Here is a 50,036-nt window from a genome sequence, read left to right on the forward strand (position 1 = left end):
CGATGACCGACTTCAGGGCGGTGTAGGCGATCCAGGTCGTCTGTACGCCCGTGTCGTCCGGATCGACGCGGTTGTCGCCGAAGGCGTGCTTGCCGATCACGTCCCGCATGAGATCCCAGCGCGCGTCGCCGGGGGCGGGCGGGGACGGCGGCTGTGTGACGGCCGTGCTCGGCGACCGTACGGAGACCTTCTTCGACTCCTTCAGACGACTGGAGCCGGCCGGCGGATCGGTGCGGATCTCCTCGGTCCTCGGCAGCATCGGACAGCCGCTCATCGACCGCACCGGCGGTCGCGACAGCCCGTTCGAGGGCGCGTACGTCACCGGGTGGTACCCCGCCCCCGGCGACGCGCGCTGGGATCTCATGCGGGACGTGATCGGCAAGCACGCCTTCGGCGACAACCGCGTCGATCCGGACGACACGGGCGTACAGACGACCTGGATCGCCTACACCGCCCTGAAGTCGGTCATCGAGTCGCTGAACGAGGCGGACATCACGTCCCGGACGGTCACCAAAGCCCTCAACGACGGCACCCGGGTGGACACGGGCGGCCTCACCCCCGCCCTGCGCTGGCGTTACGAGGACATGATCGGCTCGTCCTCGTATCCGCGCATCGTGAACAGCAAGGTGACGTTCCAGGTCGTGCGCGACGGCCGGCTGGTCGCCGACAGCAAGGGCTTCGTGGACGTGACGAAGACGCTGTCGGACGCCAGCGCGACCGGCTGAGGGCTGTCCGGCGCACCGCGCTCAGAGCGCGGTGGACGCCCGCTTCGTCAGGCCGTACTTCGTCGCGATGGCGTTCCACAGCTTGGATGCCTGCTTCTTGGCCGCGGTCGCCTCGCCGCTCTGCACATTGGCCTGCTGGTAGTGCGTGGTGAACCGGGCCTTGCCCTTCTTGCACACCTTCTTGCTCTTGGCCTGCGCGGCCCAGGCCGCGTAGTGGTCGTCCGCCGAGGCGGACGCCTGCCAGGCCTTGGTGAGCGAGGCGGACAGCTGCGCGTTGTCGGGCAGCTTGTCGACCGACAGGCCCTTGAGCCGGGTCACCAGATCGCGGCGCTGCTGGGCGGCGCCCTTGAGATCGGCCACGGCCTTGTCCAGGTCGGTGCAGTTCTTGGCCTTCTCCACCGCACCGATCACCGCGGACCGGCTGTTGTTGCTGTCCGCGAGCAGCTTGTCGAGCGCCTCGGCCTGCGGCTTCGCCGGGTCCGGAGCAGGCTGCGCCGCGGGCTGGGAGGCGGGTGAACTCGCCGCCGCCACCGGCTGCTTGGCCTCGTCGCCCTTCTCGTCGCCACCGCTCATCAGCGCGCCGGCCCCGAGCCCGATCACGGCGCAGCCGACGACGACCGCGGCGATCAGCGGGACGTGCGCGGACTTCTTCCGCCGCCCGTCCTGCCCGCTCTGCGGCAGCCCGTCCTCGGGCCCCGTGTACGGGGGCGCCTGCTGGTACGCCTGCGGGGGCGGCCCTGCCTGGTACTGCGGCTGCCCGCCCTGGTACTGCTGCCGGTGCTGCTGCGCGGGGTCGAACCGGGGCATCTGCTGGGTGGCGCCCGCGGGTTCGTCGCTGCGGAAGAGGTTGTCGAACTCCGCGGGCGGCTGCCGCTCACCGGGCGCTCCGGGCCGGATGCCGTACGGGGCGCCGCCGGGCACGGGCGGCATCTCGCCACCGGGGACGGGCGGTATGTACTGGGTCGCGTCGGCGTCCTGGCCGCCCTGCGGGGGTGGCGGCGCGGCGTGGCCGCCGGGCTGCTGGTACGCCTGCTGCGGGTCACGGCCGAGGAACTGCGTGGACTCCGCGGGAGCCTCCGGCGGCAGGCCGCCCGGCCCGTGACCGGCCGGAACCGCCGCGATGTACTGCGTGGCGTCCACGTCGCCGCTCCCGCCGGGCACCGCCTCGGGCGGCAGCGGCTGGGCGTACGGCGACGGCTGGTGCGGGGGCTGCTGGGGCCTGCCGTACCCGGAGTCCTGCTGTCCCTGGCCGTACGCACCGTGCTGCGGCTGCGGCGCCTGCTGCCCGTACTGCCCCTGCTGCTGCCCGTACGCGCCGCCCTGCTGGTCCTGCCCGTACCCGCCCTGGGCCTGGTTCCCCGTCTGCGGGGCGGGGTCCTGGTGGGACGCCTGCGGTCCCCAGGGCTGCCCCCACGGCTGACCGCCGGCCGGGGCCGCCTGGTCCGCGGGTCCCCCCGGCGTCCAGGGCTCTCCGCCGCCCGCGGGCAGCACGACGCCCTCGTGCGCGGGTCGTACAGCAGGGAGCTGCTGCTCGTCACCCTGTCCGCTCTGTGTCACCGGGACTCCTACGTGTGAACCTATGGAATCGTCGGCTCACGCTATCGGGTGGTCCCTGCCGTTCGCCAAGCGCGTGTTGTCACTCACCACCCCTTCACACGGGCTGTAACACTCAGCTGCCTCACGACGCAGTTAAGGGGGCGATCGCGCACAGCGGGTCCGGACACGCTCCCCCGTCAGGCCGCCTGAAGCTCCAGACGGGCGCCGAACTCCCGTACCGCCGGCTCGTCCCCGTACGGCACCAGGCGCTGTTGCAGGTCGTCCAGATACTCCGCGCCCCGGCTGGAGCGCACCGTGCCCAGCAGCTCCATCGCCCGCGTCCCGGTGTGGCAGGCCTGCTCCACCTCGCGCAGCTGCACCTGCGCCGCGGCCAGCAGGGCCAGACCGATGCCGCGGCGGCGTGCGCGGGACTCCGGAAGGCCGCCCAGGGCCTCCTTCGCCCGGCGCGCGGCCGCTTCCGCCTGCCCGAGGTCACGGTGGCAGTGCGCCAGCTCGTCGGCCAGATACGCGTGGTCGAAGTGCGTGATCCAGTCGGGATCGTCGCCGCTGTCCGGATCGGCCTGCTCCAGCGCCGTCAGCGCCCGGCCCGCCACCGCCTGGCTGGTGCGGGCATCCCCGAGCAGCGCGTGGCCGCGCGCCTCCGCCGCGTAGAACATCGCCTCCGCCCGCGGCGTCACCCTGCCGCGCGCCCCTTCCTGCGCCGCCCTGGCCAGTTGGGCGATCTCCCGCGGATTGCCGAGCTGGGCCGCGAGATGGCTCATCGAGGCGGCCAGCACATAACCCCCGTAGGCACGGTCGCCCGCCGCCTGGGCCAGGCGCAGCGCCTGGATGTAGTAGCGCTGGGCGAGCCCCGGCTGGCCCGTGTCGATCGCCATGTACCCGGCGAGCTCGGTGAGCCGCGCGACCGCGGCGAACAACTGCCGCCCGGTCGACTCGCGGTACGCCCCCGAGAGCAGCCCGGAGACCACGCTGTTCAGGTAGTGCACCAGGACCGGCCGCACATGGCCGCTGCCGAAGCGGTGGTCCAGGTCGACCAGTGCCGCCGTCGTCGCCCGCACCGCCTCGACGTCCGACATCCCGACCCTGGCCCCGGCCACCCGCGCCACCTGCGGGTCCGCGCCGGTGATCAGCCAGTCCCGGCTGGGCTCGACCAGCGCCGAGGACGCGACCGCGGAACCGGACAGGAAGTCGCGGCGGCCGACGTCGCTGCGCCACAGCTCGCAGACCTGCTCGATCGCCCCGACCACCGTCGGGGCGAACTGCAGACCGACGCCGGAGGCCAGGTTCTTGCCGTTGGCCATGCCGATCTCGTCGATCGTGACCGTACGGCCGAGCTTGCGGCCGAGCGCCTCGGCGATGATGCCCGGCGCCCTGCCGCGTGGTTGCTGTCCGCGCAGCCAGCGGGCCACGGAGGTCTTGTCGTAACGGAGGTCGAGCCCGCGTTCGGCTCCGACCATGTTGACGCGGCGGCTGAGGCCCGCGTTGGAGCATCCGGCTTCCTGAATGAGCGCCTGGAGCCGTTCGTTCGGCTGGCGTGCGACGAGAGGCCTGGCTGCCATGTGTGTCCCCCTGAGGCCGCAGTGATCGGTGAAGGATCACTGCCCGACATATGCCTGAGAAATTCGCCGATTCATCGTGTTGGTCACTTTTAAGACGTCTCTGACCTTTTCTCCCGGCACGCACCCTAGGATGCTGAACGAACTGTGCCGGATCTCCGGTAGGTGGCTACCCGTCCACCGCCCATGTCCCTCCCGCGCGCCCCCGCCCGTGCACCAGTGCGCCCCGCATGCGGAGGCGTTGGGCCGTAACCGCGCCCGCCACGCCCGTAACCCCAGGTGGCGGCGGGAGTTGTGCTGTGCGTGGAAGAGCCCATCGGAGTCATGGAAGCCGCACAGATCCCCCAACAGCGAGCCGAGCAGCTGCTCGACGCCGCGGTGCGGTACGCGGAGGAGCGGCACTGGGACGTGTGCCCGGGCACCTGGCTGGAGCCGGCCGGCGGCACGGAAAGGTGCTCGTGCGGCGAGGCCGGCTGCGCGGCACCCGGCGCCCATCCGACCAGGGCCGACTGGGCGGGCCGGGCCACCGGCAGCGGTGCGGCGGCCCGCCGGATGTGGTCCCAGCACCCCCGGTCCTCGATCCTGCTGCCGACCGGTCGGTCCTTCGACGCGATCGACGTACCGGAGTCGGCGGGCTTCCTGGCGCTGGCCCGGATGGAGCGGATGAGCCTGCCGCTCGGCCCGGTCAGCCGCACCCCCGACCGCCGGATGCAGTTCTTCGTCCTGCCGGGCGCCGCCGCCAAGGCCGACGGCCTCGTCCGGCGGCTCGGCTGGGACGCCACGGCCATCGGCCTGCGCGGAATCGGCGAGGGCCACTACCTCGCCGCCCCGCCGACCCGGGTCGGCGGCACCGGGGTGGTGCAGTGGGCCCGCAGCCCCTCCACCGCCAACCGCTGGCTGCCCGAGGTGGACGAGCTGATCAGCCCGCTCGCGTACGCCTGCGGGCGCGAGGCCGCCGACGCACGGGGCCGCCGTTCCTGAGTCGCCTTTCGTAGGGTGTCCCCAAGTACGGGGACTTCGAAGGGCGTGCAGCATGCCGGACCGGACAGACAGCGACGGCGCCGACCGGGCCGTCGAGCCCGACGTACCGCGGGCGCGGACGCCCGCGGTACGGGTGGAAGGGCTCTGGAAACGTTTTGGCGAACACACGGCGGTCGCCGGGATCGATCTGGTGCTGCCCGCGGGCAAGTTCATCGGCCTGGTGGGTCCCAACGGCGCCGGCAAGACCACCACCCTGTCCATGGTCACCGGTCTGCTCCGCCCGGACCTGGGCCGGATCGAGATCGGCGGCCGCGACGTGTGGCGCGACCCGGTCGAGGTGAAGTCCCGCATCGGCGTCCTGCCCGAGGGCCTGCGGCTCTTCGAACGCCTCTCGGGACGTGAACTCCTCGCGTACACCGGCCGGTTGCGCGGGCTGCCCGGCGCCGAGGTGGACAGCAGGGCCACCCAGCTGCTGGACGTCCTGGACCTGGCGGGCGCCCAGCACAAACTGGTCATCGACTACTCGACGGGCATGCGCAAGAAGATCGGGCTCGCCGCCGCGCTGCTGCACAACCCCGAAGTGCTGTTCCTGGACGAGCCGTTCGAGGGCGTCGACCCGGTGTCGGCGCAGACCATCCGCGGGGTGCTGGAGCGCTACACCGGCTCGGGGGCCACCGTCGTCTTCTCCAGCCATGTGATGGAGCTCGTCGAGTCGCTATGCGACTGGGTGGCCGTCATGGCGGCGGGCACCATCCGCGCCCAGGGCACCCTGGCCGAGGTCCGCGGCGACGCGTCCTCGTTGCAGAACGCCTTCCTGGAACTCGTCGGCGCGGGCGACCGCGACGACGGCGCCGCCCTGGACTGGCTCGGCGGTGCCCGATGAGCGTGCTCGACGCCCCGACCGCCTCCGGCCCCCGCACGAGCAGCCCGGCCGGCGGCACGGAGCTGGTCCCCGTCCTCGTACGCCTCAAGCTCGCCCTGCTCCGCAACGGGCTGCGGCAGTCGGCCGGCCGCCGGGCCGTCTACATCGCCTCCGTCGTCGCGACCCTGCTGATCGCCCTGGGCCAGCTGATCGGGCTGATCGCGCTGCGCGGCAACGCCCACGCGGGCTCCCTCGTCGTGCTGCTGGCCGGGGTGCTGGCGGTCGGCTGGGCCGTGATGCCCCTCTTCTTCGCCGCCGGTGACGAAACCCTCGACCCGAGCCGCCTCGTGATGCTTCCGCTGCGGCCCCGCCCCCTGATCACCGCGCTCCTGGTGTCGTCGCTGGTCGGCATCGGTCCGCTGTTCACGCTCTGCCTGGCGGCCGGGTCGGTGACCGCGCTGGCGCACGGGGCGGGCGCGGTGGTCTTCGCCGTCCTCGCGGCCCCGCTGACCCTGCTGGTCTGCGTCGCGCTGGCCCGGGCGGTCGCCACGGCCAACACCCGGCTGCTGACCTCGCGCAAGGGCCGCGATCTCGCGGTGCTCAGCGGGCTCGTGATCGCCGTCGGAATCCAGGGCGTCAACTTCGGCGTCCAGCGGCTGAGCCGGGCCGGCGGGCTCTCCGCGCTCGACCCGGCGGCGGACGTGGTGCGCTGGCTGCCGCCCGCCTCGGCGATCGGCTCGGTGGACTCCGCATCCCAGGGGGCGTACGGGCGGGCCGCCGTGCAGCTGCTCCTCTCCGTGGCCGCACTCGTCGTGCTGCTGGTCCTGTGGCGGCGCAGCCTGGAGAAGCTGATGACGGAGCCGGACGGCTCGACGCTCTCCGCCGCCGAACCGGCCCGTACGAAGTCCGGCACGGACGGATCCGGTTTCTGGGCGCTGTTCCCCGAGGGACGCACCGGCACGGTGATGCGGCGCAGCCTGCGGTACGTCGCCCGGGACCCGAAGACCAAGGCCGCCTGGGTGACGGCGCTGGCGATCGGGCTGATCGTGCCGCTGTTCAACGCCCTCCAGGGCACGGGGTCGTTGTACTTCGCGTGCTTCGGCGCCGGGATGCTCGGCATCCAGATGTACAACCAGTTCGGGCAGGACACCTCGGCGTTCTGGATGGTGGCGCTGACGATCTCCTCGACCCGTGACGCGTATCTCGAACTGCGGGCCCGCGCCCTGGCCCTGCTGCTGATCACGCTCCCGTACACGGTCCTGGTGACGGTCCTGACGGCGGCGGTGCTCGGGGACTGGGCGGCGCTGCCGGGCGTCATGGGGCTGTCGTTCGCGCTGCTGGGCGCGATGCTGGCGACGGGTGCGGTGGCCTCGGCGAGCTTCCCGTACTCGATCCCGCAGGACGGGGCGTTCAAGAACGTGGCGCCCGGACAGGCCGGGCTGGCCTGGATCTCGATCTTCGGCGGCATGGTCTCGGCGGCGCTGCTGTGCTCCCCCGTGATCGGACTGACGGTCTGGCTGCATCTGGCCGACGCGACCACATGGTGATCGAGGGACCAGAAGGGGGTGCCAGAACAGATGGTGCGGCGCATCGATGTGACCGGAACCGACGGCGTACGCCTCGCGGCCTGGGAGTTCGCAGATCCGCCCAAGGGGCGCGGGGAAGCGGAGCGCCCCGGAGGTGTCTTACTGCTCCACGGGCTGATGGGCGGGCGGGCTCCGCCCTCGGGCCCTGCGGCTCCGCGCGGGCCCGGAGCCGGCCGCTACGGGGCCACCGGTTCCCGGTCGTCCCGGGTGTCCTCGGCGAGCTGCTCCAGGAAGGGTTCGACCGCGGCGCGCCAGCCCTCGGGCCGGTCGTAGTGGACGAGGTGTCCGGCGTCGGCCACCTCGGCGTACTGCCCGCGGGGCAGCACCCGGACCATCTCCTGGGCCTCCGCCCTCCCCAGCTCGCCGTCCAGGCCGCGCAGGACCAGGGTCGGGCAGCGGACCTGGGCGAGCTCCTCCCAGTGCGCGTCGTGGACCCAGGTGGCGCGGGAGCGGAGCATCTGCCTGCGGGAGAAGACGGGCCGCCATCCGTCGGCCCGCTCGGCCATCACCTCGGCGAAGAACTCACCGCGGGCCGGATTGGGCCGTTCCACCCAGGGGTCGTCCTCGCCGAACCACTTCCGTACGTCGGACAGGGTGGCGAACGGAAGCGGCCAGGACGTGAACCAGTCCTCCCACTCCCGCTGGGAGGCCGCACCCAGCGCGGAGGCCCGCATATCGCAGATGACCAGGCCCCGGACGAGGTCGGGGCGCTTGGCGGCGAGCTGCCAGGCGGTGAGCGCTCCCATGGAATGCCCGATGAGGGTGACGGGGGCGAGGCCGAGCTGTTCGATCGCGGCTTCCGCGTCGGCCACGTACGCCTCGCGGGTGTACGGGCCCTCGGCCGGCTTCTCGCTGCGGCCGTGTCCGCGCTGGTCCAGGCCGACCGCCCGGTGGCGCTCGGCGAGCCAGCGGGTGGTGGAGGCCCAGTGCGAGGCACGGCCCATCAGCCCGTGGAGCAGTAAGACACCTCCGGGGCGCTCCGCTTCCCCGCGCCCCTTGGGCGGATCTGCGAACTCCCAGGCCGCGAGGCGTACGCCGTCGGTTCCGGTCACATCGATGCGCCGCACCATCTGTTCTGGCACCCCCTTCTGGTCCCTCGATCACCATGTGGTCGCGTCGGCCAGACTATCGAACCTTTATTCGAAAACCGGGTTCCGGCACACAACACCGCTCGTTCGAGTGACCGCCTCCCAGGATTGACGTCGGCCACGGAGGGGAGATCTTCTCCGGGAGGCGGGCCACTCGGGGATGAGGGCTCGCGGGAACCGACCTCGAGCGCTCGGGGCTCCAGGTCGGGACAGGGGAGGACAGGCCCCGGCGCCTTGCGGCGCCGGGGCCATCCGCTGTTTCAGGACCGCTTGTCACGGCCGCGGACTGGTCCCGCGGGACCGCGAGAGGCCGCTCCCGGGGCGTGGACCGGGTCTGCGGAACTGCGAGAGTCCTCCCCCGGTGCGCAGGCCGGACATGCCAGTACGACGGGCACATTCCCTGCTCCCCTCCCCGACCGCGCGGCCAGACGGCCGACACTCTCAGGTATCCCTCAGCCACAGACTGGCACGCGATCCGTCCGGGCGCTGCAATTCCGGACGGAAAAACGGAAAACGGACGTCAGCAACCGCTGATCGTCCGCCACCCGCACTTCGGCGCCTGCTCATCTTCCGAGCATCGCCACGTTCGACACCGCACCGGATGCGGCGCCGCACGTCCCTTTCAGAACCGCGCCTCGTTCAACACCGCACCACGGTCAACACCGCGCCTCGTTCAACACCGCACCACGGTCAACACCGCGCCACGTTCAGCGCTTCGCCACGAACACGTGCGACGCGACCTCCGCGTCCAGCTCCGCCGCCTCGCCGCTGCTGCCGACCAGCACTCCGCCGGGCGACTGCGTCACGCTGACCACCGAACCGGGCTGCACGCCCGCCCGCCGCAGCGTGTACATCAGCTGGGCATCCGTCTGGATCGGCTCACCGATCCGGCGGACCACCACCGTCTTTCCGTCGGCGCCCGGGTCGAGCTCCGCCAGGCTGACCATGCTCGCGTCGAGGAACGGGTCGGCCTCTGCCTTCTCGCCCAGCTCCTCCAGGCCCGGGATGGGATTCCCGTACGGGGACTCGGTCGGGTGGCGCAGCAGCTCCAGCACCCGCCGCTCCACGGCCTCGCTCATCACGTGCTCCCACCGGCATGCCTCGGCGTGGACCTGCTCCCACTCCAGGCCGATCACGTCGACGAGCAGACACTCGGCGAGCCGGTGCTTGCGCATCACGCGGGTCGCCAGCCGGCGCCCTTCCTCCGTCAGCTCCAGGTGCCGGTCCCCCGCGACCTGCACCAGGCCGTCGCGCTCCATCCGCGCCACCGTCTGGCTGACGGTGGGACCGCTCTGGTCCAGCCGTTCAGCGATCCGGGCGCGCATGGGGACCACGCCTTCCTCTTCGAGTTCGAGGATGGTGCGGAGATACATCTCCGTTGTGTCGATCAATCCGGACATTCGTGCCCCTCGATGCAGTCGTGCGCTGGCCCTCGTCCAATTCTGACGCATAGCGCCGACAACCGTGCCTCACCGTCCGAAGGAGCTGTCCCCGCGGGGCCCGGAACGGCCTGTGCGGTATTGACATGTCACTGGTCCAGACCGCAACGTGATCGGCGGCAAGGACGTCCCGCGATCACCCCACTCCGCCGGAAAGGCCCTCCTCGATGAGCGAAAGCAAGCTGGCCGGTCAGTTCTTCGACGCGGCGATCGGCCTTCTCGAGCGGGTCCGCGACGAGGAGTCCGGCTCCATCGCGGCGGCCGGTGCCGCGATCGCCGACACCGTCGTGGCCGGCGGCAGGCTCTTCGCCTTCGGCGCCGGGCACTCCTCGCTGGCCGCCCAGGACGTCGTCTACCGTGCGGGCGGCCTCGCCCTCATGAACGTGCTGGCCGTCCCCGGCACCCTCGGCGTCGACGTCATGCCGGCGACCCTCGGCTCCGCCCTGGAGCGCGTCGACGGCCTCGCGGGCGCGGTCCTCGACTCCAGCCCGGCGAAGGCGGGCGACGTCCTCGTGATCATCTCGCTCTCCGGCCGCAACGCCCTGCCGGTCGAGATGGCGCTGAACGCACGGGCACTGGGCCTGAAGGTCATCGGTGTCACCTCGGTCGCGTACGCGGAAGGCACCCGGTCCCGGCACGGCTCGGGCGGGTTCCTCCGGGACCACTGCGACATCGTCCTCGACAGCAAGATCTCCATCGGCGACGCCGAACTGGACGTCGACGGCATCGAGGCCCCGTTCGCCCCCGCGTCGACGGTCGTCACCAGCGCGATCATGCAGTCGATGATGGCCGCCGCGGCGGAGAGCCTGCTGGAGCGGGGCGTCGAGCCGCCACTGCTGCGGTCGGGCAACGTCGACGGGGGCCACGAGTGGAACGGGCGCGTGATGACGGAGTACGCGGACCGGATCTTCTACCGCCACTGAATCTTCCACCGCCCCTGACGGCCCGCCCGGCCGGGTGGCCCGACGGGCCACCGTGCGAGCATGCCGCCATGACATCCGGCCGGATCATCTTCCTCAACGGGACGTCCAGTTCGGGGAAGTCCAGCATCGCCCGTGAGCTGCTGGACATCCTCGACGACGGCGTCTTCTTCCACCTGGCGGTCGACAGCTTCAACGCGATGCGCACCAAGCGGGCGCTCGGGGAGCGGGAGCTCGACGACGCGCTGCGGCGGACCAGGAGGGGCTTCCACCGCTCGATCGCGGCCATGGCCGAGGTGGGCAACGACATCGTGGTCGACCATGTGCTGAGCGAGCCGTGGCGGCTGCTCGACTGCCTGACGGTGCTGCCGCCCGAGAACGTCCTCTTCGTCGGCGTCCGCTGCCCGCTGGACGAGCTGGCCCGCCGCGAGCAGGCCCGGGGTGACCGCCCGCCGGGGCTCGCGGCCCTCCAGTACGACGCGGTCCACGCCCACGGCGACTACGACCTGGAGTGCGACACAAGTACGGCGAGCCCGCGCGCCTGCGCCCAGCACATCCGCGACTTCCTCCCGCACCGCCCGCGCCCGACCGCCTTCACCCGCCTCCGCCGGCAGCTCCTGCCGGCCGGCGTCTGAGGGCGCCCGGCCCAAACCTCAGACCCCCGACGGCCCGCCCCCCACCACCTGCCCCAGGTCCACCGACGCCGCCACCCGGTCCGCCACGCTCTCCGCGTACACCGCGTCCGGGCGCTCGAACGCGGCGCGGTGGGAGGAGCGCAGGAACGTCACCACGCCCAGGGTCCGGCCCCGGCTCCGCAGCACCACGCACAGCGCGTGCACCGCGTCCGCCGGCCAGCGGCGCTCCGCCGCCCACTCCCCGGCCGCCTGCACCGACCCGGCACCCGCCGACGCCCGCACCGAGCCCGTACGGTCCACCGCCTGGAGGGCCGGGTGGCCCGGGGCGTACCGGAGCGGGATGCCGCCGTCCGCCACCGGCAGGCACGGGCCCGGGGCGTCGGACGGGGTTCCGGCGGCACGGACGAGGCGGTCGCCCGCCACCAGGTCGATCAGCGCATGGTCGGCGAAGCCCGCGAGGGCGTAGTCCAGCGAGGAGGTGGCCGCCTCCATCGGGTCCTCACACTCGGCGGCCGAGCGGGAGGCCCGGTGCAGCTGGCTGGAGCGGAACCGGGCCCGGTCCGCCTCCTGGGCCGCCAGCTTCGCCGCCGTCACGTCCTGGAACAGCCAGCCGACGCCCAGCGGCACCGGCTCCTCCGCGAGCGGCGAGGCCAGCCGCAGGAAGCCGCTGCGCCAGCAGCGGCGCCGGTCGCCGTCGCCCGTCCGCAGCGTCACCCACAGCTCGGCGGGGGCGGGCGGCGCGCCCTCGGCCAGTACGTGCTGGAGGGCGCCCTCCAGATCCTCGACGCCCTGCACGATCAGCTCGCCGAGCGGCCGGCCCAGCAGCGTCGTCCGGCCACCGCCCAGGGCGCGGGCCGCGTGTGTGTTGACGACGGTCGGCCGCAGGTCGACGTCCACGAGGACGACACCCCACGACGCGTCCTCGAACAGGGCCTCGCTCAGCGCGATCGACCGCTCCAGGTCGATCTGCGCATGGACCTCGCTGAACGCGCAGTACACCCCGGCGGGCTTCCCGTCCGCGCTCCGCACCCCGGCCGACTGGGTCCGCACGAGCACCCGACCGCCGTCCTTGCGCAGCAGCGCGAACTCGTGGACCTGCCGACCGGGCCCGTCCATGACGGCCATCAGCCGTCCCTGCACCTCGCCCGCGTCCGCCCGCCGCACGGCCCAGCCGGCGAACCCGGGCCGCCCGACGGCTTCCTCGGCGGACCAGCCGAGGATGCGCTCGGCCTCACGGTTCCAGTGGGTGACCGTCCCGTCCGCGTCGAAGGCGCAGAGGGCCGCGTCCATCCCGTCGAGGAGAGCCGCCAGCAGCTCCGCCCCGGGAGCCGGATCGGGACCCTCGGGGCCGTCGGGGCCGTCCGGACCGAGGGCGTCGGTCGTTCCGCTCGTCGTGGAAGCGCTCATCCCGGACCCCCGACAGGTCGTGTCCGCCATTGCCGCACGTCAGACCATTGAACTCGAACGTGACCCAGCACACAGCGACTTCCCCGAAATCAATCGCTTCGATAATTCGGTTGTGCGGGCCCGGGGGACGTTCCTAAGGTGGTCTTACACGTCGAAAGGAGGTGATCCGAAAAGTGCAGTCTTATCGGATTCGTGAGGTGGCTGCGGGCTGACAGCCCGTCGTCGCACACCGTGCACCTCGGCAGGCTCGTCTGCCGAAACCCAAGCAGTCACCGACCCGCAGGCTCGCCGGTAAGTCCGGCCGGCTCCTCCGCAAGGAGGGACCAGAGCCTGCGGGTTTCTGCGTTTCCGCACGCCGGGGGCAGCGTCCCGCGGCCTACGGGCAGAGCCGCTCCACGCGCCACGCATCGCCTTCCCGCACGTACCGCAGCCGGTCGTGGAGCCGGTTCTCGTGGCCCTGCCAGAACTCGATCGTGTCGGGGACGACGCGGAAGCCGCCCCAGTGCGGCGGCGCGGGGACCTTCTCGCCTTCCGGGTAGCGGGTCTCCAGGTCCTCGTAGCGGCTGATCAGCTCCTCCCGGGAGCCGATCACCGTCGACTGCTCGCTCGCCCACGCGCCGAGCTGGGAGCCGTGGGGGCGGGTACGGAAGTAGGCGACCGTCTCCTCGCGCGGGACGCGGTCGGCGGTGCCGGTGACGATGACCTGGCGGGCCAGGGGGTGCCAGGGGAAGAGCAGCGACACGTGAGGGTTGGCGGCCAGCTCCCGGCCCTTGCGGGAGTCGTAGTTGGTGAAGAACACGAAGCCGCGCGCGTCGTACATCTTCAGCAGGACCGTGCGGGAGGACGGGCGGCCGTCGGGGGTCGCCGTGGACACCACCATGGCGTTCGGTTCGTGGAGCATGCCGCCGGCGGCGACCTGCCGGAACCAGTGGGCGAACTGCCGCATCGGATCATCGGCGAGTTCGTCCTCGGTGAAGGCCTCGGACCGGTACTGCTCGCGCATCGCGGCCGGATCAGTGGTGGAATCGAAGGAGGAGTCTGCGGTGGGCACGGTGTCATCCTGCCGCAGCGGCCGGACAGGGGTCGTAAGGAGGTCCGCCCGCCGCCGTTACGCGGTGGAACGGAAAGCGGAACGGGAAGCTGTGCCGGATGTCACGCTTCCCGGTCACGTCGGAACCCGCCAGTATCTTGGGTGGGCCCTGGGGCCCGCCCGCAGCCGCCGATCCGAGGGAGCCGCCTGATGTCCGACTTCGTACCCGGACTCGAAGGAGTCGTCGCGTTCGAAACGGAGATCGCCGAACCCGACAAGGAAGGCGGTTCGCTGCGCTACCGAGGCGTCGACATCGAGGATCTCGTCGGCCAGGTGTCGTTCGGCAACGTGTGGGGACTGCTGGTCGACGGAGCGTTCGCTCCCGGCCTGCCGCCCGCCGAGCCCTTCCCCATCCCGGTCCACTCCGGTGACATCCGGGTCGACGTCCAGTCCGCCCTGGCGATGCTCGCGCCCGTGTGGGGCCTGAAGCCGCTGCTGGACATCGACGAGGAGACCGCGCGCAACGATCTGGCGCGCGCCGCCGTCATGGCCCTGTCGTACGTCGCGCAGTCCGCGCGCGGACAGGGGCGGCCGATGGTCCCGCAGAGCGAGATCGACAAGGCGGGGTCCGTCGTGGAGCGGTTCATGATCCGCTGGCGCGGCGAGCCGGATCCGCGGCATGTGAAGGCCGTCGACGCGTACTGGACCTCGGCCGCCGAGCACGGCATGAACGCCTCGACGTTCACCGCCCGTGTCATCGCCTCCACCGGCGCCGACGTGGCCGCCGCGCTGTCCGGCGCGGTGGGCGCCATGTCGGGCCCGCTGCACGGGGGCGCGCCGTCCCGGGTCCTCGGCATGATCGAGGAGATCGAGCGGACCGGCGACGCCACCGCGTACGTGAAGCAGGCCCTGGACCGGGGCGAGCGCCTGATGGGCTTCGGCCACCGCGTCTACCGGGCCGAGGATCCCCGCGCACGCGTCCTGCGGCGCACGGCCGAGGAGCTGGGCGCGCCGAGGTTCGAGGTGGCGCAGGCACTGGAGAAGGCCGCGCTGGAGGAGCTGCACGCGCGGCGCCCGGACCGGGTGCTGGCGACGAACGTGGAGTTCTGGGCGGCGATCATGCTGGACTTCGCGGAGGTCCCGGCGCACATGTTCACGTCGATGTTTACGTGCGCGCGTACGGCGGGCTGGTCGGCGCACATCCTGGAGCAGAAGCGGACGGGGCGCCTGGTGCGCCCGTCGGCGAAGTACGTCGGCCCGTCGACGCGCAGTCCGCGGGAGATCGACGGATACGAGCAGCTGGCGGACCTCGGGAACTGAGGCCCGGAGCAGGCTCTGACGGGCGGAGGGTTCCGTGGCGCCCCCGCGCCCCGTCCGTCAGATCTTGCCGTGCACGTGGGCCGTGCGGTGCTTGTCCAGGCGGAGGCCGAACTCGGCGAGGAAGCGGGGCGTGAGCTCGGGCCAGCCCCAGAAGGTGAAGCCGAGGCTGCCGTACGCGAAGGCGCTGTCCATGCCGGTCCAGTCGGTGAGCGGGGACTCGGCGCGGCAGTGCGCGCAGCGGACCGGCGCGTCGGTACCGGCGAGCCAGGCCTGCTCGGCGACGGCGAACGGGTCCCAGGCGCCGGGGATGTCGTCCCACGTCTCCTCGTCGCGGAACTCGGTGGTCTTCCCGCAACGCGGGCAGTCGGCGCCCGAGGGTTCCGCGTACTGCCCGGCGTCGAAGACCGTGCGGGTGGTCACGACCTCCAGGCCGCCCGCCTGCCACGGTTCGCTCCAGCCGCCGCTGTCGACGACGGCGCGGTGACGGGGCCCCGGCGGGTACCCCGGTCCGCCGCCGAGGACGGGCTCGGTGCGGTCCGGGCCGACGACCCCTTCGGCGACGAGCCATTCGACCACGCGCGCGGCCATCGGCACGGCGTCCGCCTCGGAGATCTCCGTGTCGACGATCGTCTGGAAGTAGTCGCCCATCAGTGCCCCCGTGGCTCGGTACGGTCCAGCTGGACCGTACCGCGGCGGGATGGGCGGCGTCCTCCACGGCGGTGAACGCAAGCGTTGCCGGCGGGTCCGGAGAGGGGCGGGCGCGGACGGGTGGAGCCCGCCGCCCGGCACGCGCAGGGCCGGCGCGGAGGCCCGGTCGCACCCGTCGCGCACCTGTGCCGTGCCTGTGGCGAGTCTGTGTCATTCCCACCCCAGTCTGGGATGGGCGTCGCGGCGCGCCTCGTTGACACACCGCTGTCTGCGTGGCGCTCCGACGCCTCCGGCCTCACGGCCGGGGGCGTCGTCCAGTTGTTGAACGTTCCGGCTGTCGTCCACGGCAGCCCTCACTGCCAGTTAGGCCAAAATGACACACAAGGGACGCATCGTCTTCGCAGCCGCCCTCACCGCCACCCTGGGCCTCGGACTCACGGCCTGCAACGACGGCGAGGACTCGGCATCGACCCAGGAATCGCCTTCGGCCTCCGCCCCGGCATCGTCCGACCCGGGCAGCGAGAGCCCGTCCGCCGATACCGGCGACGACGCCGCCGCCCCGGCCGACGGTGACGTCGCCGCACCGGGCACGAAGCTCAAGATCGGCGACCGGGCCATCCTGCCGTTCAAGTACGGGACCGAGAAGAAGGGCACGATCGCCGTGACGGTCACGGCGATCGAGAAGGGCGCCGAGGCCGACATGGCCGCGTTCGGCGAGAAGGCGAAGGGCATGACGCCCTACTACATCCGCATGAAGGTGGAGAACGTCGGCGGCACCGACCTGTCGTACTCGTCGCTGAAGCTGCGCGGCAAGCTCGCGGGTGGCGGCCCCACGGGCGTCATTCTGATCGGCGACCTCCCGGGCAAGTGCGACAGCGAGTCGGCGCCCCGCGAATTCGCCGCCAAGGGCGCCTCGTTCGAGACCTGTTCGCTCAGCGCCACGAAGACCGATCCCATCGCGGCCGCCTCGTTCGAGGAGGGTGACGCGTACAGCGACAGCCCGGTCCTCTGGACCAGCTGACCACCCGTTCCCGAGTCCGCCGGCCGGGCATCCCGTCCCTGACGGATGCCCGGCCGGCGGCCCGCCCGCGCTCTACAGCTTTCCGGCGAGGAGCACGGCGCGGTGGCCGCCCGGCCGGTGGCCGACCTCGCGCTGTCGCCGAGTCCTGACGCGGGCGGGCGCGCGCGCTGCCGGGTGTCAGGGCAACGGGCGCGTCAGCCAGACCACTTCGCCCTTGTCCTCCACGGTGACGCGGTCCCGCGCGAACCCGAGCTTCTCCAGGACGCGGAACGACGCGGTGTTCGCCGCGTCGACGGTCGCCCCGATCCGCTGCCGCCCGGTCGCCGCGGCGGCGTCGAGCACGGCGCGGGCGGCTTCGGTGGCGTAGCCGTGGCCGTGCACGCGCCGGAACAGCTCGTAGGCGATCTCGGGCTCCTCCAGGGTGGAGCGGCCGATGATGAGTCCGCAGTACCCGATGAAGTCGCCTTCGTCGCGGCGCTGGATGGGCAGCAGGGCGATCCCGGTCGTCCCGGTCGCGGTGATCAGTTGCGCGATGAGGTTCCGGGTGTACGCGAGCGTGTCCGTTCCCTCGCCGCGTTCGGCGCGCAGGGCGCGGAGTTCGGCGGCGTCCGCGTCGGACCACGGGCGCAGGATCAGCCGCTCGGTCTCCAGGTGGAACGACATCGTCTCGTACGCGGTCATGCCCAAGCCCTCCAAGGGAACCTCACGGACCGTGCGGGTCAGGGCCGGTCCAGGCCCCACGTCTGGAGGACGAACGGCCGGCCCTTCTCCTCGCCCTTGATCAGCGGCACGTCGAGCAGGCGGAAGCCCGTCTTCCTCGCCACGGCGACGCTGGGCGCGTTCTCGGCCTCCACCTCCAGGATCAGCTGGTCCACGCCCAGTTCCCCGAAGGCGTACGCGGCCATCACCCGCACCGCCCGCGCCGCCAGGCCCTGGCCGCGGTGGGCGGGGCCGACCGCGTAGCCGATCTCGTTGCCCTCGGGGGCGCGCCGCAGCATGACCTCGCCGAGTGCGGCGCCGCCGTCGGTGGTGATGGCGAGCAGGATCGTCGTGCCCTCCCGCCGCAGCTGCCGGGCCCGGTCCAGCCGCGTCCGGGCGGCCTTCTCGTCGAAGGGCGAGACGATCGGGGTCCAGTGCGCGACGTCGGGGTGGTCGAAGAGGTCCGGCATCGCGGCCAGGTCCGCCTCCGTCCAGTCGCGCAGGACGAGACCTTCGCCCGTGAGTTCGACGTGGTCGGGGAAGGGGGGTGGGGTGCTGCCGCTCATGGTGCGGACCATATACGGGCAACTCGCTGACACCAAGGCGTTTCCTGCGCCACACTCTGGCTCCGGACCATGACAGAACGGTCCTGACCAGTGAAAGGCGGGACCCTCATGTTCGACGACATGCGGCAGTTACGGAAGGTCGTCCGAAGACGGGACGCGCTCCGATACGGGGGAATCGGCCTGCTCACGGTCGCCCTGGCGGCCTGCTCCCGGGACAAGGGAACCGACGGATCGCTGGAGGCGCCGGGCGCGGCGGGCAGACCGGCTGCCACGCCAACGGTCGCCGGAGCGGCGGTCGAGGCCTTCGTCAGCGGCGCCTGGAAGCTCTCGTACTCCCCGGAGGGACGGGTCAACGACGCGTATCAGCGGATCGCGTTCACAGGCCGCCGGTGGAGTCTCGACGGGGACGACGAGACGGGCTCCTTCGAGCTCTCCGGGAGCGAGCTGGTGGTCCGGGTCGACGGCCGGACCTCCGACAACGTATGGGCCGCGTCCGGCATGCCCGCCACAGTCGGCGAGAAGGCCGCCCACACCCTCCAGTGGGGCCATGACGAGGAGTCCGGCCCCGTCGACCCCGGCTCGCCGGTGGACACCACACCCACGCCGCTGCCCGTCGTCTGGGACGGCAGAACGCTCAGGATCCGGGCCGGGAACGGCCTGGAGATCACGGCCGTACGCGCCTGAGGCGGCCCGGCCCCTCAACCCCCCGGCCCCCTCACCCCAGCGACTCGTCCACCAGGGCCGCCCACTGCGCCACGACCCGCCCCCGGCGGGCCGTGTCGTCGGTGAGGACGTTGGCGAGGCCGAGGCCGCGGGCCATGTCGAGGAGGCCCTGGACGGTCTCGCGTACGCCGGGACGGGTCTCGTCGGCGTTCAGGAGACCGACCGCGATGCGGTGGGTCTCGCGGCCGACGCGGGCTTCGAGTTCGGTGACGCGGGGGCGGAGCTGGTCCTCGTTGGAGGCGGCGACCCAGAGCTGGAGCGCGGCGCGGAAGAGCGGGCCGGTGTAGAGGTCGACGAGGGCGGCGACCACCGCGGCGCGGTCCTGGTCGGGGACGGCGCGCAGCGCGGCGGAGCGTTCCTCGGCGACGTATTCGACGGCTGCGGTGAACAGGTCCTCGCGGGTCGGGAAGTGGTGCTGGGCGGCGCCGCGGGAGACCCCGGCGCGCTCCGCGACGGCGGAGACGGTGGAGCCTGCCCAGCCGTGTTCGGCGAGGCAGGCGACCGCGGCCGCCAGCAGCCGCCGGCGGGTGGCGCGGCTGCGGTCCTGCTTGGGTGGGGTCAGAGCCGCCATGCGGGATCCCGTCGTTCCAGGAAGGCCGTCATCCCCTCCCGTGCCTCGTCGGAGGCGAAGAGTGCCGCGGAGCGGGCGATGAGGTCTTCGGCTAGCTGGTCGAAAGTCTCCCGCACAGTAGCCGTGACCAGCTCCTTCGATGCGGCCAGCCCCAGGGGCGAGGCTTGGCGCAGTCCGTCGAGTACCGGTACGAGCGCCTTGTCCACGTCCTCGGCGGCGAGCGTGACGAGGCCGGTCCTGGCGGCTTCGGCCGCGTCGAAGCGTTCGCCCGTGAGGTAGTAGCGGGCTGCCGCGCGGGGGTCCAGGCGGGGCAGCAGCGGCAGGGAGATGACGGCGGGGGCGAGGCCGAGGCGGGATTCGGTGAGGGCGAAGGAGGAGTCGGGGCCGGCCACCGAGATGTCGCAGGCGCCCAGCAGTCCGAGGCCGCCCGCCCGGACGTGACCGGTGACCCGGGCGACGACCGGTCGGGGGAGGGTGATGATCTGGCGCATGAGGGCGACGAAGGCGTGCGGGTCGGCGGGGGCCCTGAGGTCCGCGCCCGCACAGAACGTGTTGCCGGTGTGGGTCAGGACCACCGCCCGTACGGTGTCGTCCGCCGCGCAGGCGGCGAGCGCTTCGGACAGTCCCGCCACGAGCGATGCGCTCAGGGCGTTGCGGTTGGCCGGGGAGTCGAGTGTGAGCGTGGTGACACCCCGGTCGTGGGTGGGCGGGGCGAGGGTCATGACTGCCTCTTCTCCCTGTCGCGCAGTTCGCGGCGGAGGATCTTGCCGGATACCGCGCGCGGGACGGCGTCGACGAACTCCACGCGGCGGATCTTCTTGTACGGGGCGACCTGTGCGGCCACGAACGCCATGACGTCGTCCGCCGTGAGGTCCGGAGTGGCCGGCTGGCGTACGAGGAAGGCCTTCGGGATCTCGTTGCCGTCGGCGTCGTTCACGCCGATGACGGCCGCGTCGGCGACGGCCTCGTGGGTGAGGAGGAGCGCTTCGAGTTCGGCGGGGGCGACCTGGTAGCCCTTGTACTTGATGAGTTCCTTGACCCGGTCGACGACGAAGAGCCAGCCGTCCGCGTCGACGCGTCCGACGTCGCCGGTGTGCACCCAGCCGTCGCCGTCGATCATGGCGTCGGTGTCTTCGGGGCGGCCGAGGTAGCCCTTCATCACCTGGGGGCCGCGGATGAGGATCTCGCCGTCGGCGTCGATGCCGAGGTCCGTCCCGGGGTCCTCGATGGACGTGATCCGCATCTCGGTGCTCGGCAGCAGCTTCCCCACGGCTCCGGGCGGCGGGTTCTCCACTTCGAGGGGCACGACGTGGGTGCCGGGCGAGAGCTCCGTCATGCCGTACGCCTGCCGTACGGCCGGTATGCCGAGGCGGGCGGAGCAGGCGGCGGCGAGGTCGGCGTCCAGGGGTGCGGCGGCGCTGACGATGTACTCCAGCGAGGACAGGTCGTAGTCGCCGACGGCCGGGTGCTTGGCGAGGGCCAGGACGATGGGCGGGGCCACGTACAGCCCTGTGATGCGGTGTTCCTGGATCACGCCGAGGAACTGGTCCAGGTCGAAGCGGGGCAGCACGACGACGGTGGCCCCGCAGCGCAGCGGGACGTTCATCAGGGCGGTCAGCCCGTAGATGTGGAAGAAGGGGAGAACGGCCAGGATGCTGTGGCCGGGTTCCATGGGGATGAAGGGGCGCAGCTGCTCCAGGTTGGTGCCGATGGAGCGGTGGGTGAGCATGACGCCCTTGGGGGCGCCGGTGGTCCCGGAGGAGTACGGGAGTGCGGCGATGTCCTCCGGGCCGAACGCGATCTCGGGTTCGGGGGCGGTGGAGCCCAGCATGTCGAGGACGGACGTGTGGCCCTCGGCCTGGTCGCAGACGAAGATCTCCCGGACGCCGCCGGCGAGTTCGGCGGCCCGGCGGGCGACGTCGAGGAACAGGGACACGGTGACGATCCAGCGGGCGTCGGAGTCCTTGAGCTGTTTGGCGAACTCCTCGGCGGTGGCCAGCGGATGCACCGTGGTGACGGCCGCTCCGGCGCGCGTGGCCCCGTAGAAGACGGCCGGGTAGGCGATCGTGTTGGGGCTGTGCAGGGCCAGCACGTCTCCCTTGCGCACGCCCGCTTCGGCGAGGTGCGCGGCGATGCGGCGGTGGAACGTGTCGAGCTGGGCGTACGTGACGGAGAGGCCGTTCGTTCCGTCGATGAGGGCGACGGTGTCGCCGAAGGCGGCGGCCCCGCCGAGGACCGTTTCGTGGATGGGTGTTTCGAGGGCCGGAACGTCTTCGTACTCGCTGTGGAACACCATGACGGTTCCCTTCGACGCGGGCAGGGCGGGCCGTGGACGGTTGGCTGGAGCCGGTGAGGGCTCAGTAGGACTTGGGCAGGCCCAGGGACTGGTGGGAGACGTAGTTGAGGATCATTTCCCGGCTGACGGGCGCGATCCGCGCCACCCGGGAGGCGGTGATGAGGGAGGCGAGGCCGTACTCGCGGGTCAGGCCGTTGCCGCCGAGGGTCTGCACCGCTTGGTCGACCGCCTTGACGCAGGCCTCTCCGGCGGCGTACTTCGCCATGTTGGCGGCCTCGCCCGCGCCGATGTCGTCGCCCTCGTCGTAGAGCCGGGCGGCCTTCTGCATCATCAGGCGGGCCAGTTCCAGTTCGATGTGGGCCTGGGCGAGCGGGTGCGCGATGGCCTGGTGGGCGCCGATGGGCTCCTTCCACACCTGGCGGGTCTTGGCGTACTCCACGGCGCGGTCGAGCGCGAACCGGCCCATGCCGATACCGAAGGCGGCGGTCATGATGCGTTCGGGGTTGAGGCCCGCGAAGAGCTGGAGGAGTCCGGCGTCCTCCTCGCCGACGAGTGCGCCGGCCGGCAGTCGTACGTCGTCGAGGACGAGTTCGAACTGCTTCTCGGCGGCGAGGAGTTCCATCTCGATGTGGGAGCGCCCGAAGCCGGGGGTGTCGCGCGGGACGATGAACAGGCAGGGCTTCAGCTTGCCGGTCCTGGCGTCCTCGGTGCGTCCGACGATGAGCGTGGCGTCGGCGATGTCGACGCCGGAGACGAAGACCTTGCGGCCGTTCAGCACCCATGCGTCACCGTCCCGGCGGGCGGTGGTGGTGATGCGGTGGGAGTTGGAGCCGGCGTCGGGTTCGGTGATGCCGAAGGCCATGGTGAGGGTGCCGTCGGCGAGGCCGGGGAGCCACTGCCGCTTCTGGTCGTCGGTGCCGAAGCGGGCTATCACGGTGCCGCAGATGGCGGGCGAGACGACCATCATGAGCAGCGGGGAGCCGGCCGCGCCCAACTCCTCCAGGACGATGGCGAGTTCGGTGATCCCGCAGCCGCCTCCGCCGTACTCCTCGGGAAGGTTCACGCCCAGGTAGCCGAGCTTGCCCGCCTCGGACCACAGGTCCCGCGGGTGTTCGCCCTTGCGGGCGAGGTCGGTGGAGTACTCCCTGCCGTACCGCTTGCCGAGGGCGGCGACGGCGGCGCGCAGCGCTTGCTGCTCTTCGGTTTCCAGGACGGTGCTCATGCGTTCTCCTCAGCGGGGTCTGCGGTTTCGGCGACGACGGCGAGCAGCGCGCCGACCTCCACCTGGAGGCCGGCGACGGCGTGCAGGGCGGTGAGGGTGCCGGAGGCGGGGGCGAGGATGCGGTGCTCCATCTTCATCGCCTCCAGCCAGATCAGCGGCTGCCCGGCCTCCACGGCGGCCCCGGCGACGAGTCCGTCCGCGAGGCGGACGACGGTGCCGGGCATCGGGGCGAGCAGGGAGCCGGGTTCGGTGCGGTCGGTGGGGTCGGTGAAGCGGGGCAGGGCGGTGAAGGCGTACGAGCCGGTGGCGGTGTCCACGTACACCTGGTCGCCGTGGGCGGCGACGGCGAAGTGCCGGGTGACGCCGCCGGTTTCGAGGGTGACGTGGTCGGGGCGGGCGGCTGTGACGCGGGTGCCCGGTTCGAGGGTGAGGCCTTCACGGGTGGTGCGGTAGGCGATGTCGTACGCGCGGCCGTCGGGTTCGCCGCGGTAGCGCCGGAGCCGGGGCTGCGAGGCGACGTTGCGCCAGGCACCGAAGCGGGCGACGCCGCCGGTGGTGGTGCGGCGGGTGGCTTCGGCGAGGGCGGCGGCGGTGGCGGCGAGCCGTTGGCCGCTCTCCTCCGCCTCGGTGGTCAGCGCCGCCAGGTGCCGGTCGTAGAAGCCGGTGTCGAGGCGGGCGGCGACGAAGTCCGGGTGGCGCAGGGAGCGTACGAGGAGCTCGCGGTTGGTGACCGGGCCGTGGATGCGGGCCCGTTCCAGGGCGCGGGCCAGCAGGCGTACGGCTTCGGTGCGGGTCGGGGCGTGGGCGATGACCTTGGCGAGCATCGGGTCGTAGTGCACGCCGATGGTGTCGCCGCCGGTGTATCCGGTGTCCAGGCGCAGGCCCGGCTCGTCCGGCACGTCCAGTGCGCGCAGCGCTCCGGTCTGCGGCTGCCAGTCCCGCGCCGGGTCCTCGGCGTAGAGCCGGGCCTCGACGGCGTGCCCGGTGGGCTGCGGCGGGCCGGCGGCGGGCAGGGGTTCGCCCTCCGCGACCCGTAGTTGCAGGGCGACGAGGTCCAGGCCGAACACGGCCTCCGTGACGGGGTGTTCGACCTGGAGGCGGGTGTTCATCTCCAGGAAGTACGGACGTCCGTCGGCGGCGACCAGGAATTCGACGGTACCGGCGCCCCGGTAGCCGACGGCTCGTGCGGCGGCCGTGGCGGCGTCGTGCAGCCCGTCCCGGAGTCCGTCGTCGAGGCCGGGCGCGGGCGCCTCCTCGATGACCTTCTGGTGGCGGCGCTGGAGCGAGCAGTCGCGCGTGCCGAGCGCCCACACGCCGTCGTGCTCGTCGGCCATGACCTGGACCTCGACGTGCCGGCCGCGCTCCACGTACGGCTCGGCGAACACCTCGCCGTCCCCGAACGCGGACAGCGCCTCGGCCGCCGCGGCCGTCAGCTCGCCCGGCAGATCGTCCAGTTCCCGGACGATCCGCATGCCGCGTCCACCGCCGCCCGCCGCCGCCTTGAGCAGCAGCGGCAGGTCCTCGGCGCGGGCCGAGGCCGGGTCGACGGGCGCGAGCAGCGGCACCCCGGCGGCGGCCATCAGCTCCTTGGCGCGGGTCTTGGACGCCATCAGCTCGATGGCCTTGACCGGCGGACCGACCCAGACCAGTCCCGCGTCCTGCACCGCGGCGGCGAACCCGGCGTTCTCGGAGAGGAAGCCGTACCCGGGATGGACGGCGTCGGCGCCCGCCGCGAGCGCGGCGGCGACCACGAGGTCGCCGCGCAGATACGTGTCGGAGGGCGCGGCCCCCGGCAGCCGGACGGCGGTGTCGGCCTCCCGAACGTGCAGCGCCCCGGCGTCCGCGTCGGAGTACACGGCGACGGTCGCGATGCCGAGCGCGCGGCAGGTGCGGAAGATCCGGCAGGCGATCTCACCACGATTGGCGACGAGGAGTGAGTGAATAGTGGTTGTCAAGGGAGAACTCTTTCCGCTAGATCACCGCAACCATCAATTGAGGAACCCCGATGGCGAGCAACCACCTCCGCGAGAGCGGCGGCGGTTTAGCCGCAAAGAGGGGCCCCTCACATCCGGAAGACGCCGAAGCCGCCGCGGGCGCCCTCGACCGGTGCGGTGTGGATGGCGGACAGGCACATCCCGAGGACGGTCCTGGTGTCGCGCGGGTCGATCACCCCGTCGTCGTACAGCCGCCCGGACAGGAACATCGGCAGGGACTCGGCCTCGATCTGCTGCTCGACCATGGCGCGCAGCGCGGCGTCCGACTCGTCGTCGTAGGGCCGGCCCTTCGCGGCGGCTGACGCGCGGGCGACGATGGAGAGCACCCCGGCGAGCTGCTGCGGGCCCATGACGGCGGACTTGCTGCTGGGCCAGGCGAACAGGAAGCGCGGATCGTAGGCCCTGCCGCACATGCCGTAGTGGCCGGCGCCGTAGGAGGCGCCCATCAGGACGGACAGGTGCGGGACCCTGGAGTTCGACACCGCGTTGATCATCATCGCGCCGTGCTTGATGATGCCGCCCTGTTCGTACTCCTTGCCGACCATGTAGCCGGTGGTGTTGTGGAGGAAGAGCAGCGGGATGTCGCGCTGGTTGGCGAGCTGGATGAACTGGGTGGCCTTCTGCGACTCCTCGCTGAACAGCACGCCCTGCGCGTTGGCGAGGATGCCGACCGGGTAGCCGTGCAGCCGGGCCCAGCCGGTGACCAGGCTGGTCCCGTAGAGCGGTTTGAACGCGTCGAAGTCCGAGCCGTCGACCAGCCGGGCGATGACCTCGCGCGGGTCGAAGGGCACCTTCAGATCGCCGGGCACGATGCCGAGCAGTTCGTCCTCGTCGTACTTGGGCGGTTCGGCGGGGCCCGGATCGGGGTGCGCCTTGCGCCAGTTGAGGCGGGCGACGACGCGGCGGGCCTGGCGCAGCGCGTCGTGCTCGTCGACGGCGAAATGGTCGGCGAGACCGGAGGTGCGGGCGTGCATCTCGGCGCCGCCGAGCGACTCGTCGTCGCTCTCCTCGCCGGTGGCCATCTTGACCAGGGGCGGGCCGCCGAGGAAGACCTTGGACTGCTCCTTGATCATGACGGTGTGGTCGGACATGCCGGGGACGTACGCGCCTCCGGCGGTGGAGTTGCCGAACACGACGGCCACGGTCGGGATGCCGGCGGCGGAGAGCCGGGTGAGGTCGCGGAAGAGCGCCCCGCCGGGGATGAAGATCTCCTTCTGGGACGGCAGGTCGGCGCCTCCCGACTCGACCAGGCTGATGCAGGGCAGGCGGTTGGTGAAGGCGATCTCGTTGGCCCGCAGCGCCTTCTTCAGCGTCCAGGGGTTGGAGGCGCCGCCGCGTACGGTCGGGTCGTTGGCGGTGATCAGGCACTCGACGCCCTCCACCACCCCGATCCCGGTGACGAGCGAGGCGCCGACCGCATAGTCGCTGCCCCAGGCGGCGAGCGGCGACAGCTCCAGGAACGGGCTGTCCTCGTCGACGAGGAGCTCGATCCGCTCACGGGCCAGGAGTTTGCCGCGCGAGCGGTGCCGCTCGACGTACTTCTCGCCGCCGCCTTCCAGCGCCTTGGCGTGTGCGGCGTCCAGCTCGGCGAGCTTGTCGAGCAGGGCGGCCCGGTTCGCGGCGTATTCGGGGCTCGCGGTGTCGAGCCCGGTGGGCAGGACGGTCATGCGTGCACCTCCGGTGCGTGGGTGCTCTCCTGCGGGGACAGCAGGGCCACGGGTATCTCCAGCCGGCGCGAGCGCAGCCACTCCCCCACGGCCTTGGCCTGCGGGTCGAAGCGGTGCTGCGCGGCGACGCCTTCGCCGAGGAGCCCGTGGACGGTGAAGTTCAGGGCGCGCAGGTTCGGCAGGACATGGCGTACGACGGGGAGGCCGGCGGTCTCCGGGAGGAGTTCCCGCAGCCGCTCGACGGTCAGCTCGTGGGCCAGCCAGCGCCAGGCCTCCTCGCCGTCGGCCCACACCCCGATGTTGGCGTCGCCGCCCTTGTCGCCGCTGCGGGCCCCCGCGACGAGCCCGAGGGGTGCGGTCCGGGTCGGGCCGGCGGCCAACGGCTCGGGCAGCTCGGGCTGTTCGACGTCGGACAGGGCCAGCGTGCGGGCGGGCGGCTCCTGCGCCTCGCGCCGCCCGTCGGGCAGCACGGCGACGTGCTTCACGTCCCCCGCCGGTACGTACCGGGCCTCGAACACCCCGTAGGGCGCGCCCTTCCCGGGCGGGGCGGTGACGTGGAAGCCCGGGTAGCTGCCGAGGGCCAGCTCGATCGCGGCGCCGGACAGGGCGCGCCCGACGGCGTCGGGGTCCTGGTCGCGGACGACGAGCCGGAGCAGGGCGCTGGCCGTCTCCTCGGTCGGGGCGTCGGCCCGGTCGGTCCGGACGAGCTCCCAGCGCACCTCGTCGGGCTCCCGCCCGGTCCGGGCGAAGGCGTCGGCAATCTGGTCGCGGACGAGCCGCGCCTTGGCGTCGACGTCGAGTCCGGTGAGCACGAAGACGACCTCGTTGCGCCAGCCGCCGAGCCGGGTGAGCCCGGCCTTGAGCGTGGGCGGCGGGGCCTCGCCGCGGACCCCGGAGATCCTGACCCGGTCGGGGCCGTCGGCGGCGAGCCGTACGGTGTCGAGCCGGGCGGTGACGTCGGGGCCCGCGTACCGGGCGCCGCCGGTCTCGTACAGCAGCTGGGCGGTGACGGTGCCGAGGTCGACGACGCCGCCCGTGCCGTCGTGCTTGGTGATGACGGACGTGCCGTCGGCGTGGATCTCGGCGACGGGGAAGCCGGGGCGGCGGATGTCGTGGCCGCGGAAGAAGGAGTAGTTCCCGCCGGTGGCCTGGGTGCCGCACTCCAGTACGTGTCCGGCGACGACCGCCCCGGCGAGCGCGTCGTGATCGTCCGGGCCCCAGCCGAAGTGGGCGGCGGCGGGTCCGGTGACGAGGGCTGCGTCGGTGACCCTGCCGGTGACGACGACGTCGGCGCCGGCCCGCAGACAGGCGGCGATGCCCGCACCGCCGAGGTAGGCGTTGGCGGTGAGGAAGCCGTCGGGCACGGGCAGGCTGTCGCCCTCCACATGGGCGACGCGCACGGGCACGCCGACCTTCTCGGCCAACGCCCTTACCGCGTCGGCCAGTCCGGCGGGGTTCAGCCCGCCCGCGTTGGTGACGATCTTCACCCCGTGCTCGTGGGCGAGGCCGAGGCCCTCCTCCAGCTGGCGCAGGAAGGTGGTGGCGTAGCCGCGCCCGGGGTCCTTGAGCCGGCTGCGGCCGAGGATGAGCATGGTGAGCTCGGCGAGGTAGTCGCCGGTGAGGACGTCGAGCGGGCCGCCGGTGAGCATCTCGCGCACGGCGTCGAAGCGGTCGCCGTAGAACCCGGAGGCGTTGCCGACCCGCAGCGGCGGGGTCGCCGGTCCGCCTTCGGGGAGCGCGCCGGTGCCGGTCACCGGTCGGCCTTCGGGGAGCGCGCCGGTGCCGGTCACCGGTCGGCCTTCGGGGAGCGCGCCGGTGCCGGTCACCGGTCGGCCTTCGGGGGGCGTCCGGGCCCGGCGGGACCGGCGAAGGCCTGCGCGATGTCCAGCCAGGTGTCGGCGTCGGCGCCCACGGCCCGGACGGCGAGGTCGTCGCGGTGGGCACGCTGGGTGACGAGCAGGCAGAAGTCGTGCAGCGGCCCGGTGACGCGCTGGGCGGCGTCCTCGGGGCCGTAGGCGGTCAACTCGCCGTCCGGGCCTTCCAGTTCCACCCGGAACTCCTCGCCCGGCGCCTGGATTCCCCGGACGAGGAAGGCGTAGTCGCGGGCCCGGACCCCGATCCGGGCCACGTGCCGCAGCCGGGCGGTGGGGGCGCGGGTGACTCCGAGGGCCTCGGCGACGTCCTGGCCGTGGGCCCAGGTCTCCATGAGCCGTCCGGTCGCCATGGAGGCCACGCTCATCGGCGGCCCGTACCAGGGAAACCGCGTCCCGGCAGGCGCCGCCCGCAGGGCCTCCTGGAGGCGCTCGCGGCCGGTGCGCCAGCGGACGAGGAGGGCGTCCGGGCCGTAGGCGGCGACAACTTCCCCGGCGGCCCGGTCAACGAAGCCCTCGGGGTCCTTCATCGCCCTGGCGACCTCGTCGCCGAACCGCTCGGGCTCGGTGACGGCGATCAGCGCGACCTCGTCGGTCCAGCTCAGATGGGCCACCTGATGGGCGATGGTCCAGCCCTCGGCGGGGGTGGCGCCCGCCCACTGCGAGGCGCTCAACCCGGCGACGAGCAGGTCGAGTTCCTCACTCTCGCTGCGCAGGTCGTCGAGCACGGCTGCGGCATCGGACACGGTGCGCTCCCCTCGGGGCGTGGCGGTGTGTCCCGGAGCCTGCCAGCGGAACAGAAAACAATCAAGCATGCTTGCATGATTTTTCCCGGCTCCGGCTCCTCGGGGCCACGGCCGCTCTACGCTTCAGCCGTGGACGACGACATCGCACATGGCATACGGATCAGGCCGGGCGGCCCGTCCGACGCACCCGCCATCCTGCACATGCTGGACGGGGCGGTTGCCTGGATGAACGGCCGCGGCAACACCCAGCAGTGGGGCACGACACCGTATTCGCAGAAGCCCGGTGGGGCGGAGCGGGTGCGGCGGTACACGACCGAGCAGACGCCCTACCTGGCGGAGCTGGGCGGAACACCCGTCGGGGCCATGGTGCTGGGCTCCGGGCCCAGCCCGCAGATGCCCGTCGCGGCGGCCGGGGAACCCGAGCGGTACGTACGGCTGTTGGTGTCGGACCGCCGTCATGCCGGTCTGGGTATCGGGGCGGCGCTCCTGGCCCATGCCGCCGAGGAGACCCGGCGGGCCGGCGTGGAGCTGCTGCGGGTCGACTGCTGGGCGGGTGGCGGGGGCGAACTGGTCGCCTTCTACGAACGCAACGGCTTCGCCCCCGCCACCCGCTTCATGTCCGGGGAGTGGCCGGGCCAGGTGCTGACCCGTCGGGTCGGCTGACGGCCCCGCGTCGGACGGCACCGGCGCTACCGCGCGGGTCGGCTGACGGCCCCGCGTCGGACGGCACCGGCGCTACCGCGCGGGTCGGCTGACGGCCCGCCCCGGGCGACGGCCGGCGCTACTGCCCCTTCTGTGCCGCCTCCGCCATCTTCGCCGTCGTGCTGGCGCCGTCCAGCGCCTCGCGGATGATGTCGGCGTGGCCGCTGTGGTGGGTGATCTCGCGGAAGATGTGCCACAGGACGTGACGGACGGTCCACCGGACCGGCTCCGGGGGCGACCACGGGTAGGCGGGCAGCGTGACCTCGCGGTCGAGATCGGCCTCCTCGCGCACCGTACGGTCGAAGTCCGCGGCCGCGGCGTGGAAGGCCTCCAGCAGCTCGGGCAGCTTCTCCGTGTCGGTCATCCGCTGGCCGTCGGGGTCGAGGTCGGCCCAGTCGACCTTGGCCGGGGCGGTGCCCTCGATCACGTCCAGCCAGCTGCGCTGCACGAGCCCGAGGTGCTTCAGCAGACCGCCGAGCGTCAGCTCGCTGACGGTCGTGCGGGCGCGGGCCCGGGTGTCGTCGAGGTTCTCGACGGTGAAGAGAAAGTTGGTGCGCTGGTCGGTCACGAGCGCGAGCAGATCGTCGCGTTCCGGCATGTTTTCCTCCAGGTCGGATATCGCGATCACCCTAGGTTCGCGACCCCGGCCACGCAGCCGGAACACGTTCATCCGCCCGTGCTTCCCTCCGGCGCCCGCTTCCCGGCGCCCCGCACCTGGCTGCGTACCGCCCCCATGCTCGCGCCGATGACGAGCGCGATGGCCAGGGCGTCCGTGGTGGAGAGGGCCTGGTCGAGGATGAGGAAGCCGGCCGCGGCCGCGATGGCGGGTTCCAGGCTCATCAGGATCGCGAAGGTGGGGGCGGGCAGCCGGCGCAGCGCCATGAGTTCGAGCGTGTACGGCAGGACCGAGCTCAGCAGCGCGACGGCGGCGCCCAGGCCGAGCGTCGAGGGGACGAGGAGCTTCGAGCCGGATTCCATGATGCCGAGCGGCAACGAGAGGACCGCGGCCACCACCATCGCCAGGGCCAGTCCGTCGGCCTGCGGGAAGCGGCGGCCGGTGCGGGCGCTGAAGACGATGTACGCCGCCCACATGGCACCGGCGGCGAGCGCGTACACGGCGCCCACTGGATCGAGCCGGTCGAAGCCGCCGCCGCTCAGCAGCAGCACACCGCCCAGCGCGAGTCCGGCCCAGACCACGTTGACGAGGCGGCGCGAGGCGATCACCGAGAGGGCGAGCGGGCCCAGCACCTCCAGGGTCACGGCGGCGCCGAGCGGGATGCGGTCGGCGGCCTGGTAGAAGAGCGTGTTCATGCCGCCCATCGCGAGGCCGAAGGCCACCACCGTGCCCCAGTCGGCCCGCGAGTGGCCGCGCAGCTTCGGCCGGCAGACGACGAGCAGCACGAGAGCCGCGGCGGCGAGCCGCAGCGTCACGACACCGAGCGCGCCGGCCTTCGGCATCAGCAGCACCGCGACCGCCGAGCCGAACTGGACGGAGAGCCCGCCCGCGACCACCAGCGCGACCGGTGCGAGCGCCGCCCTGCGCCCTCCGGTCCGGGGTCCTTCGCCGAGGACGGTGACCGCTTCGGGGACGGCGACTGCTGCGGCCGGTTCTGCCGCGGTGCCCTGGTTGTTCACCTGCTGGCCCGACTTTCTGAGTTCACGAGGAGAAAAGTGCAACACAATGCACTTCTCCATTGAAGATACTGCACTCATCCCGTGCAGCCCATTCCTTTACCGTAGGCACCGGCGCGCGGCGCGTGAAATGCCGATTGGGCTCCCGTTATGCTCCACACGCATGAGCACCGGACCGAGCGCGGGCGGCACGACGGGCAAGAACGCAGGCAGCGGAGCCGGAGGCGCCCACCGCGCCCTCGAGATCCGCCATCTGCGGGCGTTCCTCGCCGTCGCCGATGAGTCCAGCATCACCCGGGCCGCGGCCAGGCTGCGCCTCACCCAGCCCGCCGTCTCCCGCACCCTGGCCGCCCTGGAGCACCATCTCGGCCTCCGGCTCGTCGACCGTTCCACCCACCATCTGGACCTCACCCCCGAGGGCGTCGCCTTCCGTGACCGGGCGGCCGTGGCGGTCGCCGCCTTCGACGCGGCGACCGATGCCGAGGGGCTGCGCCGGTGGCCGTTGCGGCTCGGTCACGCCTGGTCCGCGTTCGGCCGCTACACCACCCCGCTGCTCCGCGACTGGCAGGAGCGCTACCCGCGGACCCCGCTGGAACTCCGCCGGATCGACGACCGCACCGCCGGCCTGACCCGCGGCGAGGTCGACGCCGCCCTGCTGCGCGGCCCCGTGGACGCGCCGGGGCTCGTCACGGAGGTGCTGTACGAGGAGGAGCGGGTCGCGGCCGTGGCGGCGGACGGCCCCCTCGCCTCCCGCGCCACGCTCCGGCTGGCCGATCTGGCGACCGSCACGGTCGTCCTGAACACCGTCTCCGGCACCACCACCCCCGAACTGTGGCCGCCCTCAGCCCGCCCCGCCGCCACCCTGACCGTCGCCAACACCGACGACTGGCTGGCCGCCATCGCGGCGGGGCGCGGGACCGGGGTCTCCGGCGCGTCGACAGCCGGCATGCACCCGCACGCCGGGGTCGCCTACCGCCCGCTCGTGGACGCCCCGGCCCTCCCGGTGCTGCTCGCCCGCCGCGACGCCCCCGGCCACCCGGCGCTCGACGACCTCGCCGCCCTGGCCCGCGAGATCGTGGCCCGGGACGCCCCCTAGGGTGCTCGGCTCCCTCGAACGACTCCGCCCCTTCAAGCTCCTCCGGCGAGTGAGGAGCGGGCCCCCGGGGGCGCCACCGGGACGGTCCACGTTCCGCTCAGCGGGACCACAGGTCACCACACCCCCGCCACCGGCTAGCTTCCCGCTGACAACGGACCGTCGAAGGTGGCCTCCTCCATGAAGTTCACGCTCGCACTGGCCATGATCCCGCTGGACCAGCTCACGTCCCTGGCCAGGACAGCCGACGAGTGCGGCTTCGCCGCCGTCGCACTGCCGGACTCGGTGTTCTTCTCGGAGCGCGCGGCGGCGAAGTACCCCTACACGCCGGACGGGCGGCGGATGTGGAGCGAGGAGACCCCGTTCGCCGACCCGCTGATCGCCGCCGCCGCGATGGGGGCCGTCACCGAGTCCCTCGTCTTCCGGACGAACGTGCTGAAGCTCGGCTCCCGTAACCCGCTGCTCCTGGCCAGACAGGTCGGAACGGTCGCGAACCTCACGCGGGGGCGGTTCGAGCTGGGTGTCGGGGTCGGCTGGGCGCCCGAGGAGTTCGAGTGGTGCGGGGTGCCGTACGGGCGCAGGGGCGCGCGGGTCGACGAGATGATCGAGGTCATCAGACTCGTGCTCGGCGGAGGCATGGTCGAGTACCACGGCGAGTTCTACGACTTCGACCGGCTCCGGATGAGCCCCGCTCCCCCGCGCGAGGTTCCTTTCATCATCGGCGGCCACACGGAGGCGGCGCTGCGGCGGGCGGCCCGGACCGGCGACGGGTGGACATCTGCGCTGATGCGGTTCGACGAGCTGACGGCGACCGTGGCCCGGCTGCACCAGCTGCGTGCGGAGTTCGGTACGACGGACCGCCCGTTCGAGATCCTGGCGTCGGGCGCCGACCGCCACGGGGCGGACGGCTACGCGCAGTTGGAGGCCGTGGGTGTCACCCACACGACGGTGATGCCGTGGGCGGCGAAGGGCCTGGCGATGGACTGCCCGGTCGAGGCGAAGCAGGACGCCCTCAGGGAGTTCGCGGCCGAGCACATCAGGTGATCGGGCGGGCCGGCCGGGGCTCCGGGCCCGTCGCCGCCTCCAGTGCCTCCGCCAGCACCTCCGCCAGGTGTCTCGCCCGTACGCCTCCCAGCTGGGCCAGCTGCGTCCGGCAGGAGAAGCCGTCCGCCAGGATCTCGGCGCCCGCGGGCGCCTCCCGTACCGCCGGCAGCAGCTGGTCCTCCGCGCAGGCCACCGAGACCTCCCAGTGGCCCCGCTCGAAGCCGAAGTTGCCGGCCAGACCGCAGCAGCCGCCCGCCAGCTCGCCGTTCAAACCCGCCCGTTCGCGCAGCCGGCGGTCCGCCGCGTCGCCGAGCACCGCGTGCTGGTGGCAGTGCGTCTGGCCGGTGACCGGGCGGTCCAGGCGCGGGGGCCGCCAGTCGGGGGCGTACGTCTCCAGGTACTCGGACAACGTGTGCACGGAGGCGGCCAGTTGGGCGGCCCGGGGGTCGTCGGGGAGAAGCTCCGGGAGATCCGTGCGGAGGGTGGCCGCGCAGCTCGGTTCGAGGACGACCAAGGGATCGCCCAGCGAGACGCCCATCCGGTCCAGGGTACGGCGCATCACCCTGCGGGCCCTGTCCAGCTGGCCCGTTGACACATAGGTGAGGCCGCAGCACAGCCCGCTCCCGGGGAGCAGCGTGGTGCGGCCCGCCGCCTCCAGGACCCTGACCGCCGCCCGGCCCACCTCGGGTGACAGATAGTTGGTGAAGGTGTCGGGCCAGAGGGTGACCACCTCGTCGTTCGAGAAGATCGCCGTCCCCTTGCCCCACCGCCGCCCGAGCCACCGGATGAACGTCTCCCGCGCCAGGACCGGGATCCCGCGTTCCGGCGCGATGCCGGCCAGCCGCTTGGCCAGGCCCGCGAGTGGCCGCACCCGGGCCAGGGCGTTCAGCGCCCCCGCGAAGGGCGACGCCATCCGCAGCCACCGGGGCAGCCATCCCATCGCGTAGTGCGCGGCGGGCCGCAGCCGTCCCCGGTAGTGGTGGTGCAGGAACTCCGCCTTGTACGTGGCCATGTCCACGCCCACCGGGCAGTCGCCGCGGCAGCCCTTGCAGGACAGGCACAGGTCGAGCGCGTCGCGTACCTCCGTCGAGCGCCAGCCGTCCGTGATCACGCCGCCCGCGTCGCCGGCGAGCATCTCGTGGAGCAGCCGGGCCCGGCCGCGGGTGGAGTGGGCCTCCTCGCCGGTCGCGCGGAAGGAGGGACACATGACGGACGGGCCGGAGGCCTGTTCCGTACGGCACTTGGCGACGCCGACGCATCTGCGGACGGCCGCGGAGAAGTCGCCGCCGTCGTGCGGGTAGCCGAACGCGACGTCGACCGGCTTCTTCGGGAGCACCGCGAAGCGGAGGTTCTCGTCGAGGCGGGCGGGGCGGGCGAGGATGCCCGGGTTCATGCCGCCGTCGGGGTCCCAGAGGTCCTTGAACCGGCCGAAGAGGGCGACGAGTTCGTCGCCGTACATGCGGGGCAGCAGTTCGGCGCGTGCCTGGCCGTCACCGTGCTCGCCGGACAGGGAGCCGCCGTGGGCCATGACCAGCGAGGCCAGGTCCTCGGAGAAGCGGCGGAAACGGGCCACGCCGTCGGTGCTCAGCAGGTCGAAGTCGATCCGGACGTGGATGCAGCCGTCGCCGAAGTGCCCGTACGGGGTTCCGCGCAGCCCGTGTTCGGCGAGCAGGGCGCGGAAGTCGCGGAGGTAGGGGCCGAGCCGGGCGGGCGGCACGGCGCAGTCCTCCCAGCCGGGCCAGGCCTCGCTGCCCTCGGGCGTCCGGGTCGCGGTTCCGGCCGCGTCCTCGCGGATCCGCCACAGGGCCCGCTGCCCGGCCGGGTCGGTGATGACGGCGGCGTCCACCGCGTCGGCGGACGCGGCGCGCACGAGGCGTTCGGCGTGCGCGCGGGCCTCGGCCGGGGTGGCGCCGCCCGTCTCGGCGAAGAGCCAGGCGGCGCCCCGGGGCAGCCCGGCCGGTTCGCGTACGAGGTCGGCGGCCATGCCCTCGACGGTCAGCGGGTGGAAGGGCAGGAGGCCGGGGGCGGCCTCGGCGGCGGCGGACTCGTCGGCGTAACCGAGGACGGCGAGCGCGCGGGCGGCGGGGGCCTCGACCAGGCGCAGCGTCGCCTCCGTGACGACGCCGAGCGTGCCCTCGCTGCCGCAGAACGCGCGGGCGGGGTCGGGTCCGTGCTCGGGGAGCAGGGCGTCGAGGGCGTATCCGGAGATGCGGCGCGGGAGTTCGGGGTATCCGGTGCGCAGCAGGGCGAGGTGGCCGGCGACCAGTTCGCGGAGTCCGGCGGGGCCTTCGGCGCCTCGTTCCAGGCGCAGGGTGTCGCCGCCGTAGCGGGCGACGGTCAGGGCGTGGATGTTGTCGGCGGTGGTGCCCCAGGCGACGGAGTGGGAGCCGCAGGAGTTGTTGCCGATCATGCCGCCGATCGTGCAGCGGCTGTGGGTGGAGGGGTCAGGGCCGAAGGTGAGCCCGTGCGGGGCGGCGGCGGCCCGCAGGTCGTCCAGGACGACGCCCGGCTGGACCACGGCGGTACGGGCGGCGGGGTCCAGTCGGACGACCGACCGCAGGTGGCGGGTGAGGTCGAGGACGACGCCGGTGCCGGTGGCCTGCCCGGCAATGGACGTGCCGCCGCCGCGCGGCACGACGGGCACGCCGTGCGCCCGGCAGACGGCGAGCGTGGCGGCGATGTCGTCGGCGTCGCGCGGGGCGACGACTCCGAGCGGCACCCGCCGGTAGTTGGAGGCGTCCATCGTCGCCAGGGCCCGCGCGGTGGCGTCGAACGCGACCTCGCCCCGTACGGACGCGCGCAGTTGACGGACGAGCGCGTCGGGGGTGCCGCCGTGCGGAGCGTTGCCGGATGCCATACGGCCAGGATGCCGCCGGTCCGGCGGCCGCGTCCGGCCGCCCCGCCCGGCAGCCCCCGTCCGTTTCCGCCGATTACGTCAGTACGTCGGAATATGCCGGACTCACAAACACAAATGGAACAGAGAACGCCACAAGTTCTTCCCAAACAGATCGTCAATTCTCATATAGTGACTCAGACTTGTCTGGGAATCATGTGTTCCAGTTGTCGCATTTGGTCACCGCAGTCACGACTCGTCCGAACCGTCCCATCCGTCACCGTCCGCTCCCCGAGGACTCCGCTTGCGCCCCTCAACCCGGCCGACCGCACTGGCCCTGCTGGTCACCGTGGCCCTCACCGGATCCCTGTGTCTGTGGGCGGCCGCCGCCGCCCCCGACTCGGCCAGGACCGCAGTGGCCTGGGGGTCGAGCGCCGCCGCAGTGCTGCTCTCCGCCGCCGTCGCCACCGCCGTACACGCCCGCCTCACCGCGCGCCGGCTCCGCGAGCTGCTCGCGGCCGAGAGCGGGCGGTTCACCGCCGAGACCTCGCGGATGGTGTCGGCCTCCGCCGCCGACGCCCAGCGGTTCACCGCCGAGACCGCCAGGATCAAGGCCGCGGCAGCCGCCGAGACGGCCCGGGTCGTCAAGGAGGCCGCGGCCGGCGCCGAGCAGCTCAGCGTCGACAACGCGCGCCTCAAGGCCCGCGCCGCCCGCAGCGACACCGAGCGCTCCGCCGCCGTCGCCGCCTGTGCCAACGCCGCCGGCCGCATGCAGGCCCTGGCCACCAGCATGCTCGCCGACCTGCGCGACATGGAGCACCGGCACTCCGCCGAGGACGTCCTGGGCGACCTGCTGCACCTGGACCACCGCACCGCCCAGGCGGGCCGGCTGGCCGACTCCATCGCCGTGCTGACCGGCGCCCGCTCCGGGCGGCGCTGGGCGAAGCCGATCGTGATGGAGTCCATCCTGCGCGGCGCGATGGGCCGGATCAGCGGATACCAGCGCATCCGCCTCCACTCGACCAGCGATGTCGCCATCGCCGGCCACGCGGCCGAGGGCGTCATGCACGCCCTGGCCGAACTCCTCGACAACGCCGCGAACTTCTCGCCGCCCACGGCCGAGGTCCACGTGTACGTGGAAGAGGTCCCGGCCGGCATCGTCCTGACCGTCGAGGACAGCGGTCTGGTCATGAGCGACGTGCAGCTGCGCCGCGCGGAGCGGGCCGTCTCCTCGACCGACCAGGACCTGACCGGTCTCTCCGGCACCCGCCTCGGCCTCGCCGTCGTCGGCCGTCTCGCCCGCAAGCACGGTCTGACCGTCTCGTTCCGGCCCTCCGCGCGCGGCGGCACGGGCGCGCTGATGATGCTCCCGCAGGAGATCATCACCCGCACCCCGACGCAGGCCSCCGAGCCCGCCGCCGAGCCCGCCGTTCCCGCCATCCCCGTCCCTCGCGAGCCCGAGCCCGAGCCGGTCCACGCCTCCGGCGCCGACCGCACCGCCGCCGCACCCGACGAGGCCCCCGACACCGCCCGCCCCCAGGAGCCCCTGCGTTCCGACTCCGGCTCGGAGACCACCGGCGGCCTTCCCCGGTTCGGCGAGAGCGGCCTGCCCAAGCGCTCGCGCGGCCGCACCCTGGCCGCCGCCGAGTCCCGCGCGCGGGCGGCCTCCGAAGCGTCGGAGGCCGAAACGGCCGACGGCTCCACCCCCCGGACCCGTACGTCCGACCCCAAGGCCCAGGCAGCCCGCTTCAGCAGCTTCCGCCAGGCCGTACGGCCCAACTCCCCGCACCCGGAAGGCAACACCCGATGACCGCGACCACCGACGAGAAGCTCAACTGGCTGCTGGAGGGGCTCCTGGAGCGCACCCCCGGCGCCCGTCACGCCCTCGTGCTGTCCAGGGACGGCCTCAAGCTGTGCCGTACCCCCGAGCTCTCCGTCGACCAGGCGGACCAGCTGGCCGCGATCTCGGCCGGAATCCAGAGCCTCTCGCACGGCGCGTCCGTCGAGTTCGGTGACGGCACCGGCGGCGTACGTTCCGCGATGGCCGAGTTCTACGGCGGCGTGCTGTTCATCGTGGAGGCGGGAGCAGGCGCCCACCTCGCGGTCGTCGCCTCCGACACCGCCGACGTCGGCCTCGTCGGCCACAACATGAGCGAGCTCGTCGAGCAGCTGGGCGAGCACCTCGTCGCCCCGCCGCGCGATCCCGCCCCGGCCACCGAGACCGCGACCGTATGACCCGGCCGGCCACCGAGACCGCGACCGTATGACCCCCCGCCCCCGCCCCGGCCGGGACGACGACCCGGACCGGCTCTACACCCTCACCGGTGGCCGCAGCCGGTCCGATTCGGCCGTCTTCGACCTGGTGACGCTGGTCGTCTCCGAATGCGAGCCGGCCCCCGGCATGCAGTCGGAGCACGTCACGATCCTGCGGCTGTGCGAACGGCCCACCGCGGTCGTCGAACTCGCCGCCGGACTGAACCTGCCCGTCAGCATCGTGCGCATCCTGCTGTGCGATCTGCTCGACACCGGCCGGATCAGCGCCCGCCACCCCCGTACCGCCCGTGTCGCGGACCGGCTCCCCGACCCCGACATCCTGGAACAGGTGCTCGTTGGACTCCGCAACCTCTGACCGTGCCGCCCTGCAGGCCACGGCCGACAACGGACTGAAAATAGTCGTCGTCGGCGGCTTCGGGGTCGGCAAGACCACCATGGTCCGATCCGTGAGCGAGATCCGTCCGCTCAACACGGAGGAGACGATGACCCGCGCGGGCGAGGCCGTCGACCACCTCGACGGGGTGCAGTCGAAGACGTCCACGACCGTCGCCTTCGACTTCGGCCGGATCACGCTCGACGCCCGCTCCGTCCTCTACCTCTTCGGCGCACCCGGGCAGGAGCGCTTCTGGTTCCTGTGGGACCGGCTGTTCTCCGGCACGCTGGGCGCCGTCGTCCTCGTCGACACCCGGCGCCTCGCCGACTCCTGGTACGCCATCGACCGCCTGGAGCACCACGGCATGCCGTTCATCGTGGCGTGCAACGACTTCGGCGGCCCGCTCCACACCGAGCAGCAGATCCGCGAGGCGCTCTCCCTCTCGGACGACGTACCGCTCGTGGAGTGCGACGCCCGGGACCGGTCCTCCAGCAAGTACGTCCTGATCACACTGGTGGAGCACCTGTACGCCCTCTCCCGGGGCACGGCCGGCTCCACCGCCTCCTCCTCCGCCGCCGCCACCCGTCCGGAAACCGCTCCGGAGAAGACCCCGGAGCCCACCCCGTGACCCAGCCGCCAGAACCACCCCCGGGCTGCCCCGCGCACGGCCGCGCACCGCTGTCCGGTCCGCGGTTCCAGACCGAACCCACCCAGCTGTACCGGGAGATGCGCCGCGATCACGGCTCCGTCGCCCCCGTCGTCCTGGACGGCGACATCCCGGCCTGGCTGATCCTCGGCTACCGCGAACTGCACCAGGTCACCAGCGACCCGGTGCTGTTCAGCCGCGACTCCGACCTCTGGAGCCAGTGGGAGCACATCCCCGACGACTGGCCGCTGCTCCCGATGATCGGCCGCAAGCAGCCGTCGATCCTCTACACGGTCGGCCCCCGGCACGTCGAGCGCGCCCGGATGATCAGCAACGCCCTGGAAGCGGTCGACCCGTTCGCCCTCAAGCGGTACGCGGAGGAGTTCGCCGACGAACTGATCGACCGGTTCTGCTCCAAGGGCTCGGTCGACATCATCGCCGACTACGCGATGCTGCTCCCCGCCCGTGTCCTGGCGAGGATCTACGGCGTCAGCGACGAGACCGGCGACGCGCTCGTCGGCTCGATCAACGACATGATCGACGGCCGGGAGCGCGCCCTGGCCGGCCAGCAGCACCTCGGCACGTCGATGTTCCAGCTGCTGGCCGACAAGCACGCCGAACCCGGCGACGACGTCGCCACCCGGATGCTGGCCGACCCCGGCGGCTTCACGGACGAGGAGGTCGCCCAGGACCTCATGGTCATGATGGCCGCGGGCCACCAGCCGACCGCCGACTGGATGGGCAACTCGCTGCGGCTGATGCTCACCGACGACCGGTTCGCCGCCTCGCTGTCCGGCGGCCGGCACAGCGTCGCCGAGGCCATGAACGAAGTCCTGTGGGAGGACACCCCGACGCAGAACGTCGCCGGCCGCTGGGCCTCGCGCGACACCCATCTCGGGGGCCGTCACATCCAGGCCGGCGACCTGCTGCTCCTCGGCATCGCCGCCGCCAACGCCGACCCGCAGGTGCGCACCGACGGCTCCTCGCTCACCGGTGGCAACAACGCCTTCCTCTCCTTCGGCCACGGCGAGCACCGCTGCCCGTTCCCGGCCCAGGAGACCGCCGAGGTCATCGCCCGTACCGGCATCGAGGTCCTCCTGGACCGCCTCCCGGACATCGACCTGGACGTCCCCGAGGAGCAGCTCACCCGACGCCCCTCCCCATGGCTGCGGGGCCTGACGGACCTGCCCGTCGCCTTCACACCCACCCCTGCCACAGGTTCCGCCCCCGGAGGCCAGAGATGACCCGCATCGCCCTCGACCCGTTCGTCGCCGATCTCGACGGCGAGAGCGCCGCCCTGCGCGCCGCCGGACCGCTCGCCGAGGTGGAGCTGCCCGGCGGCGTGCACTGCTACGCGGTCACGCACCACGCGGAGGCGCGGCAGCTGCTGACCGACTCCCGGATCGTGAAGGACATCAACGTCTGGGGCGCCTGGCAGCGCGGCGAGATCCCGATGGACTGGCCGCTGATCGGCCTGGCCAACCCGGGCCGCTCGATGCTGACCGTCGACGGCGCCGACCACCGCCGGCTGCGCACCCTGGTGGCGCAGGCCCTCACCGTGAAGCGCGTGGAGCGGCTGCGCGCGGGCATCGAGGCGCTGACGACGGCGAGCCTGGACCGGCTCGCGGCCCTGCCCAAGGGCGAGAAGGTCGACCTGAAGGCCGAGTTCGCCTACCCGCTGCCGATGAACGTGATCAGCGAGCTGATGGGCGTCGACGGCGCCGACCACCCGCGCCTCAAGGAGCTGTTCGAGAAGTTCTTCTCGACGCAGACGCCGCCGGAGGAGGTCCCGCAGATGATGGCGGACCTCGGCACCCTCTTCACGAAGATCGTCGACGCGAAGCGGGCCGAGCCGGGCGACGACCTGACCAGTGCCCTGATCGCGGCCTCCGAGGACGGCGACCAGCTCACCAACGAGGAGATCGTCAACACCCTCCAGCTGATCATCGCGGCGGGCCACGAGACGACGATCAGTCTCATCGTGAACGCCGTCGTCGCGCTGGAGACCCACCCCGAGCAGCGCAAGCAGGTCCTGAGCGGCGAGCTGCCGTGGGAGAACGTGATCGAGGAGACCCTGCGCTGGAACACCCCGACCTCGCACGTCCTGATCCGTTTCGCGACGGAGGACGTGGCCGTCGGCGACAAGGTCCTGCCCAAGGGCGAGGCCCTGATCGTGTCCTTCGGCGCGCTCGGCCGGGACGAGGCGCAGCACGGCCCGACCGCCGGCGAGTTCGACGCGAGCCGCTCCCCCAACCGCCACATCGCCTTCGGCCACGGCCCGCACGTCTGCCCGGGTGCGGCCCTGTCCCGGCTGGAGGCGGGCGTCGCGCTGCCCGCCCTGTACGAGCGCTTCCCGGAGCTGGAGCTGGCCGTACCGGCCTCCGAGCTGCGGAACAAGCCGATCGTCACCCAGAACGACCTGTTCGACCTCCCGGTCGAGCTGGGCTGACCTGGGCAACCCGAGCCCGTCCGGCGTTTGAGGACAGAACCCTCAGCGCCGGACCGGGGTCGTACGGACGTACCTCCAAGGTCCACCAGCCGGATCGCCTGTCTCATCCGACGGACAGGACGCGTAGCCGCTCCACCGAGCGGCTACGCTCCGACTCGTGGCCGACATCCAGATTCCCGCTGACATCAAGCCCGCCGACGGACGCTTCGGCGCCGGTCCTTCCAAGGTGCGGACGGAGGCGCTCGACGCGCTGGCCGCCACCGGTACGTCTCTGCTCGGTACGTCCCACCGCCAGGCTCCGGTGAAGAACCTGGTCGGCGCGGTACGTGAGGGCGTGCGCGACCTCTTCTCCCTCCCCGAGGGCTACGAGGTGATCCTGGGCAACGGCGGCTCCACCGCCTTCTGGGACATCGCGACGCACGGTCTGATCGAGTCGAAGTCCCAGCACCTCAACTTCGGCGAGTTCTCGTCGAAGTTCGCGAAGGCCGCCAAACTCGCCCCGTGGCTGGCCGACCCGACCGTCATCGCCTCCGACCCGGGCACCCACCCGGACCCGCGGGCCGAGGCGGGCGTCGACGTCTACGCCTTCACGCACAACGAGACCTCGACCGGTGTCGCCGCGCCGGTCAAGCGCGTCGCGGGCGCCGACGAGGGCTCCCTGGTCCTGGTGGACGCGACCTCGGGCGCGGGCGGCCTGCCGGTCGACATCGCCGAGACGGACGTCTACTACTTCGCCCCGCAGAAGTCCTTCGCCTCCGACGGCGGCCTGTGGATCGGCGTCTTCTCCCCGGCGGCCCTGGAGCGCGCGGCGCGCGTCCACGCCTCCGGCCGGCACATCCCGGAGTTCTTCTCGCTGCCGACGGCGATCGACAACTCCCTGAAGAACCAGACGTACAACACCCCGGCGCTCGCCACGCTCTTCCTACTGAACGAGCAGCTGACCTGGATGAACACCCAGGGCGGCCTGGAGTTCACGACCGGCCGCACGGCCGCCTCCTCCGGCCACCTGTACGGCTGGGCGGAGGAGTCGAAGTACGCGACCCCGTTCGTCACGGACCCGGCCAAGCGCTCCCGCGTCATCGGCACGATCGACTTCGCGGACGAGATCGACGCGACGGCCATCGCCAAGGCGCTGCGCGCCAACGGCATCGTCGACACGGAGCCGTACCGCAAGCTGGGCCGCAACCAGCTGCGCGTGGCGATGTTCCCGGCGATCGACCCGTCGGACGTCCAGGCGCTGACGGCGTGCATCGACTACGTGATCGAGAAGCTGTAACGCCTCCGCACCTGAGGAACGGCCCTGCGCACACGCCCGTGTGTACGCAGGGCCGTTTCTGCTTCACTCGGCCGAGCCCGTCCGATTCCTGAGGGCGCGACGTTCACGGCTCACCCAGCCGCCACCGCTCCTCCCCGTCCTCCCACTCACCGGTCCGCACCAGCCCGGCCGCGGCGGCCACCGCTGCCGAGGCCGCGTGACGGGGGTGGATGTGGGCGATCACGGTACGGACCGCTCCCCCGCCCATCAGGTGCGCGACCAGACCGGCCGCCGCCTCCTTCGCGTACCCCCGCCCCTGCCACCGGGTCCCGGTCACCCAGGCGATCTCCGCGCCCGCCCCGCGCACCGTCGCCTGCACATAGCCCGCGAGGCGGCCCTCGTCCCGGATCCGCAGCACCCAGTTCCACCAGAGCTCGTCCGGGTCGGGCGAGCCGGCCGTCTGCCGTTCGTACCGGGCCCGCAGTCCTTCGGCCGGCTCCGGGGCGCCGCCTGTGAAGGTGTGCAGGGCCGGGTCGGCGAGGACGGCCGCCATCTCGTCCGCGTGCGCCACCCGCAGGGGCTCCGCGTCGAGACGGGCGGTGGCGAAGGACGCGGGCCCGTGGTTCGTCGTCATAGACCGACGACCCTACGCCGGGCCCCCTCGCCGCCTGCTGCCCGCTGCCACCCGGCGTGAGGCGTAACGTCACACGGTCTCCGCCGCTGCCGCCCGCACGATGATCTTGCCCTGGTTCTCGCCCCGCAGCATCCCCAGGAACCCGTCCACGATGCCGCCGAAGCCGTCGACCACGGTCTCGTCGAGGGTGACGCGTCCGCTTTGCAGGTGCGGCACGATGAACTCGTACAACTCCTCCTGTACTTCGGGGTGGTTGCGGACCAGGAAGCCCTCCATGCGCAGGCTCTTCTCGACGATGTCGGGAAGGTTGCGCAGGGCGTAGGGCGTGCCGGTGCTGTTGTACTGGGCGATCGTGCCGATCCGCACGATCCGTCCGTACTCACGCAGCGCGGAGATCGCCGCTTCGAGGTGCTCGCCGCCGACGTTGTCCATGTAGAGGTCGATCCCGTCGGGCGCCGCCCTGGTGAGCAGCTCGGCCACGGTGCCCGAGTGGTAGTCGAACACCTCGTCGTAGCCGACGTGTTCGGTGAGGTGGGCGGCCTTCTCCGCCCTGCCCGTGCTGCCGATCAGCCGTCCCGCACCCATCAGCCGGGCGAATCGCCCGGTGGCCGTGCCCACCCCACCGGCCGCCGCCGACACGAACACGTCCTGCCCCGCGCGGAATCCGGCGATGCGGGTGAGACCGACGTAGGCGGTCAGGCCGGTGCCGCCGAGGATGCTCAGGTGCGCGGAGAGCGGTACGCCGTCGAAGCGGGGGATCGTACGCGCTTGTTCGCGGGTGACGACCGTGTGGGTTCGCCAGCCCTGCCGGTGGAAGACGATCTCGCCCTCGCGGAGCCCCGGATGGCGGGAGTCCACGACCCGGCCGATAGCGCGGCCCTCCAGGGGGGCGTTCAGCGCGAAGTCCCCGTCCATCATTTCGCGGTGGTAGGGGTCCACCGACCAGTACAGGTTCTCCACCAGCGCCGTACCCGGGCCGGGTTGCGGCATCGCGGACTCGACGAAGGCGAAGTGGTCGGGGGTGGGGAAGCCGTGGGGGCGGGCGGTCTGGTGCACGGTGAGCGCTGTCTCGGTCATGGCGGTGACCGTACGGAGGAATGCGCGGGCCGGGCAGAGGGTTGCGCTCATGGAACGGCCCCGTCCATGAAGGATCCTCATAGAAGCAGGTGGGACCCCCTGTGCAAGCCGCATCCCGCGTTTCCCCCGCACCCGCGACCACGGCGGCTGCCGCCGCCGACCTCGCCCCGCACGAGCTCCGCATCCTCGTGGCCGTCGACCGGGAGCGCGGCTTCTCGGCGGCCGCCGCGGTCCTCGGGCTGACCCAGTCCGCAGTCTCGCACTCCATACGCGTGTCCGGGTGGAGACCACTCCGTCGCGCGACGCCCGCCCCCGACCGCACCGCAGCGGCTGCGCATCGCCGGGCGGGCGTCGCGCGACGGAGTGGTCTCCACCCGGACCGTGGCGGCCACCTGGCTCGCCGGGGCCGGTACGGCGCTGGTCACGGCGCTCCTGGTGAGGTTCTGTTCGCCGGCCGGAACGGAGGGGGTGCTCGCGGGGGCCGTACTCGGCTGCCTGCTGGGCATGGCCGGGGCCCAGGGGTTCACCAACATGTTCGACCCGCGGGAGAAGTCGCTCCTCAACCGGCTGGTCTCCGCACTCCTGCTCGCCCTCCCTCTCGGTGCGGGCGGTGCCGCCATCGACAACGCGGCCACGGACGAACTCTCCGGGCGCTTCGTCGTGATCGCGTTCGCGGCCTGCGTGGCCGCGCTGACGGTGGGCGTACTGATAGCGGACCAGCTCATCACCCGTCTGCGTCTGTCACCGCGTGCGGCGCTGATCCTCTCCATGAGCGGCTGGATCAACGGCGTCGGCGCCTGGGCGGTGCTCGCCCACCGCAGCCCGCTCGAGACCGTCGGCGCCGTGCCGGTCGCCTGCGGCGTGTGGCTCGTCACCGCCGCGGTGCTGGGCCGGATCCTGGCCCCGTCCGCGCACCGGAGCGGCCGGGCGGGGTGAAACCCGCCCCGCCGCGGAGATCCACCCTTGCTTCGAGCGGACTCGAAGGCGTTGGCTTGTCCTCATGAAGTACACGCAGCTCGGACGCACCGGACTCAAGGTCAGCCGCCTCGTCCTCGGGACGATGAACTTCGGCCCCCAGACCAACGAGAGCGACAGCCACGCGCTCATGGACGCCGCCCTGGACGCGGGCGTCAACTTCTTCGACACCGCCAACGTCTACGGATGGGGCGAGAACAAGGGCCGTACCGAGGAGATCCTCGGCACCTGGTTCGCGCAGGGCGGCGACCGTCGCGACAAGGTCGTGCTCGCCACCAAGGTCTACGGGAACATGGGCGCCGACGGCGAGGCGTGGCCCAACCACGACAAGCTGTCCGCCCTCAACATCCGCCGGGCCGTCGACGCCAGCCTGAAGCGGCTGCAGACGGACCACATCGACCTGTACCAGTTCCACCACGTCGACCGGTCCACCCCGATCGACGAGATCTGGCAGGCCATCGACGTACTGATCCAGCAGGGCAAGATCCTCTACGCGGGCTCGTCCAACTTCTCCGGCTACAAGATCGCGCAGGCCAACGAGAGGGCCCGGCAGCGGGGCAGCTACGGGCTGGTCAGCGAGCAGTGCATCTACAACCTGATGGAGCGCGGCGCCGAGATGGAGGTCATCCCGGCCGCCCAGGAGTACGGCCTCGGAGTCATCCCCTGGTCGCCCCTGCACGGCGGGCTCCTCGGCGGCGCGATCCGCAAGGAGCGCGAGGGCGGCGGCGCCCGGTCCGTCTCGGGCCGCTCCGCCGAGGCGCTGGCCGACCCGAAGGTGCGGGCGCAGGTGCAGGCGTACGAGGACCTGCTGGACAAGCACGGTCTGGAGCCCGGCGAGGCGGGCCTGGCCTGGCTGCTGACCCGGCCCGGTGTCACCGGTCCGATCTCGGGTCCACGGACGCGGGAACAGCTCGACTCCGCGCTGCGCGCGGTGGAGCTGGAGCTCTCGGAGGAGGTGCTGGGCGCCCTGGACGAGATCTTCCCCGGCCCGGGCCCGTCGCCGGAGAACTTCGCCTGGTAGCCGGTTCAGCCGGTTCCCGGGGACCCGGGCTCCGGTACGGCCGTCCTCGGCGCGGGCTCAGCCCCCGAGGGCGGCCGCCAGGGCGACGACGACGAACATCAGCACGAGCACGGCCGCCATAATGCGGTTTCTGGTCTTCGGGTCCACCCGACGAGCGTAACCGCCCGCCTCACCGTCCCAGCGGCCAGGCCCGCACCACCTCGTACCGCGGCTGCTCCCCCGGCACCCCGTCCACCGGCAGACGACTGCGTACGAGGCTGAGCTCGGCCGCCTCCCAGTGCAGGCCCTCGAAGCCCTCCAGCGCCGCGGTGAACGGGGTCAGATCCGCCGGAACCCGGCTGCGGGCCAGGGTCAGGTGCGGGGTGTAGCGGCGGTGCTCCTCCATCGGCACCCCGGCCCGGCGCGCGGCGGCGTGGGCGCGCTCGGCCAGCAGCCGCAGGGTGTCGAGTCCGCCCGCGGCGCCCGCCCACAGCGCCCGTCCGTCGAACCGGCCGGCCCCGTGGATCCGCAGCGGGAACGGCTCGGTCCGGTGCGCGGCCCGCTCCAGCCGGCTGTACAGGTCCGGCAGCAGCTCCTCGTCGACCTCCCCGAGAAAGGCCAGCGTGTAGTGCCAGCCGGGCGTCCCGGTCCAGCGCAGGGTGCCGGCGCCGGGCAGCGAGCGCAGCGGGACCACGGCACGGCGCAGCTCCTCGACCGCGGGGGCCGGTGGCAGGACGGCGGCGAAGAGTCTCATGCGGGGAGTCTGGCAGGCGCCGGCGCGCCGGCCTACGGGATACGGCCCCGCCCGATTCCCCGGGCGGGGCCGTGATCGCGTCCGTACCGGCGGCTCTCAGGCCGCCGTCGCCAACTGCTCGCGCGGGACGAACCGCACGTGCGGGCGGCCCGGGCGCAGGTCGACCTTGAGGCGCAGGCCGCCGACGCGGGCCAGCATGAAGCCGACGCCGAGCGCGGCCACCAGGGAGAACGCCCCGCCGACCGCCATGCCGGTGCGGACGCCGTACGCGTCGCTGATCCAGCCGACGATCGGGGCGCCCACCGGCGTACCACCGGCGAAGACCATCATGTAGAGGCTCATGACCCGGCCGCGCATGGCCGGGTCGGCCGCCATCTGCACGCTGGTGTTCGCGCTGATGTTGGTCGTCAGGCCGATCATCCCGATCGGGACGAGCAGGATCGCGAAGATCCAGACGGACGGCGCCATGGAGGCGACGATCTCCAGCACGCCGAAGACCGTACCGGCGGCCACCAGCATCCGCAGCCGCGAGGAGCGGCGGCGGGCGGCGAGGAGCGCGCCGGCCAGGGAGCCGGCCGCCATCAGGATGTTGAAGAACGAGTACATCCCGGCGCCGCCGTGGAAGATCTCGTCCGCGAAGGCGGTCAGCCAGATCGGGAAGTTGAAGCCGAACGTGCCGACGAAGCCGACCAGGACGATGGGCCAGATCAGCTCGGGACGCCCGGAGACGTAACGCAGCCCCTCACGGAGCTGTCCCTTGGCGCGCGGGATGACGACGGCCTTGTGCAGTTCGCTCGTACGCATCATCAGCAGGCCGACGAGCGGTGCGAGGAACGACAGGCCGTTGAACATGAAGGCCCAGCCGCTGCCGACCGAGGTGATCAGCACACCCGCGACGGCGGGACCGACGAGCCGCGCGGACTGGAAGTTCGCCGAGTTCAGACTGACGGCGTTCCGCAGCTGCGCGGGGCCGACCATCTCGGAGACGAACGCCTGCCGCGCCGGGTTGTCCACGACCGTGACCATGCCGAGCAGGAAGGCGATCAGGTAGACGTGCCACACCTCGACCACACCGGAGAGCGTGAGGACGGCGAGCGCGATCCCGCACAGGCCGAGTGCCGCCTGGCTGAAGAGGAGGAGCTTGCGCTTCGGGAGCCGGTCGGCGATGACGCCGCCGTACAGGCCGAAGAGCAGCATGGGGAGGAACTGGAGTGCCGTGGTGATACCGACGGCGGTGGCGGACCCGGTGAGGCTCAGGACGAGCCAGTCCTGCGTGATGCGGGACATCCAGGTACCGGTGTTGGAGATCACGGCGCCGGTTGCGAACAGGCGGTAGTTGCGGATCTTCAGCGACGAGAAGGTCCCGCCGGGCTTGCTCTCGTGGGTGGAAGTCGGTGCGGGGGCGGAGTCTGCTCCGGATCCCGTACTCAAAAGGGTTCGCCTCCTCGGGCGTGGACATTGCGCTGACTGACGGGGATGCGGCGGTGGGGCGGTGCGCCGGTTCCGTCCGGCGCGGCCCGCTCCGCTACAGGTGGGCGAGCTTCTCCAGCACGGGCGCCGCGTTGCGCAGCGTCTCCCACTCGTCCTCGTCCAGGCCTTCGGCGAGGGTGGTCAGCCAGGCGTTCCGCTTGGAGCGGCTCTCGGCGAGCATGGCTTCCGCCTGCTCGGTCTGGCTGACCATCTTCTGACGACGGTCATCGGGGTGCGGTTCCAGCCTGACCAGTCCCTTGGCTTCGAGCAACGCGACGATGCGGGTCATCGACGGCGGCTGCACATGCTCCTTGCGGGCCAGCTCACCGGGGGTGGCCGAACCGCAACGCGCGAGTGTGCCGAGCACCGACATCTCGGTGGGGCTCAGCGACTCGTCGACGCGCTGGTGCTTGAGGCGCCGGGCGAGCAGCTCACCGTCTATCCGCAGGCTGAGCACTGTCGATCCCATGGCAAGCAGGGTTACGTCCCGCGAGGCCGACGCGCGTGACTTTCCGGAATCGACTCACTCGTTTGGGTGATCGATTGGTGATTTGGGCCTCGCGCGTGTACCACCGAGTGGTCTTTAGGTTGGGTAATGAGTTACGCTAACGAACATGCCTGACCTGATCCACGACAGCGACAGTGCCGCCGCCGTGAGCTCCCTTCGTTCCGCCGTCATGCTGCTCGGCCGGCGC

44 protein-coding genes and 5 pseudogenes are annotated in these 50,036 nt (G+C 72.5%); 24 read left to right on the plus strand and 25 right to left on the minus strand.

Annotation, left to right across the window (positions count from 1 at the left end; genetic code table 11):
• Positions 1 to 134: 134 nt before the first annotated feature.
• Positions 135 to 725 (plus strand): annotated as a pseudogene (locus EAO72_RS23825) (ABC transporter substrate-binding protein); the annotation flags it as partial.
• A gap of 21 nt (positions 726 to 746) precedes the next feature.
• Here EAO72_RS23825 and EAO72_RS23830 read toward each other — a convergent pair.
• On the minus strand, positions 747 to 2,282 hold the full coding sequence (locus tag EAO72_RS23830) for a hypothetical protein (protein WP_187285189.1): 1,536 nt from the start codon (positions 2,280 to 2,282) through the stop codon (positions 747 to 749).
• Positions 2,283 to 2,458: 176 nt separating this feature from the next.
• Positions 2,459 to 3,841 carry a transcriptional regulator gene (locus EAO72_RS23835; protein WP_148019302.1) on the minus strand — a complete coding sequence of 461 codons (1,383 nt, stop codon included), beginning with the start codon at positions 3,839 to 3,841 and terminating at the stop codon, positions 2,459 to 2,461.
• A gap of 321 nt (positions 3,842 to 4,162) precedes the next feature.
• On the opposite strand from EAO72_RS23835, the gene EAO72_RS23840 reads away from it, so the two are divergent.
• The 4 genes and pseudogenes from EAO72_RS23840 to EAO72_RS43245 all read left to right on the plus strand — a co-directional run.
• On the plus strand, positions 4,163 to 4,819 hold the full coding sequence (locus tag EAO72_RS23840) for a bifunctional DNA primase/polymerase (protein ID WP_148022001.1): 657 nt from the start codon (positions 4,163 to 4,165) through the stop codon (positions 4,817 to 4,819).
• Between the two features lie 52 nt (positions 4,820 to 4,871).
• Complete coding sequence (locus tag EAO72_RS23845; protein ID WP_148019303.1) at positions 4,872 to 5,702, plus strand: ABC transporter ATP-binding protein; 831 nt, start codon at positions 4,872 to 4,874, stop codon at positions 5,700 to 5,702.
• A pseudogene (locus tag EAO72_RS23850) lies at positions 5,699 to 7,213 on the plus strand (transporter); the annotation flags it as partial. The gene EAO72_RS23845 and the pseudogene EAO72_RS23850, both read left to right, overlap by 4 nt.
• Before the next feature lie 45 nt (positions 7,214 to 7,258).
• Positions 7,259 to 7,399, plus strand: a pseudogene (locus EAO72_RS43245) (alpha/beta fold hydrolase); the annotation flags it as partial.
• A gap of 44 nt (positions 7,400 to 7,443) precedes the next feature.
• Here the strand turns inward: EAO72_RS43245 and EAO72_RS23860 are convergent.
• Both EAO72_RS23860 and EAO72_RS23865 read right to left on the minus strand, forming a co-directional pair.
• The gene (locus EAO72_RS23860; protein ID WP_148022002.1) at positions 7,444 to 8,337 is read right to left on the minus strand and encodes an alpha/beta fold hydrolase; all 894 of its coding nucleotides are present in this window, start codon (positions 8,335 to 8,337) and stop codon (positions 7,444 to 7,446) included.
• 725 nt (positions 8,338 to 9,062) lie between these two features.
• Positions 9,063 to 9,755, minus strand: a complete 693-nt coding sequence (locus tag EAO72_RS23865) for a metal-dependent transcriptional regulator (protein WP_148019304.1) — start codon at positions 9,753 to 9,755, stop codon at positions 9,063 to 9,065.
• 206 nt (positions 9,756 to 9,961) lie between these two features.
• On the opposite strand from EAO72_RS23865, the gene EAO72_RS23870 reads away from it, so the two are divergent.
• A complete protein-coding gene (locus tag EAO72_RS23870; protein ID WP_148019305.1) occupies positions 9,962 to 10,717 on the plus strand; it encodes an SIS domain-containing protein in 756 nt (251 codons plus the stop codon).
• Between the two features lie 68 nt (positions 10,718 to 10,785).
• Positions 10,786 to 11,349, plus strand: a complete 564-nt coding sequence (locus tag EAO72_RS23875) for a chloramphenicol phosphotransferase CPT family protein (RefSeq protein ID WP_148019306.1) — start codon at positions 10,786 to 10,788, stop codon at positions 11,347 to 11,349.
• 18 nt (positions 11,350 to 11,367) lie between these two features.
• Here the strand turns inward: EAO72_RS23875 and EAO72_RS23880 are convergent, their stop codons facing one another.
• On the minus strand, positions 11,368 to 12,756 hold the full coding sequence (locus EAO72_RS23880; RefSeq protein ID WP_148019307.1) for a PAS domain-containing protein: 1,389 nt from the start codon (positions 12,754 to 12,756) through the stop codon (positions 11,368 to 11,370).
• 376 nt (positions 12,757 to 13,132) lie between these two features.
• On the minus strand, positions 13,133 to 13,759 hold the full coding sequence (gene pdxH / locus EAO72_RS23885; protein WP_148022003.1) for a pyridoxamine 5'-phosphate oxidase: 627 nt from the start codon (positions 13,757 to 13,759) through the stop codon (positions 13,133 to 13,135).
• Between the two features lie 237 nt (positions 13,760 to 13,996).
• Between pdxH and EAO72_RS23890 the strand changes: the two genes are divergently transcribed.
• Positions 13,997 to 15,106, plus strand: a complete 1,110-nt coding sequence (locus tag EAO72_RS23890) for a citrate synthase 2 (protein ID WP_148019308.1) — start codon at positions 13,997 to 13,999, stop codon at positions 15,104 to 15,106.
• Positions 15,107 to 15,163: 57 nt separating this feature from the next.
• On the opposite strand, the gene EAO72_RS23895 is transcribed toward EAO72_RS23890, so the two are convergent.
• A complete protein-coding gene (locus tag EAO72_RS23895) occupies positions 15,164 to 15,754 on the minus strand; it encodes a hypothetical protein (protein ID WP_148019309.1) in 591 nt (196 codons plus the stop codon).
• 373 nt (positions 15,755 to 16,127) lie between these two features.
• Between EAO72_RS23895 and EAO72_RS23900 the strand changes: the two genes are divergently transcribed.
• Complete coding sequence (locus tag EAO72_RS23900) at positions 16,128 to 16,775, plus strand: hypothetical protein (RefSeq protein ID WP_148019310.1); 648 nt, start codon at positions 16,128 to 16,130, stop codon at positions 16,773 to 16,775.
• A 177-nt stretch (positions 16,776 to 16,952) separates the two neighbouring features.
• Here the strand turns inward: EAO72_RS23900 and EAO72_RS23905 are convergent, their stop codons facing one another.
• Together EAO72_RS23905 and EAO72_RS23910 are read right to left on the minus strand one after the other, a co-directional pair.
• A complete protein-coding gene (locus EAO72_RS23905) occupies positions 16,953 to 17,456 on the minus strand; it encodes a GNAT family N-acetyltransferase (RefSeq protein ID WP_148019311.1) in 504 nt (167 codons plus the stop codon).
• 38 nt (positions 17,457 to 17,494) lie between these two features.
• Entirely contained in the window at positions 17,495 to 18,040 is a 546-nt protein-coding gene (locus tag EAO72_RS23910; RefSeq protein ID WP_148019312.1) for a GNAT family N-acetyltransferase, read from the minus strand.
• A gap of 108 nt (positions 18,041 to 18,148) precedes the next feature.
• Here EAO72_RS23910 and EAO72_RS23915 point away from each other — a divergent pair, with 108 nt between their 5' ends.
• A complete protein-coding gene (locus EAO72_RS23915) occupies positions 18,149 to 18,724 on the plus strand; it encodes a hypothetical protein (protein ID WP_261991616.1) in 576 nt (191 codons plus the stop codon).
• A 31-nt stretch (positions 18,725 to 18,755) separates the two neighbouring features.
• Here EAO72_RS23915 and EAO72_RS23920 read toward each other — a convergent pair whose 3' ends face one another.
• From EAO72_RS23920 to EAO72_RS23955, 8 genes are all read right to left on the minus strand, one after another.
• On the minus strand, positions 18,756 to 19,334 hold the full coding sequence (locus EAO72_RS23920) for a TetR/AcrR family transcriptional regulator (protein WP_148019313.1): 579 nt from the start codon (positions 19,332 to 19,334) through the stop codon (positions 18,756 to 18,758).
• The gene (locus EAO72_RS23925; protein WP_148019314.1) at positions 19,322 to 20,056 is read right to left on the minus strand and encodes an enoyl-CoA hydratase family protein; all 735 of its coding nucleotides are present in this window, start codon (positions 20,054 to 20,056) and stop codon (positions 19,322 to 19,324) included. Before EAO72_RS23925 ends, EAO72_RS23920 begins: the two co-directional genes overlap by 13 nt.
• The gene (locus EAO72_RS23930) at positions 20,053 to 21,630 is read right to left on the minus strand and encodes a 4-coumarate--CoA ligase family protein (protein ID WP_148019315.1); all 1,578 of its coding nucleotides are present in this window, start codon (positions 21,628 to 21,630) and stop codon (positions 20,053 to 20,055) included. The genes EAO72_RS23925 and EAO72_RS23930 overlap by 4 nt, the downstream gene beginning before the upstream one ends.
• Positions 21,631 to 21,691: 61 nt before the next feature.
• Positions 21,692 to 22,852, minus strand: coding sequence for an acyl-CoA dehydrogenase family protein (locus EAO72_RS23935; RefSeq protein ID WP_148019316.1), 1,161 nt, complete (start codon positions 22,850 to 22,852; stop codon positions 21,692 to 21,694).
• Positions 22,849 to 24,807 (minus strand): ATP-binding protein, encoded by a 1,959-nt coding sequence (locus EAO72_RS23940; RefSeq protein ID WP_148019317.1) that lies wholly within the window; start codon positions 24,805 to 24,807, stop codon positions 22,849 to 22,851. Before EAO72_RS23940 ends, EAO72_RS23935 begins: the two co-directional genes overlap by 4 nt.
• 107 nt (positions 24,808 to 24,914) lie before the next feature.
• Entirely contained in the window at positions 24,915 to 26,513 is a 1,599-nt protein-coding gene (locus tag EAO72_RS23945; RefSeq protein ID WP_148019318.1) for an acyl-CoA carboxylase subunit beta, read from the minus strand.
• Positions 26,510 to 28,267: an acyclic terpene utilization AtuA family protein gene (locus tag EAO72_RS23950; protein WP_148022005.1), complete on the minus strand. Its 1,758-nt coding sequence runs from the start codon at positions 28,265 to 28,267 to the stop codon at positions 26,510 to 26,512. The genes EAO72_RS23945 and EAO72_RS23950 overlap by 4 nt, the downstream gene beginning before the upstream one ends.
• Positions 28,268 to 28,335: 68 nt before the next feature.
• Positions 28,336 to 29,130 carry a TIGR03084 family metal-binding protein gene (locus EAO72_RS23955; RefSeq protein WP_187285190.1) on the minus strand — a complete coding sequence of 265 codons (795 nt, stop codon included), beginning with the start codon at positions 29,128 to 29,130 and terminating at the stop codon, positions 28,336 to 28,338.
• Positions 29,131 to 29,331: 201 nt separating this feature from the next.
• Between EAO72_RS23955 and EAO72_RS23960 the strand changes: the two genes are divergently transcribed.
• Positions 29,332 to 29,793, plus strand: coding sequence for a GNAT family N-acetyltransferase (locus tag EAO72_RS23960; RefSeq protein WP_261991798.1), 462 nt, complete (start codon positions 29,332 to 29,334; stop codon positions 29,791 to 29,793).
• 118 nt (positions 29,794 to 29,911) lie between these two features.
• On the opposite strand, the gene EAO72_RS23965 is transcribed toward EAO72_RS23960, so the two are convergent.
• Positions 29,912 to 30,430: a DinB family protein gene (locus tag EAO72_RS23965; RefSeq protein ID WP_148019321.1), complete on the minus strand. Its 519-nt coding sequence runs from the start codon at positions 30,428 to 30,430 to the stop codon at positions 29,912 to 29,914.
• Between the two features lie 68 nt (positions 30,431 to 30,498).
• Positions 30,499 to 31,467, minus strand: a complete 969-nt coding sequence (locus EAO72_RS23970) for an EamA family transporter (protein WP_148019322.1) — start codon at positions 31,465 to 31,467, stop codon at positions 30,499 to 30,501.
• A gap of 160 nt (positions 31,468 to 31,627) precedes the next feature.
• Here EAO72_RS23970 and EAO72_RS23975 point away from each other — a divergent pair, with 160 nt between their 5' ends.
• A complete protein-coding gene (locus EAO72_RS23975) occupies positions 31,628 to 32,560 on the plus strand; it encodes a LysR family transcriptional regulator (protein ID WP_148019323.1) in 933 nt (310 codons plus the stop codon).
• A 165-nt stretch (positions 32,561 to 32,725) separates the two neighbouring features.
• Entirely contained in the window at positions 32,726 to 33,601 is an 876-nt protein-coding gene (locus EAO72_RS23980) for a TIGR03619 family F420-dependent LLM class oxidoreductase (protein WP_410090494.1), read from the plus strand.
• Here EAO72_RS23980 and EAO72_RS23985 read toward each other — a convergent pair.
• A complete protein-coding gene (locus tag EAO72_RS23985; RefSeq protein ID WP_148019325.1) occupies positions 33,594 to 36,458 on the minus strand; it encodes an FAD-binding and (Fe-S)-binding domain-containing protein in 2,865 nt (954 codons plus the stop codon). The genes EAO72_RS23980 and EAO72_RS23985 overlap by 8 nt on opposite strands.
• A gap of 280 nt (positions 36,459 to 36,738) precedes the next feature.
• Between EAO72_RS23985 and EAO72_RS23990 the strand changes: the two genes are divergently transcribed.
• The 7 genes from EAO72_RS23990 to serC all read left to right on the plus strand — a co-directional run bounded on the left by EAO72_RS23990 (position 36,739) and on the right by serC (position 43,452).
• A complete protein-coding gene (locus tag EAO72_RS23990; protein ID WP_148019326.1) occupies positions 36,739 to 38,244 on the plus strand; it encodes an ATP-binding protein in 1,506 nt (501 codons plus the stop codon).
• Positions 38,241 to 38,669 (plus strand): roadblock/LC7 domain-containing protein, encoded by a 429-nt coding sequence (locus EAO72_RS23995; protein ID WP_148019327.1) that lies wholly within the window; start codon positions 38,241 to 38,243, stop codon positions 38,667 to 38,669. Before EAO72_RS23990 ends, EAO72_RS23995 begins: the two co-directional genes overlap by 4 nt.
• 28 nt (positions 38,670 to 38,697) lie before the next feature.
• The gene (locus tag EAO72_RS24000) at positions 38,698 to 39,063 is read left to right on the plus strand and encodes a DUF742 domain-containing protein (protein ID WP_148019328.1); all 366 of its coding nucleotides are present in this window, start codon (positions 38,698 to 38,700) and stop codon (positions 39,061 to 39,063) included.
• The gene (locus EAO72_RS24005; RefSeq protein WP_148019329.1) at positions 39,044 to 39,709 is read left to right on the plus strand and encodes a GTP-binding protein; all 666 of its coding nucleotides are present in this window, start codon (positions 39,044 to 39,046) and stop codon (positions 39,707 to 39,709) included. Before EAO72_RS24000 ends, EAO72_RS24005 begins: the two co-directional genes overlap by 20 nt.
• Complete coding sequence (locus EAO72_RS24010) at positions 39,706 to 40,971, plus strand: cytochrome P450 (protein WP_148019330.1); 1,266 nt, start codon at positions 39,706 to 39,708, stop codon at positions 40,969 to 40,971. Before EAO72_RS24005 ends, EAO72_RS24010 begins: the two co-directional genes overlap by 4 nt.
• The gene (locus EAO72_RS24015) at positions 40,968 to 42,176 is read left to right on the plus strand and encodes a cytochrome P450 family protein (RefSeq protein WP_148019331.1); all 1,209 of its coding nucleotides are present in this window, start codon (positions 40,968 to 40,970) and stop codon (positions 42,174 to 42,176) included. Before EAO72_RS24010 ends, EAO72_RS24015 begins: the two co-directional genes overlap by 4 nt.
• Before the next feature lie 157 nt (positions 42,177 to 42,333).
• Positions 42,334 to 43,452, plus strand: a complete 1,119-nt coding sequence (gene serC, locus EAO72_RS24020; RefSeq protein WP_148019332.1) for a phosphoserine transaminase — start codon at positions 42,334 to 42,336, stop codon at positions 43,450 to 43,452.
• A gap of 103 nt (positions 43,453 to 43,555) precedes the next feature.
• Here the strand turns inward: serC and EAO72_RS24025 are convergent, their stop codons facing one another.
• Positions 43,556 to 44,065: a GNAT family N-acetyltransferase gene (locus EAO72_RS24025; protein WP_148019333.1), complete on the minus strand. Its 510-nt coding sequence runs from the start codon at positions 44,063 to 44,065 to the stop codon at positions 43,556 to 43,558.
• A gap of 69 nt (positions 44,066 to 44,134) precedes the next feature.
• A complete protein-coding gene (locus tag EAO72_RS24030) occupies positions 44,135 to 45,142 on the minus strand; it encodes an NADP-dependent oxidoreductase (protein ID WP_148019334.1) in 1,008 nt (335 codons plus the stop codon).
• Between the two features lie 101 nt (positions 45,143 to 45,243).
• Between EAO72_RS24030 and EAO72_RS24035 the strand changes: the two are divergent.
• The 3 genes and pseudogenes from EAO72_RS24035 to EAO72_RS24045 all read left to right on the plus strand — a co-directional run.
• Positions 45,244 to 45,402: pseudogene (locus tag EAO72_RS24035) on the plus strand (helix-turn-helix domain-containing protein); the annotation flags it as partial.
• 121 nt (positions 45,403 to 45,523) lie between these two features.
• Positions 45,524 to 46,078: a hypothetical protein gene (locus EAO72_RS24040; RefSeq protein WP_148019335.1), complete on the plus strand. Its 555-nt coding sequence runs from the start codon at positions 45,524 to 45,526 to the stop codon at positions 46,076 to 46,078.
• 64 nt (positions 46,079 to 46,142) lie between these two features.
• Positions 46,143 to 47,138 carry an aldo/keto reductase gene (locus EAO72_RS24045; RefSeq protein WP_148019336.1) on the plus strand — a complete coding sequence of 332 codons (996 nt, stop codon included), beginning with the start codon at positions 46,143 to 46,145 and terminating at the stop codon, positions 47,136 to 47,138.
• A 169-nt stretch (positions 47,139 to 47,307) separates the two neighbouring features.
• On the opposite strand, the gene thpR is transcribed toward EAO72_RS24045, so the two are convergent.
• The 3 genes from thpR to EAO72_RS24060 all read right to left on the minus strand — a co-directional run bounded on the left by thpR (position 47,308) and on the right by EAO72_RS24060 (position 49,810).
• The gene (thpR, locus tag EAO72_RS24050; RefSeq protein WP_148019337.1) at positions 47,308 to 47,871 is read right to left on the minus strand and encodes an RNA 2',3'-cyclic phosphodiesterase; all 564 of its coding nucleotides are present in this window, start codon (positions 47,869 to 47,871) and stop codon (positions 47,308 to 47,310) included.
• 96 nt (positions 47,872 to 47,967) lie between these two features.
• Positions 47,968 to 49,302 (minus strand): MFS transporter, encoded by a 1,335-nt coding sequence (locus EAO72_RS24055; protein WP_148019338.1) that lies wholly within the window; start codon positions 49,300 to 49,302, stop codon positions 47,968 to 47,970.
• A 94-nt stretch (positions 49,303 to 49,396) separates the two neighbouring features.
• Positions 49,397 to 49,810, minus strand: coding sequence for a MarR family winged helix-turn-helix transcriptional regulator (locus tag EAO72_RS24060; protein ID WP_315986312.1), 414 nt, complete (start codon positions 49,808 to 49,810; stop codon positions 49,397 to 49,399).
• 145 nt (positions 49,811 to 49,955) lie between these two features.
• Between EAO72_RS24060 and EAO72_RS43250 the strand changes: the two are divergent.
• Positions 49,956 to 50,036: pseudogene (locus EAO72_RS43250) on the plus strand (MarR family transcriptional regulator); the annotation flags it as partial.

This window comes from Streptomyces sp. OR43 (genome assembly GCF_008042275.1).
GTDB lineage: Bacteria > Actinomycetota > Actinomycetes > Streptomycetales > Streptomycetaceae > Streptomyces.

Bases quoted from the DNA above. Each gene is read 5' to 3' on its own strand.
- EAO72_RS23835 (WP_148019302.1), bottom strand. From the start codon at position 3,841: ATGGCAGCCAGGCCTCTCGTCGCACGCCAGCCGAACGAACGGCTCCAG.
- EAO72_RS23840 (WP_148022001.1), top strand. From the start codon at position 4,163: ATGGAAGCCGCACAGATCCCCCAACAGCGAGCCGAGCAGCTGCTCGAC.
- EAO72_RS23845 (WP_148019303.1), top strand. From the start codon at position 4,872: ATGCCGGACCGGACAGACAGCGACGGCGCCGACCGGGCCGTCGAGCCC.
- EAO72_RS23860 (WP_148022002.1), bottom strand. From the start codon at position 8,337: ATGGTGCGGCGCATCGATGTGACCGGAACCGACGGCGTACGCCTCGCG.
- EAO72_RS23865 (WP_148019304.1), bottom strand. From the start codon at position 9,755: ATGTCCGGATTGATCGACACAACGGAGATGTATCTCCGCACCATCCTC.
- EAO72_RS23870 (WP_148019305.1), top strand. From the start codon at position 9,962: ATGAGCGAAAGCAAGCTGGCCGGTCAGTTCTTCGACGCGGCGATCGGC.
- EAO72_RS23875 (WP_148019306.1), top strand. From the start codon at position 10,786: ATGACATCCGGCCGGATCATCTTCCTCAACGGGACGTCCAGTTCGGGG.
- EAO72_RS23880 (WP_148019307.1), bottom strand. From the start codon at position 12,756: ATGAGCGCTTCCACGACGAGCGGAACGACCGACGCCCTCGGTCCGGAC.
- pdxH (WP_148022003.1), bottom strand. From the start codon at position 13,759: ATGCGCGAGCAGTACCGGTCCGAGGCCTTCACCGAGGACGAACTCGCC.
- EAO72_RS23890 (WP_148019308.1), top strand. From the start codon at position 13,997: ATGTCCGACTTCGTACCCGGACTCGAAGGAGTCGTCGCGTTCGAAACG.
- EAO72_RS23895 (WP_148019309.1), bottom strand. From the start codon at position 15,754: ATGGGCGACTACTTCCAGACGATCGTCGACACGGAGATCTCCGAGGCG.
- EAO72_RS23900 (WP_148019310.1), top strand. From the start codon at position 16,128: ATGACACACAAGGGACGCATCGTCTTCGCAGCCGCCCTCACCGCCACC.
- EAO72_RS23905 (WP_148019311.1), bottom strand. From the start codon at position 17,456: ATGACCGCGTACGAGACGATGTCGTTCCACCTGGAGACCGAGCGGCTG.
- EAO72_RS23910 (WP_148019312.1), bottom strand. From the start codon at position 18,040: ATGAGCGGCAGCACCCCACCCCCCTTCCCCGACCACGTCGAACTCACG.
- EAO72_RS23915 (WP_261991616.1), top strand. From the start codon at position 18,149: ATGTTCGACGACATGCGGCAGTTACGGAAGGTCGTCCGAAGACGGGAC.
- EAO72_RS23920 (WP_148019313.1), bottom strand. From the start codon at position 19,334: ATGGCGGCTCTGACCCCACCCAAGCAGGACCGCAGCCGCGCCACCCGC.
- EAO72_RS23925 (WP_148019314.1), bottom strand. From the start codon at position 20,056: ATGACCCTCGCCCCGCCCACCCACGACCGGGGTGTCACCACGCTCACA.
- EAO72_RS23930 (WP_148019315.1), bottom strand. From the start codon at position 21,630: ATGGTGTTCCACAGCGAGTACGAAGACGTTCCGGCCCTCGAAACACCC.
- EAO72_RS23935 (WP_148019316.1), bottom strand. From the start codon at position 22,852: ATGAGCACCGTCCTGGAAACCGAAGAGCAGCAAGCGCTGCGCGCCGCC.
- EAO72_RS23945 (WP_148019318.1), bottom strand. From the start codon at position 26,513: ATGACCGTCCTGCCCACCGGGCTCGACACCGCGAGCCCCGAATACGCC.
- EAO72_RS23960 (WP_261991798.1), top strand. From the start codon at position 29,332: ATGCTGGACGGGGCGGTTGCCTGGATGAACGGCCGCGGCAACACCCAG.
- EAO72_RS23965 (WP_148019321.1), bottom strand. From the start codon at position 30,430: ATGCCGGAACGCGACGATCTGCTCGCGCTCGTGACCGACCAGCGCACC.
- EAO72_RS23985 (WP_148019325.1), bottom strand. From the start codon at position 36,458: ATGGCATCCGGCAACGCTCCGCACGGCGGCACCCCCGACGCGCTCGTC.
- EAO72_RS23995 (WP_148019327.1), top strand. From the start codon at position 38,241: ATGACCGCGACCACCGACGAGAAGCTCAACTGGCTGCTGGAGGGGCTC.
- EAO72_RS24000 (WP_148019328.1), top strand. From the start codon at position 38,698: ATGACCCCCCGCCCCCGCCCCGGCCGGGACGACGACCCGGACCGGCTC.
- EAO72_RS24015 (WP_148019331.1), top strand. From the start codon at position 40,968: ATGACCCGCATCGCCCTCGACCCGTTCGTCGCCGATCTCGACGGCGAG.
- EAO72_RS24025 (WP_148019333.1), bottom strand. From the start codon at position 44,065: ATGACGACGAACCACGGGCCCGCGTCCTTCGCCACCGCCCGTCTCGAC.
- EAO72_RS24030 (WP_148019334.1), bottom strand. From the start codon at position 45,142: ATGACCGAGACAGCGCTCACCGTGCACCAGACCGCCCGCCCCCACGGC.
- EAO72_RS24045 (WP_148019336.1), top strand. From the start codon at position 46,143: ATGAAGTACACGCAGCTCGGACGCACCGGACTCAAGGTCAGCCGCCTC.
- thpR (WP_148019337.1), bottom strand. From the start codon at position 47,871: ATGAGACTCTTCGCCGCCGTCCTGCCACCGGCCCCCGCGGTCGAGGAG.
- EAO72_RS24060 (WP_315986312.1), bottom strand. From the start codon at position 49,810: ATGGGATCGACAGTGCTCAGCCTGCGGATAGACGGTGAGCTGCTCGCC.